53 protein-coding genes and 3 tRNA genes (1 of these 56 running past the window's edge) are annotated in these 55256 nt (G+C 63.4%); 29 read left to right on the top strand and 27 right to left on the bottom strand.

All coding sequences use genetic code 11. The features are described from left to right. Together ACFE8X_RS16510 and ACFE8X_RS16505 are read left to right on the top strand one after the other, a co-directional pair. Positions 1-789 carry the 3' portion of an alpha/beta hydrolase gene (locus tag ACFE8X_RS16510; protein WP_375452589.1) on the top strand. The gene continues 21 nt to the left of window position 1, outside the view, so 789 of the gene's 810 nt are visible here — the last part of the coding sequence; the start codon falls outside the window, past its left edge; its stop codon occupies positions 787-789. A gap of 88 nt (positions 790-877) precedes the next feature. Further along, complete coding sequence (locus ACFE8X_RS16505; RefSeq protein ID WP_375452588.1) at positions 878-2143, top strand: SEL1-like repeat protein; 1266 nt, start codon at positions 878-880, stop codon at positions 2141-2143. 16 nt (positions 2144-2159) lie between these two features. On the opposite strand, the gene ACFE8X_RS16500 is transcribed toward ACFE8X_RS16505, so the two are convergent. Next, positions 2160-2861 (bottom strand): DUF599 domain-containing protein, encoded by a 702-nt coding sequence (locus ACFE8X_RS16500; protein WP_375452587.1) that lies wholly within the window; start codon positions 2859-2861, stop codon positions 2160-2162. Between the two features lie 213 nt (positions 2862-3074). Here ACFE8X_RS16500 and ACFE8X_RS16495 point away from each other — a divergent pair. From ACFE8X_RS16495 to ACFE8X_RS16485, 3 genes are all read left to right on the top strand, one after another. Continuing rightward, positions 3075-3151 (top strand) — tRNA-Met (locus tag ACFE8X_RS16495). Positions 3152-3332: 181 nt separating this feature from the next. Beyond that, on the top strand, positions 3333-4085 hold the full coding sequence (locus ACFE8X_RS16490; RefSeq protein ID WP_375452586.1) for a 2-keto-4-pentenoate hydratase: 753 nt from the start codon (positions 3333-3335) through the stop codon (positions 4083-4085). Between the two features lie 57 nt (positions 4086-4142). Further along, positions 4143-5312 carry an O-antigen ligase family protein gene (locus ACFE8X_RS16485; RefSeq protein ID WP_375452585.1) on the top strand — a complete coding sequence of 390 codons (1170 nt, stop codon included), beginning with the start codon at positions 4143-4145 and terminating at the stop codon, positions 5310-5312. Positions 5313-5327: 15 nt separating this feature from the next. Here ACFE8X_RS16485 and ACFE8X_RS16480 read toward each other — a convergent pair whose 3' ends face one another. Then, on the bottom strand, positions 5328-6722 hold the full coding sequence (locus ACFE8X_RS16480) for an L-serine ammonia-lyase (protein ID WP_375452599.1): 1395 nt from the start codon (positions 6720-6722) through the stop codon (positions 5328-5330). Between the two features lie 150 nt (positions 6723-6872). On the opposite strand from ACFE8X_RS16480, the gene ACFE8X_RS16475 reads away from it, so the two are divergent. Beyond that, positions 6873-7490, top strand: coding sequence for an alpha/beta hydrolase (locus tag ACFE8X_RS16475; protein ID WP_375452584.1), 618 nt, complete (start codon positions 6873-6875; stop codon positions 7488-7490). A 68-nt stretch (positions 7491-7558) separates the two neighbouring features. After that, a complete protein-coding gene (locus tag ACFE8X_RS16470) occupies positions 7559-8608 on the top strand; it encodes a DUF3298 domain-containing protein (protein WP_375452583.1) in 1050 nt (349 codons plus the stop codon). Here ACFE8X_RS16470 and ACFE8X_RS16465 read toward each other — a convergent pair. From ACFE8X_RS16465 to ACFE8X_RS16455, 3 genes are all read right to left on the bottom strand, one after another. Beyond that, a complete protein-coding gene (locus ACFE8X_RS16465) occupies positions 8596-8904 on the bottom strand; it encodes a GNAT family N-acetyltransferase (RefSeq protein ID WP_375452582.1) in 309 nt (102 codons plus the stop codon). The two genes, ACFE8X_RS16470 and ACFE8X_RS16465, sit on opposite strands and share 13 nt — an antisense overlap. A gap of 20 nt (positions 8905-8924) precedes the next feature. Beyond that, entirely contained in the window at positions 8925-9494 is a 570-nt protein-coding gene (locus ACFE8X_RS16460) for a tetratricopeptide repeat protein (protein WP_375452581.1), read from the bottom strand. Positions 9495-9575: 81 nt separating this feature from the next. Further along, a complete protein-coding gene (locus ACFE8X_RS16455; RefSeq protein ID WP_375452580.1) occupies positions 9576-10277 on the bottom strand; it encodes a DedA family protein in 702 nt (233 codons plus the stop codon). Between the two features lie 120 nt (positions 10278-10397). On the opposite strand from ACFE8X_RS16455, the gene ACFE8X_RS16450 reads away from it, so the two are divergent. Continuing rightward, positions 10398-10772, top strand: coding sequence for a RidA family protein (locus ACFE8X_RS16450; protein ID WP_375452598.1), 375 nt, complete (start codon positions 10398-10400; stop codon positions 10770-10772). 201 nt (positions 10773-10973) lie between these two features. On the opposite strand, the gene ACFE8X_RS16445 is transcribed toward ACFE8X_RS16450, so the two are convergent. The 3 genes from ACFE8X_RS16445 to ACFE8X_RS16435 form a co-directional block, all read right to left on the bottom strand. Then, on the bottom strand, positions 10974-11825 hold the full coding sequence (locus tag ACFE8X_RS16445) for a fumarylacetoacetate hydrolase family protein (RefSeq protein ID WP_375452579.1): 852 nt from the start codon (positions 11823-11825) through the stop codon (positions 10974-10976). A gap of 95 nt (positions 11826-11920) precedes the next feature. Then, on the bottom strand, positions 11921-12352 hold the full coding sequence (locus ACFE8X_RS16440; RefSeq protein ID WP_375452578.1) for an RbsD/FucU family protein: 432 nt from the start codon (positions 12350-12352) through the stop codon (positions 11921-11923). 60 nt (positions 12353-12412) lie between these two features. Continuing rightward, positions 12413-13162 (bottom strand): GntR family transcriptional regulator, encoded by a 750-nt coding sequence (locus ACFE8X_RS16435; protein ID WP_375452577.1) that lies wholly within the window; start codon positions 13160-13162, stop codon positions 12413-12415. Positions 13163-13284: 122 nt separating this feature from the next. Between ACFE8X_RS16435 and ACFE8X_RS16430 the strand changes: the two genes are divergently transcribed. Beyond that, a complete protein-coding gene (locus tag ACFE8X_RS16430) occupies positions 13285-14835 on the top strand; it encodes a UxaA family hydrolase (RefSeq protein WP_375452576.1) in 1551 nt (516 codons plus the stop codon). Between the two features lie 2 nt (positions 14836-14837). On the opposite strand, the gene ACFE8X_RS16425 is transcribed toward ACFE8X_RS16430, so the two are convergent. Continuing rightward, positions 14838-15755, bottom strand: coding sequence for an SMP-30/gluconolactonase/LRE family protein (locus ACFE8X_RS16425; RefSeq protein WP_375452575.1), 918 nt, complete (start codon positions 15753-15755; stop codon positions 14838-14840). A gap of 403 nt (positions 15756-16158) precedes the next feature. Here ACFE8X_RS16425 and ACFE8X_RS16420 point away from each other — a divergent pair, with 403 nt between their 5' ends. Further along, positions 16159-17346: an L-lactate dehydrogenase gene (locus tag ACFE8X_RS16420; protein WP_375452574.1), complete on the top strand. Its 1188-nt coding sequence runs from the start codon at positions 16159-16161 to the stop codon at positions 17344-17346. A gap of 255 nt (positions 17347-17601) precedes the next feature. Here the strand turns inward: ACFE8X_RS16420 and ACFE8X_RS16415 are convergent, their stop codons facing one another. Genes ACFE8X_RS16415 through ACFE8X_RS16405 form a run of 3 tightly spaced genes read right to left on the bottom strand, consistent with a single transcriptional unit; the run spans position 17602 to position 19313 of the window. Then, positions 17602-18399, bottom strand: a complete 798-nt coding sequence (locus ACFE8X_RS16415) for an anti-sigma factor family protein (RefSeq protein WP_375452573.1) — start codon at positions 18397-18399, stop codon at positions 17602-17604. Beyond that, a complete protein-coding gene (locus tag ACFE8X_RS16410) occupies positions 18396-18902 on the bottom strand; it encodes a sigma-70 family RNA polymerase sigma factor (protein WP_375452572.1) in 507 nt (168 codons plus the stop codon). The genes ACFE8X_RS16415 and ACFE8X_RS16410 overlap by 4 nt, the downstream gene beginning before the upstream one ends. A gap of 18 nt (positions 18903-18920) precedes the next feature. Next, positions 18921-19313: a hypothetical protein gene (locus ACFE8X_RS16405; RefSeq protein ID WP_375452571.1), complete on the bottom strand. Its 393-nt coding sequence runs from the start codon at positions 19311-19313 to the stop codon at positions 18921-18923. A 207-nt stretch (positions 19314-19520) separates the two neighbouring features. Between ACFE8X_RS16405 and ACFE8X_RS16400 the strand changes: the two genes are divergently transcribed. Both ACFE8X_RS16400 and ACFE8X_RS16395 read left to right on the top strand, forming a co-directional pair. Beyond that, positions 19521-20468 (top strand): carbohydrate kinase, encoded by a 948-nt coding sequence (locus ACFE8X_RS16400; RefSeq protein ID WP_375452570.1) that lies wholly within the window; start codon positions 19521-19523, stop codon positions 20466-20468. 99 nt (positions 20469-20567) lie between these two features. Further along, the gene (locus ACFE8X_RS16395) at positions 20568-21422 is read left to right on the top strand and encodes a c-type cytochrome (RefSeq protein ID WP_375452569.1); all 855 of its coding nucleotides are present in this window, start codon (positions 20568-20570) and stop codon (positions 21420-21422) included. Between the two features lie 3 nt (positions 21423-21425). Here the strand turns inward: ACFE8X_RS16395 and ACFE8X_RS16390 are convergent, their stop codons facing one another. The 3 genes from ACFE8X_RS16390 to ACFE8X_RS16380 are packed head-to-tail and all read right to left on the bottom strand — an operon-like array spanning position 21426 to position 23614. Further along, positions 21426-21725, bottom strand: coding sequence for a type II toxin-antitoxin system RelE/ParE family toxin (locus ACFE8X_RS16390; protein WP_375452568.1), 300 nt, complete (start codon positions 21723-21725; stop codon positions 21426-21428). Beyond that, positions 21715-21978, bottom strand: coding sequence for a type II toxin-antitoxin system ParD family antitoxin (locus tag ACFE8X_RS16385; RefSeq protein ID WP_375452567.1), 264 nt, complete (start codon positions 21976-21978; stop codon positions 21715-21717). Before ACFE8X_RS16385 ends, ACFE8X_RS16390 begins: the two co-directional genes overlap by 11 nt. 49 nt (positions 21979-22027) lie before the next feature. Then, a complete protein-coding gene (locus ACFE8X_RS16380) occupies positions 22028-23614 on the bottom strand; it encodes an L-aspartate oxidase (RefSeq protein ID WP_375452566.1) in 1587 nt (528 codons plus the stop codon). Here ACFE8X_RS16380 and ACFE8X_RS16375 point away from each other — a divergent pair. Beyond that, positions 23598-24131, top strand: coding sequence for a hypothetical protein (locus tag ACFE8X_RS16375; RefSeq protein WP_375452565.1), 534 nt, complete (start codon positions 23598-23600; stop codon positions 24129-24131). The two genes, ACFE8X_RS16380 and ACFE8X_RS16375, sit on opposite strands and share 17 nt — an antisense overlap. Here ACFE8X_RS16375 and nadA read toward each other — a convergent pair. Beyond that, positions 24128-25195 (bottom strand): quinolinate synthase NadA, encoded by a 1068-nt coding sequence (gene nadA / locus ACFE8X_RS16370; RefSeq protein ID WP_375452564.1) that lies wholly within the window; start codon positions 25193-25195, stop codon positions 24128-24130. The two genes, ACFE8X_RS16375 and nadA, sit on opposite strands and share 4 nt — an antisense overlap. Positions 25196-25332: 137 nt before the next feature. Between nadA and eda the strand changes: the two genes are divergently transcribed. The 4 genes from eda to modB all read left to right on the top strand — a co-directional run bounded on the left by eda (position 25333) and on the right by modB (position 27816). Continuing rightward, positions 25333-25968, top strand: coding sequence for a bifunctional 4-hydroxy-2-oxoglutarate aldolase/2-dehydro-3-deoxy-phosphogluconate aldolase (gene eda / locus ACFE8X_RS16365; RefSeq protein WP_375452563.1), 636 nt, complete (start codon positions 25333-25335; stop codon positions 25966-25968). Between the two features lie 3 nt (positions 25969-25971). Continuing rightward, the gene (locus ACFE8X_RS16360; RefSeq protein WP_375452562.1) at positions 25972-26337 is read left to right on the top strand and encodes a winged helix-turn-helix domain-containing protein; all 366 of its coding nucleotides are present in this window, start codon (positions 25972-25974) and stop codon (positions 26335-26337) included. 65 nt (positions 26338-26402) lie between these two features. Then, positions 26403-27137: a molybdate ABC transporter substrate-binding protein gene (gene modA / locus ACFE8X_RS16355; protein ID WP_375452561.1), complete on the top strand. Its 735-nt coding sequence runs from the start codon at positions 26403-26405 to the stop codon at positions 27135-27137. Positions 27138-27150: 13 nt separating this feature from the next. Continuing rightward, a complete protein-coding gene (gene modB, locus ACFE8X_RS16350) occupies positions 27151-27816 on the top strand; it encodes a molybdate ABC transporter permease subunit (protein WP_375452560.1) in 666 nt (221 codons plus the stop codon). An 11-nt stretch (positions 27817-27827) separates the two neighbouring features. Here the strand turns inward: modB and ligD are convergent, their stop codons facing one another. Continuing rightward, positions 27828-30428 (bottom strand): DNA ligase D, encoded by a 2601-nt coding sequence (gene ligD / locus ACFE8X_RS16345; RefSeq protein WP_375452559.1) that lies wholly within the window; start codon positions 30426-30428, stop codon positions 27828-27830. A gap of 1 nt (position 30429) precedes the next feature. Beyond that, positions 30430-31293, bottom strand: a complete 864-nt coding sequence (locus ACFE8X_RS16340; RefSeq protein WP_375452558.1) for a Ku protein — start codon at positions 31291-31293, stop codon at positions 30430-30432. A gap of 132 nt (positions 31294-31425) precedes the next feature. On the opposite strand from ACFE8X_RS16340, the gene ACFE8X_RS16335 reads away from it, so the two are divergent. The 6 genes from ACFE8X_RS16335 (at position 31426) to ACFE8X_RS16310 (ending at position 37846) form a co-directional block, all read left to right on the top strand. Continuing rightward, positions 31426-32421: an SPFH domain-containing protein gene (locus tag ACFE8X_RS16335; RefSeq protein ID WP_375452557.1), complete on the top strand. Its 996-nt coding sequence runs from the start codon at positions 31426-31428 to the stop codon at positions 32419-32421. Positions 32422-32430: 9 nt separating this feature from the next. Beyond that, a complete protein-coding gene (locus ACFE8X_RS16330) occupies positions 32431-32880 on the top strand; it encodes an NfeD family protein (protein ID WP_375452556.1) in 450 nt (149 codons plus the stop codon). A gap of 118 nt (positions 32881-32998) precedes the next feature. Then, positions 32999-34297, top strand: coding sequence for an outer membrane beta-barrel protein (locus ACFE8X_RS16325; protein ID WP_375452555.1), 1299 nt, complete (start codon positions 32999-33001; stop codon positions 34295-34297). 87 nt (positions 34298-34384) lie between these two features. Beyond that, positions 34385-35371, top strand: coding sequence for a UDP-glucose 4-epimerase GalE (gene galE / locus ACFE8X_RS16320; RefSeq protein WP_375452554.1), 987 nt, complete (start codon positions 34385-34387; stop codon positions 35369-35371). 29 nt (positions 35372-35400) lie between these two features. Then, the gene (locus ACFE8X_RS16315; RefSeq protein ID WP_375452553.1) at positions 35401-36612 is read left to right on the top strand and encodes a lytic murein transglycosylase; all 1212 of its coding nucleotides are present in this window, start codon (positions 35401-35403) and stop codon (positions 36610-36612) included. A 70-nt stretch (positions 36613-36682) separates the two neighbouring features. After that, a complete protein-coding gene (locus ACFE8X_RS16310) occupies positions 36683-37846 on the top strand; it encodes a DUF459 domain-containing protein (RefSeq protein WP_375452552.1) in 1164 nt (387 codons plus the stop codon). A gap of 12 nt (positions 37847-37858) precedes the next feature. Here the strand turns inward: ACFE8X_RS16310 and ACFE8X_RS16305 are convergent, their stop codons facing one another. The 4 genes from ACFE8X_RS16305 to ACFE8X_RS16290 form a co-directional block, all read right to left on the bottom strand. Next, positions 37859-39286 (bottom strand): glutamate synthase subunit beta, encoded by a 1428-nt coding sequence (locus tag ACFE8X_RS16305; protein ID WP_375452551.1) that lies wholly within the window; start codon positions 39284-39286, stop codon positions 37859-37861. 312 nt (positions 39287-39598) lie between these two features. Then, positions 39599-44314 (bottom strand): glutamate synthase large subunit, encoded by a 4716-nt coding sequence (gene gltB / locus ACFE8X_RS16300; RefSeq protein ID WP_375452550.1) that lies wholly within the window; start codon positions 44312-44314, stop codon positions 39599-39601. Positions 44315-45010: 696 nt separating this feature from the next. Next, positions 45011-45559, bottom strand: a complete 549-nt coding sequence (dps, locus tag ACFE8X_RS16295; protein ID WP_375452597.1) for a DNA starvation/stationary phase protection protein Dps — start codon at positions 45557-45559, stop codon at positions 45011-45013. A gap of 64 nt (positions 45560-45623) precedes the next feature. Beyond that, a complete protein-coding gene (locus tag ACFE8X_RS16290) occupies positions 45624-46079 on the bottom strand; it encodes an Hsp20 family protein (RefSeq protein WP_375452549.1) in 456 nt (151 codons plus the stop codon). A gap of 422 nt (positions 46080-46501) precedes the next feature. On the opposite strand from ACFE8X_RS16290, the gene ACFE8X_RS16285 reads away from it, so the two are divergent. Beyond that, a complete protein-coding gene (locus ACFE8X_RS16285; RefSeq protein WP_375452548.1) occupies positions 46502-47476 on the top strand; it encodes an alpha/beta hydrolase in 975 nt (324 codons plus the stop codon). 87 nt (positions 47477-47563) lie between these two features. Here ACFE8X_RS16285 and ACFE8X_RS16280 read toward each other — a convergent pair whose 3' ends face one another. Both ACFE8X_RS16280 and ACFE8X_RS16275 read right to left on the bottom strand, forming a co-directional pair. After that, the gene (locus ACFE8X_RS16280) at positions 47564-48703 is read right to left on the bottom strand and encodes an HWE histidine kinase domain-containing protein (protein ID WP_375452547.1); all 1140 of its coding nucleotides are present in this window, start codon (positions 48701-48703) and stop codon (positions 47564-47566) included. Between the two features lie 310 nt (positions 48704-49013). Beyond that, a complete protein-coding gene (locus tag ACFE8X_RS16275; RefSeq protein ID WP_375452546.1) occupies positions 49014-49910 on the bottom strand; it encodes an SDR family NAD(P)-dependent oxidoreductase in 897 nt (298 codons plus the stop codon). A gap of 91 nt (positions 49911-50001) precedes the next feature. On the opposite strand from ACFE8X_RS16275, the gene ACFE8X_RS16270 reads away from it, so the two are divergent. After that, a complete protein-coding gene (locus tag ACFE8X_RS16270; RefSeq protein WP_375452545.1) occupies positions 50002-50598 on the top strand; it encodes a TetR/AcrR family transcriptional regulator in 597 nt (198 codons plus the stop codon). Here ACFE8X_RS16270 and hisN read toward each other — a convergent pair. Both hisN and ACFE8X_RS16260 read right to left on the bottom strand, forming a co-directional pair. After that, positions 50595-51392, bottom strand: coding sequence for a histidinol-phosphatase (gene hisN / locus ACFE8X_RS16265; protein WP_375452544.1), 798 nt, complete (start codon positions 51390-51392; stop codon positions 50595-50597). The two genes, ACFE8X_RS16270 and hisN, sit on opposite strands and share 4 nt — an antisense overlap. Positions 51393-51632: 240 nt before the next feature. Continuing rightward, the gene (locus ACFE8X_RS16260) at positions 51633-52529 is read right to left on the bottom strand and encodes an N-formylglutamate amidohydrolase (protein WP_375452543.1); all 897 of its coding nucleotides are present in this window, start codon (positions 52527-52529) and stop codon (positions 51633-51635) included. 192 nt (positions 52530-52721) lie between these two features. On the opposite strand from ACFE8X_RS16260, the gene cpdR reads away from it, so the two are divergent. From cpdR to ACFE8X_RS16245, 3 genes are all read left to right on the top strand, one after another. Further along, the gene (gene cpdR, locus ACFE8X_RS16255; RefSeq protein WP_284393747.1) at positions 52722-53081 is read left to right on the top strand and encodes a cell cycle two-component system response regulator CpdR; all 360 of its coding nucleotides are present in this window, start codon (positions 52722-52724) and stop codon (positions 53079-53081) included. A 310-nt stretch (positions 53082-53391) separates the two neighbouring features. Continuing rightward, positions 53392-53466: transfer RNA gene (locus tag ACFE8X_RS16250), tRNA-Val, on the top strand. A 25-nt stretch (positions 53467-53491) separates the two neighbouring features. Beyond that, a tRNA-Val gene (locus ACFE8X_RS16245) sits at positions 53492-53566 on the top strand. Between the two features lie 167 nt (positions 53567-53733). Here ACFE8X_RS16245 and ACFE8X_RS16240 read toward each other — a convergent pair. Then, positions 53734-54525: a metallophosphoesterase gene (locus ACFE8X_RS16240; RefSeq protein WP_375452542.1), complete on the bottom strand. Its 792-nt coding sequence runs from the start codon at positions 54523-54525 to the stop codon at positions 53734-53736. A 177-nt stretch (positions 54526-54702) separates the two neighbouring features. On the opposite strand from ACFE8X_RS16240, the gene msrB reads away from it, so the two are divergent. Then, positions 54703-55104, top strand: a complete 402-nt coding sequence (msrB, locus tag ACFE8X_RS16235) for a peptide-methionine (R)-S-oxide reductase MsrB (RefSeq protein WP_375452541.1) — start codon at positions 54703-54705, stop codon at positions 55102-55104. Positions 55105-55256 lie beyond the last annotated feature (152 nt).

Genomic DNA, 55256 nt, shown 5'->3' with positions numbered 1-55256 from the left:
ATCATCAATGCCCTGTTGCCCAAGGACCGCGAGTCCGCCAAAATCGCCGCCGACGTGGCCTATGGACCCGGGGCGCGTCATCGGCTCGATATTTACGCGCCGGCCGGAAGCGGGCCGTGGCCGGTGGTGTTTTTCATTTATGGCGGCTCCTGGAGCGACGGCAGCCGGCACAATTACACATTTGCCGGACGGGCCATCGCGGCTCAAGGCTTCGTAACGGTGATCGCCGATTACCGGCTGGTGCCGGAGGTGGAATATCCGGCCTTTCTGCAAGACTGCGCCGACGCGTTCGCCTGGACTGCGCACAATATCGCAGGTTATGGCGGAGATGGGGACCGGATGGCGCTGATGGGGCATTCGGCAGGGGCCTATAATGCGGTCATGCTGGCGCTGGACCCGGCCTATCTCAAGGCCCGTGGCGTGCTGGAGCGCGTCAAGGCGGTGGTTGGGTTGTCAGGGCCCTATGACTTCCTGCCGTTCGACGGGCCGATATCGCTGCGGGTGTTCGGCGCCGTTCGGATGCCCAGGACGACCCAGCCGATCAACCTGGTCAGCGCCGAGGTGCCGCCGATGTGGCTGGCCAACGGTACCGAGGACACTTTGGTCGGCCCGCTCAATGCCAAGGCGCTGGCGCGCCGATTGCGGCAGGCGGGGGTAGAGGTCGGCGAAACCTATTATCCCAAGATTGGGCATGCGCATCTGGTGATGGCGCTGGCACGGCCGCTGCGCGCCATGGCGCCGGTGCTGGCGCAAAGCACGGCCTTTCTCGCGGCCCGGCTGGGGCAATAGGCAGATCAATTGTCGACCGCACTGTCTTGCCGCCGTCGCGGCGAGGCGGTTATGACTATGGTGCGGCATCGACGAGGGAGGATCGCGGATGATTGGCTTGGGCAAGATGGTTTTGGGTAAGGCGCTGCTGGGCTCAGCGGTTCTGGCGCTATCGACCTCCCTGGCATTGGCCGGGCCGGCATTCGATGCTTGTGCGGCGGCGGCATCCAGCCAGTTCGAGCCCGGTTTTGAAAATATCGGCCGCGACCTGTCGGCCATCGATGCCGACGCAGCCATAGCAGCCTGTGAAAAGGCGCTGAAGGAGGAACCCAATTCGGTACAGCTCACCGGCTGGCTGGCGCGCGCCTACTTCGCGGGCGGCAATTCCGCCAAGGCCGTTCCCTTGTTCGAAACGGCAAGCGCGGGGGGCAATGTGGTGGCGCTGTCGATCTATGGCGACATGTTGACCACCGGCGATGGCGTCGAGCAGGATGCCGCGCGCGGGGCGCAGTTGCTGACCCAGGGGGCGGAGGCCGGCTTTGCCCTGGCGCAGAACAGCCTGGGGCTGAGCTATGACTTTGGCGAAGGCCTGGCGCAAGATCGGGCCGAGGCGGCCAAGTGGTATCGCGCCGCTGCCGAGCAGGGCATGGCCAAGGCCGAATCGAACCTGGGATTGATGTATCAGGACGGCATCGGCGTGCCGCGCGACTATGTGGCGGCGGCGGCCTGGTTCGAGCGCGCGGTGGCGCAAGGCGATGCCTCGGCGCAGGTCAATCTGGGCAAGCTGATCGCCGACGGTCTGGGCCAACCGGTCGATTACCAGCGGGCGGCCGAATTGTACCAGGCGGCTGCCGACCAGGGCGACATGTATGGGCAGAACAATCTGGGTTTTCTGATCGAGAACGGCCTGGGGCAGGAGTCCGATCCCAAGGCTGCCTTTGCGCTCTACCAGCAGGCGGCGGACCAGGGCATGGCACTGGCCAAGCACAATCTGGCCTTGCTGTACGAGGACGGGCGCGGCGTCGCCCAGGATTACGGCAAGGCGCTGGAGCTTTATCGGGAGGCGGCGGAAGCCGGCGAGATGCTGGCCGCGGTCAATCTGGGCCTGCTCTATATGGACGGCAAGGGCACCGCTGTGGACAATGCCGAGGCGTTGAAATGGACGCAGATCGCCGCGGATGCAGGGCAGGTGATCGGGCTCAACAATCTGGGCCATATCTATGAAGAGGGCCTTGGGGTCGAGCCGGACAAGGCGGCCGCGATCTCCTATTATCAGAAGTCGGCCGATCAGGGTTATCAGCTGGCGATCGACAATCTGGCGCGCCTGCGCGGGCCGGTCCAAGGCGGCGGCACGGGCAAGACCAAGCAGAAGTGAAGCTGTGCCCGGCCCTTCAGGCGCCGGGATCGTCGGGCAATCCGGATTTCCTGCGGGCGGCAACGAGGGCGGCCGAGGCGGCGGTGCGGTGGGCCGAGGAAAAGAATTCGCGCTGCGCCAGGACCAGGATGGTCAGCAGGCAAGTCACGATCGTGGCCCATTCGGAGACGAACCAAGCCACCGTCGAGACCGAGAAATAATAGGCGCGAATGCCGGTGTTGAAGTTGCGGGCGCCCAGCACGTTCATTTCGGTGATGGCGTCGATTTCGGCGTCGGAAGTTGGCGCCCCGTGATCAATGGCGCCGAGCATAATGCAGAAATGGTTGAACTGGCGCAGTGACAGCGTGAAGGCGAAAAACGCCAGCACGAACATGGTCAGCATCACCGCCAGGTGGAACTGAACCTGGCCGACGCTGTATTTGGCCCCGAGCTCCAGGGAGTCGAGCGACGCCATCAGGGCCGGAATTTGCCCGAAGACGGCAAAGACCGCCAGGATCAGCAGCACGGCGGTGGACGCCAAAAAGCTGACCGACTGCATGATATTGCCCGACAGGATGGCGTCGAACGGGGATTCGCGGATCGCGGCATTGGCTACCCAGCGGCGGCGCTGCAGGTTCATGATGACCGACAGCGAGGGGCGCAGCTTTTCGATCTGCGGTACAAAGACATTGTAGGCGAAGTAGCAGATCAGCGGAAACAGCGTGGTCAGCAGCGTCATGAGGCCCCGGCAGGACGAGTGTGCGATCCTTTGGTTATAGCGGGTCGGCGGCAAAAGGCGACGGCTGGCTGCTAGCGGCAGCAGCCGTTCAAAAAACTGTCACGTTGCACGCATTTTGGCCTTGAGGTATCGGGGCGGGGGCCCTATATAGCAGTCACGTCGCGGCCAAGCCGTTTCGACATCCTGTCCCGGATAATGTTTCCAAAGACTTATCGCGGGATGGAGCAGCCCGGTAGCTCGTCAGGCTCATAACCTGAAGGTCGCAGGTTCAAATCCTGCTCCCGCAACCAATGTTTCCCGGATGGGATGTCAGACGTCAGCAAGACCCGCATGCCCCAAGGTGTGCGGGTCTTTTGCTATCCCGTGGCTAGGCTGTACTGGGATGAGCCGGCGTTGCATGCAGGGTGGACTTTGGGCTGCAACGGGGTCACAACGGCGGCACGAACGCGGCTTTGCAACAAGGATTTGATCATGACCAATGCCAGCGCTGCCCAGGCCGCTCTCTTGCTGTCGCGGGTCCGGCGAACCGGTGAAAAGCTCGTGACTTTTCCCGAGGCACTGGTGCCGCAGGACCGCGCCGCCGCTTATGCGATCCAGGACGAAATCATTGCCCTGGAAGGCGAGGTGGGCGGCTGGAAAATCGCCTCGGGCACGGAAGCGGCGCCGATCAGCTCGCCCATCCTGGCGCGGGCGTTCTTTGCATCCGGCGCCACCTTGAACATCGTGGATCTGATGGCCACGCTGGTGGAGCTGGAAGTGGGCCTCAAGCTTGGGGCCGATTTACCGCCGCGCGAAGGCGGCTATTCGCGCGATGAGGTCACCGCGGCCATCGAGGGATTGCTGCCGGCCTTCGAGATTGTCGGCCGGCGCTTCGCTGCCGACTACGAACTGCCGGCGCTGTTGAGCATCGGCGATCTGCAGGCCGGGTCGGCCGTGGTGAGCGGTCCGGTGGTGACCGATTGGCAAGGACTGGATCTGGCGACGATCGCGTTGACGCTGGATATCGGCTCGCAAACCCTGAGCACCGATACCGGAGCCTCGCTGGACAGCGTCATCGAGTCCATCGTCTGGCTGGCCAATGAGGGGTCGCTGCGCCAAGGGGGGTTGCGCAAGGGGCAGATCATCATCACCGGCGCCCGTCTCAAGGAGGTGCTGGGGCAGCCCGGCGAGACGGTGCGCGCCAGCCTGGCCGGGCTTGGCACGATCAGCGTCACGCTGGCCTGACGAGGCGTCGCCACAGCCGGTTTGCGACACGGGACTTTGGAGCGCGCGGACAGAACTATGCTCAAACTCTTCGGCAGCGTGCTTGCGGTGTCGGCGCTGGTGTTCATCGCCGTGGCCTCCTCGATCGCCGACTATGTCGCTTTGGCAACAGCCTTGATCGGCCTGGCCACAGCGATCGGGCAGCGCTCCCCGATCGTGACGGCACGCGGCTGGTGGATGCCCGCTTTGGCTTTGGCCTTGCTCGCCCTCACCTTGCCGCTGGTTTATCGCGGGCCATTGGATTTGCTGCCGCTTGCGGCATTGTCGCCGCTTTTGCTGGTGCCGGGCGTGGCGTTTCTCGTAGCGCGCAATGACGAGCTGCTGAACGGGCTGGCGCTGCCATTGCTGTGCCTGATCGGGGTGATCGTTGCGTTTTTCGTCGGGCTTTCGGAGTCGGATGGCGGCACCGTCCGGGTTGGCGCCGGCAACAATCCCATCCATTTCGGCGGCCTTTCGGTGATGGTGGGCTTCATGGCGTTGAGCGGGGTCTGCGTGGGCCGTTCGCCTTGGCGCCTGCTGTTTTTGACGGGGCCGCTGTTTGGGCTGGCAGTGGTGATGCTGTCGGGCTCGCGCGGGCCCCTGCTGGGGGGCGTGGCAATGGCCGTGGCCAGCCTGCCGCTGCTGGTGGCCTGGTTCTGGCGCGACAAATGGTTCGTGGCCGTTTTCGGGGTGCTGGCTGCCGGTGCCACGATCGCGGGCGTCATGCTGGCCTCCTCGATGCGCGCGATCAGCCTGTTCGGCGATACGCTGCAGGCCCTCTCGGGCACTGCGGGCGGGGTGCTCGATCCCAACCGGACGGCTTTGTACACGGCCGCCCGGGAACAATTCATGGCGTCCCCGATCGTCGGGCAGGGCTTCGGGCAGGTCATGGCCCTGGTGCGCGCGCGCTTTCCGGATGTGGAGATCGTGCAGACGCTGGAACATCTGCACAGCGACATCGCCGATTTCGGAGCGGGGGGCGGCGTGCTTGGCCTTGCCGCCTATGGCCTCGTCATCGCCACGCCCCTGGTGGTGACGCTGCGCCGCGGCGCCGATCGCGCCGTGATCATGGGCGGAGTGCTGCTGAGCACGGGGTATTTCGGGCTCGGCCTGACCAATGCCATGTTCGGCATCCTGCCGCAGACGGTGCTGTACGTCGTGCTCCTGGGGTATCTGGCGGGACTGGCTCGCGCCGGCCGCGCAACTTAACGGCGGCTCGGCGCCTCAACAGGCTACGACGTTGACGGCGAGGCCCGCGAGGCTGGTTTCCTTGTAGCGGTGGGACATGTCCATGCCGGTCTGCCGCATGGTTTCGATACAGGCGTCGAGCGGCACGGCGTGGGTGCCGTCGCCCTTGAGGGCCAGCGAAGCGGCGGTGACGGCCTTGACGGCGCCGAAGGCGTTGCGCTCGATGCAGGGGATCTGCACCAGGCCCGCCATCGGATCGCAGGTCATGCCCAGATGATGTTCGAGGGCAATTTCGGCGGCATTTTCCACCTGGGCCGGGGTGCCGCCCATGACGGCGCAGAGCCCGGCTGCGGCCATGGCGGACGCCGAGCCCACTTCGCCCTGGCAGCCCACTTCGGCGCCCGAAATGGAGGCATTGTGCTTGATGATACCGCCAATGGCGGCGGCGGTCAGCAGGTAGTCGCGGATCGCTATGGGATTGGCGCGGGCGTCGAATTTAAGGAAATAGCGCAAGACGGCCGGGATCACGCCGGCGGCGCCGTTGGTGGGTGCGGTGACGACGCGCCCGCCCCCGGCATTCTCCTCGTTGACGGCCATGGCATAGACCGAGAGCCAGTCATTGGCCATCAAGGGGCTGATTTCGTTGCGCTGCCATTGCGCGTCGAGCTGGGCGAAAATAGCGGCGGCGCGGCGCTTGACGTTGAGCCCGCCGGGCATGGTGCCGGATTGGACGAGGCCCCGATCGATGCAGGCGGACATTGCCGACCAGATGGCATCGATGCCGGTGTCGAGCGCCTGGCGGGAGCAGTTCACTTGCTCGTTGGCGCGTTTCATGGCGGCGATGGACAGACCCGAGGCTGCGGCCATGGCCAGCATCTGGCGCGCATGGGCAAAGGGATAAGGCACGTCGGCCGAAGCTGGGGAGGCGGTTTTTTGCGCTTCGAGTTCGGCATCGGTGAGCACGAAGCCGCCGCCGACCGAATAATAGATGCGGCGCAGCAGCAATTGCCCATCGGCGTCCAGGGCAGTGAACTGCAGGCCATTGGGATGGCCGGGCAGGGGCGTGCGCTTGTCGAATATGAGGTCGCGGGCTGGCACGAAGCGGTAGGCGGGATGGCATTGTGGCTGCACCGTGCCGGTGGCCTCGACCGCGGCAAGAATGGCGTCCACGGCATCCGGATCGACCTGGCGCGGGTTTTGCCCGCAGAGGCCCAGGATGACGGCGGGCCCGGTGCCGTGGCCGATGCCGGTAAAGGCCAGCGAACCGTGCAGGCTCGCGCTCAAGGCCGCAGGACGGGCGCGGGCCGGGCGGGGCCAGTCGCCCGATTTCAGCGCGTCCAGAAACCGATTGGCGGCGGTCATCGGCCCCATGGTATGGGAGCTCGAGGGGCCGATGCCGATCTTGAAAACGTCGAAGATGGACAGGAACATGGTGTCATTGTGCATGGATGGGGCCGCATGACAACGCGGAGGCTGGAAGATCGTCAAGCGATCGGCAACAGTGCGTGACGCCGGTCGGCGCTTGGCTTGAAGCACGGCTGCGACAATATGATGGCCGCAATGCAGAGGCAGGAGGGCCGCATGGCCGAATACGTCTATCGCGAGGCCAAGGGAAAACCCGGCGCGCCGCTGCTGGTGGTGTTTCACGGTACAGGCGGCGATGAAAACCAGTTCTTCGATCTCGGCAGCGAGTTGCTGGCGGGCGGGCGAATCGTGGCGCCGCGGGGCAATGTGTCGGAAGGCGGTGCGCTACGCTACTTCCGGCGCACGGGGGAGGGCCGTTACGACATGGCCGATCTGGCGCTGCGCACGGCGCAGATGGCGCAGTTCGTGCGGGCGCGAGTTGCCGAGGACAGGCCCGCCCAGGTCATGGGTCTGGGCTATTCCAATGGCGCCAATATCCTGGCTTCGGTGCTGTTCGCGGCGCCCGAACTGTTCGACGCGGCGGTGCTGATGCATCCGTTGATCCCATTCGAGCCGCCTGCGGCAGGGGGGCTGACAGGGCGGCGTGTGCTGCTGACGGCCGGCCGCCGCGATCCGATCGCACCGGCGGCCGCGACGGACAAACTGGCGGACTATTTTATCCGTCAGGGCGCTGCGGCAGAGCTGTTCTGGCATGATGGCGGGCACGAATTGCGGGCTGAAGAAATGCGGGAAACGCAGCGGTTCATTGCTGCCGCCACAAATATGGGCGCTTGATGATCCAGGCTCGTTTCACGTGGCCTGTTCGCTGGACGGACCGGGTTGCAAGCAAAGGGAGATGGACAATGGTGCGAACGATGCTGGGCGCGGTGCTGATGCTGGTGGCGCTAGTTTTGGCGCCACAGGCGCAGGCCGCAAGTTTTGATTGCGCTGCGGCGACAACCGCGTTCGAACACGCCATATGCGACAATCCCGCCCTGTCGAGCGCCGACGAGACGCTGGCCCAGGCCTTTGCCACGGCGACTGGCGGCTTGAGCAAGCCGGCGGTATCGAACATGCGCGCCGACCAGCGCGCCTGGCTGGATTTCGCGGCCCGGTCCTGCACCGATGATGCGGAGCTGTTGCCGGACGACGTCCGCTATGACGCCGAGCAGGTCGAGTGTCTTGCCAGCGCGGCCGCAGCGCGAATCAGTGTCCTCGAAGACAGCCGCATGCTGGGCGGGCATCGCTTCGCTCTCAGCAGCCGTTTCGCAACGTTGCCCGATCCGGACGCGGCCAACCAGCCAGATTATTATTGGAAAGTGGCCAGCCATACGGTGTCGTTTCCCCAGCTCGAGGGCGATGATGGCTTGGCGACCAGCTTCAACGCGTTCGTCGATACCGCAGTGACGACGCTGTCGGGCACGCTGACCGATACGGATGGCGATGCACCGGCGGCCGATGCGCAAAGCGACAGCGATCTCACCATCAGCCCGCTCGAGGCGCTGCCCCGGCGCATCACCCTCAAGGCGCAGAGCGATTGGTTTGGCCATGGCGGGGCGCATGGCAATGGGACGGTGTCCTACCTGCATTTCTTGACCGATGAGGGCCGCGCGCTGGAGGCGAGCGACGTGTTCAGCGGCGAGGGCTGGGCGCAAAAGCTGCTGGAGCTCAGCGTTGCCGAACTCAAGAAGGAACACGGCGACTGGCTCATGCTGGACGCGGACCAGGATATTGCCGATGTGGTCACCCAGCCGGACCGGTGGAGTTTTAGCAGCCCCTATGGCCTGACCATCCAGTTCCAGCCCTATGAGGTCGCGGCCTATGCCTATGGCGCGCCGACGATCCTGATCCCGTGGGAAAGCCTTGACGGCATGACTGCGCCAAGTCTCGACACCGTGCGCTACGGCAGCTGAGGCTGGGCCCGCAGATCGGCCCAATCGGGATGGCGCTTGAACTGGGCCACCACATAGGAGCACAGCGGCTCGATCTTGAAGCCTTCGGCGCGGGCATCGGCAATGGCTGCGTCGACCAATCGGGCGGCGATGCCGCGGCCGCCAAATTCGGGCGGAACGCCGGTATGATCGATGCTCATCACGCCCGGGGATTTGCGATAGGTCATTTCGGCCTCAATGCCGGGGGCCAGATTGACCACATAGCGGCCCCGGGTGGGGCCATCCTGGCGTTCAACGGTGATGTCGGCGGTGCTCATGGTCTGTATCCGGGGTTGGGCTAGATGCGCGTGACGTCGTCCAGCAATTGGGGAAACAGGGCGCGTTCGGACAAGAACGGGTGCAGCGCCAGAGCCGCGGCAATGTCCTTGAGCGCCAGCGCCTGCCGGCCCTGGCTGCGATAGATTAAGGCGCGGCCGGCAAGCGCTCCGAAATGGCGCGGCTCGAACTGGAGGACCTTGTCGATTTCGGCCAGCGAGGTCTGGTAATCGCCCATCATGAAATGAATGGTGGCAAGCTGGTTCCAGGCCTCGGCATATTCGGGATGGTCCTTGACGATGGCCTCGAGGTCCGCGATGGCGGCGGGTGGATCAAGGCTCAGCCTAACCAGGGCACGGCGCATGCGACCGGCGAGATCTGGATCGGCGGGGGTCATCCACAGGGCCCAGATCTGACGGTCGATAAGCTTCGCGGCGTCGGCATCGGGGGCCAGGCGAAGCTGGGCGAACAGGGTATCGAGCGCCGGATTTGCCGGTTGCGCCGCGGCCGGGCCAAGCAGCAGCAACAGCGCCAGCAGCGGGCCGGCCCAGGCAGCGATGACGACCGGCAAACGGGCTGTCCAGATGCGCATGACAGAGAGCTTGCCGCCAATCGCGGGCGGCGGCAAGACATGACTTCGTGAAACGGGCCGGATGGCCTTTGCGAACCGTGCCTAATGGACGATATCGGTCTTGCCCCAGCGCGCCTGGATGGAGCGTCCCAGGCTGCCAAGCCAGGGTGCCAATGCCAGGAGGATGGCGCGGTGATAATGGATGAGCAGGAACAGCGCGACCAGGATCAGCGTGCCGACCACGATGACCAGTTCAAGCGACAGACCGATGGATTTGAGCCAGGCAGTCAAGAGCATGCCGGGCAGGATATGGGCTGCGGCCCAGACGAAGGCGGAGGTCACGTTGATGATGGTGAACTTGCGATAGCTCATGCCCATGATGCCGGCGACGCCGGGAATGACCGCCTTGACGCCGGGAATGAAGCGGCCGATGAAGACGCTCTTGCCGCCGTGGCGGGCAAAGAAGGCCTCGCCGCGGGCGATCAGTTCGGTGTGGTATTTGAACGGCCAGACCGTGCGAATGGAATCCTTGAGCAGGTGGCCGATGCCGTAGGATATCGCGTCCCCAATGATGGCGCCGATGACGGCGGCAAAATACACTTCCCAGAACGGCAGCCGGCCTTCGGCGATAATGCCGCCCACCAGCAGCAGAACCGGCGTCGAGGGCACGAACAGGCCCAAAACGAACACCGCCTCGCCGATGGCGACCAAGAAGATGAAAGTAAAGGTCAGCCAGAAATTGCCGGAAATCGCGCTGAGAAAACTCTCGAGATAGGCCGATATCGTGTGAAAGATATCAAACATGAACGAACGGTCTCCGTGGTCGCTGGCCACCAGGCCGGGCAATTGACTTTTAGCGGGTGAACCGGAACGCTCGCAACCCACGATCACCGGAGTGTAGCGATGTCCTTGCCTGTTCACCACATGATTGCGACAGGTCCACGACCGGTCGCGCCGTTTTCCCATGCGGTGGAGGCCGATGGCTGGGTATTTCTGACCGGGCAGATGCCGACCGACCCCGCCGCACCCGACGCGCCCTTGCCGGCAGGCATCGCGGCGCAGACCAGACGGGTGATGGACAATCTGCGCGTGGTGCTGGGTGGGATCGGGCTGGGCTTCGAGCACGTCACCATGGCGCGGATCTATCTCACCCAGTTCGAGCGCGATTATACTGGGCTAAACGAGGCTTGGCCGGAATTCTTCGTGCCCGGCAAGCTGCCCGCCCGCACCACGATTGGGGTCACGGCCCTAGCCGTCGGCGCCCTGGTGGAGATCGACCTGGTAGCGAGGCGGCCATAGGGGATCTTGCCAAAATGCCCCAGTCGACACCTCCCCCTCGAGGGGGAGGATCAAGGTGGGGGTTTCCCAGCCGCGATATTCGGGTTGCTGCACCCCCACCCAGCCTCCCCCTCGAGGGGGATGAGCCGTCCTGTGGTACTGGCGGATCGTGCGACAAACTTGATGCTATAACCCTTCCCCCGAGGGGAAAGGCGAGGCAATCTAGGCCCCGTATGCCTTCACATTCTGCGTCTGCTCGCCCAGGCCCTCGATGCCCAGGTGCATCACATTGCCGGGCTTGAGCCAGACCGGGTTCGGCTTGATGCCCATGCCGACGCCTGGAGGGGTGCCGGTGGAGATAATGTCGCCGGGCTGCAGGCTCATGAACTGGCTGACATAGGCAACGACCGTGGCGACGCCGAAGATCATCGTCTTGGTGGAGCCGTTCTGGTAGCGGTGGCCGTCGATTTCGAGCCACATCGACAGGTTCTGCGGATCGGCGACCTCGTCGCGCGTCACCAGCCAGGGGCCGATGGGGCCGAAGGTGTCACTGCCCTTGCCCTTGTCCCAGGTGCCGCCGCGTTCGGTCTGGAAGTGGCGCTCGGACACGTCGTTGACGAGGCAATAGCCGGCCACGTGGCTGAGCGCGTCGGCCTCCTCGAGGTAGCGCGCCTCGGTGCCGATGACGATGCCGAGTTCGACTTCCCAATCCGGCTTGATGGAATTTTTGGGAATGATCACGTCGTCGTTGGGCCCGATGATGGCGCTGGTGGCCTTCATGAAGATGATCGGTTCGGCGGGAATCGGCGCGCCGGTTTCGGCAGCGTGATCGGCATAGTTCAGCCCGATGCAGATAAACTTGCCGACATTGCCGACGCAGGGGCCGATGCGCGCGCCGGCATCGAGCTTGGGCAGCACGCCGATATCGGTGGCGCGGATGCGGGCCAGGCCCTCGGGCGTCAGCGCATCGCCGCCGATATCGCCGACAATGCCGGTGAGGTCGCGAATGACGCCATCCTGGTCCAGGACGGCGGGCTTTTCAGCGCCCTTGGCGCCTACGCGGAGAAGCTTCATGGGGATGGGTCCAGTTTTTGATGGGAACGCTGTAGCGGCTGGGATGTCGGCCTGTCGAGGGCGACCTTGGTCCAATCGGTTCGGTCGAGGCGATTTCAGGCGGGCCGGATTATGCCCTTCTTGAGCAGGATATTGCCGTAAAGGCGCCGCTCGCCGGTCTGCACGATGGCATAGCCGGTCTTGACGCGCGCGTAAAAGGCGAAGCGTTCAAGCGAGGACACGCTCATTTTCGGCTCGTGACGGGTCACGATGGCCTCGAACTCGGCCACCACCGGCGGCCGCTCGCCGGCATCGCCGACCACCTGCATGCAGATCGCCGCCTGCTCGACGAAATCGTCCAGCGGCATCAGGGTCAGCACCGCCTCCAGCACATCGGTGGCGCTGATGCCGTCGAGGCGGACGAGCGCAGGCCCCGCGGCATCGGCGGGATAGTTGGCGTCGACAATGGCGATTTCGTCGCCATGACCCATGGCACGCAGAATGCCGAGCAGGTCGGGGCCCAGCAGTGGCGGTATGTTTTTCAGCATTTTTCTTCTCCCCGGGCTGATGTGCAGCCCTGTCTCGTCTCGCCGCACTCAACACATATCCTAGCCAAACGGAAAACTGTCGCTGTCCGCGTCCAGACTATCGCCATCGGCGAACAAAGCGGGGTTGTCTCGCGCAAAGGCGAACAGTTCCACCATGACCGCGTCGATATGGGCGCGGATGGCCATGGTGGCCTGATCGCGGTTTTGCGCCAGGATGCCATCGAAAATCGCCTTGTGCTCGGCAATGGTCAGGGCCAGGCGCCGCGGCGTGATGATCAGGCGGCGGGCGCGATCCAGATTGGCGCGGGCGCTGTCGATGATGCCCTTGATACGGGTGAAGCGCATCGAGCGGAAGATGATGTCGTGAAACTCGACGTCGACCTCGTGGAAGGTTTCGGCGTCATCACGTGCGGCCGCTTCGCGTTGGGCGGCCATGTTGGCGTGGAGCGCCGCGATCACCTCGCCATTGTGCTTGCCGATCAGTACGCGCAGCGCCTCGCTTTCGAGCCCCTTGCGGATCAGCATGTATTCGCGCACGTCGGCGATGCGCACCAGCGATACCGCCGAGCCGCGCTGGGGAGCGATATCCACCAGTCCCTCGCCTTGCAGCCGCGCCAGCGCCTCGCTCACCGGAAAGCGCGACACGCCGAGCTGCTCGCAAATGGCGGTCTTGTCGATGCTTTGTCCCGGTCGCAACGCCAAGGTAACGATGGCCTGGCGCAGCACGTTGGTCACGTCCACGGTGACGCTGCCGCGCGACAGGGCGGCGGGCCGAACCAGAAAATGATAGGGACTTGCTTCCATTCTCATGCTAACATGTTAGTCAGACCTGTAACTCTTGACAACACGATTTAGTCCTCGGGCCCGCACACGGCGAAGGGATCATCGGCGTCAGGACCAGCGCCCACCGCAGCCAGCCGAAAGCCAGAGCCATGTCGCAGACCATGATCCGCCCCGAAGTCAAAACGCTGGTGCTCAACCCGGCCGACAATATCGCGGTGGCGCTGGCCAATCTGGATGCGGGCAGCGAAACGCCGCAGGGCGTGATCCGCGCCAAGCGGGTGCCAAAGGGGCACAAATTCACCGTGCGGCCGGTGCGGGCAGGCGAGGCGATCATCAAGTTCGGGCAGATCATCGGTTTTGCCACGACCGACATTGCCGCGGGCGAATGGGTGCATGAGCACAATTGCGGCATGGGTGGGCCCGATGGCACGCTGCAGCACGATTATGCCTTTGCCGAAGGGGCAATCGCGCCCCAGATGGTCCCGGTGGACGAGCGGGCGAGCTTTCAGGGCTATCGCCGCGCCAATGGCTCTGTCGGCACCCGCAATTATGTCGGCATCCTGACTTCGGTGAACTGCTCGGCCACGGTCGCCAAATTCATCGCCGAAGGCATCAACCGTTCCGGGCTGCTCGATGATTATCCCGAGATCGACGGGGTGATCCCCTTCGTGCATGGCACCGGCTGCGGCATGGAATCGCGCGGGGAGGGCTTCGACATCCTCAAGCGCACGCAATGGGGCTATGCCTCCAACCCCAATCTCGGCGCCGCCATGCTGGTGGGGCTGGGTTGCGAAGTGTTCCAGATCGGGCGCATGAAGGAGATGTATGGCATCACCGAAAGCGACACCTTCCAGACCATGACGATCCAGGAGTCGGGCGGCACGGCCAAGATCGTGGAATGGGGCATCGAGCGGATGCGCGAAATGCTGCCGGTGGCGGCCAAGGCGCGGCGCGAAACCATTGATGCGTCCGAACTGGTGCTGGCCCTGCAATGCGGTGGCTCGGACGGCTATTCGGGCATCACCGCCAACCCCGCTCTGGGCTATGCCGCCGATATCCTGGTGCGCAATGGCGGCACCGCGATCCTGAGCGAAACGCCCGAAATCTACGGCGCCGAGCACCTGCTGACCCGCCGCGCGGTCAATCGCGACGTGGGTGAAAAGCTGATCAGCCGCATTCATTGGTGGGAGGATTATACCAGGCGCAACCATGGCGAGATGAACAACAATCCCTCGCCGGGCAACAAGCTGGGCGGGCTGACCACGATTCTGGAAAAATCGCTGGGCGCGACGGCCAAGGGGGGCACGACGCCGCTGACGGCGGTTTACGAATATGCCGAAAAGGTGCGTGAAAAAGGCTTCGTGTTCATGGACACGCCCGGCTTTGATCCGGTCTCGGCGACCGGGCAGGTGGCGGGCGGCGCCAACATTCTGGCCTTCACCACCGGGCGCGGCTCGGCCTATGGCTGCAAGCCGGTGCCCTCAATCAAGCTGGCCACCAATTCGGACATGTACAACCGTATGACCGGGGACATGGACATCAATTGCGGCGACATCGTCGAGGGCGTCTCGATCGAGGACAAGGGGCAGCAGATTTTCGAGCTGCTGCTCAAGGTCGCCTCGGGCGAGCAGACCAAGTCCGAAGCCTTGGGCTATGGCGACAACGAGTTCGTGCCCTGGCAGGTCGGGGCGACGATGTAGGCTCAGGGCCGCTGCAGGCCCGTGGCGGCGACATAGAGCGAATAAACGTACTGGCTTGAGGTGATGAACAGCCGGTTGCGCCTGGGGCCGCCAAAGGTCAGGTTGGAGGTGGCCTGGCCGGTGCGGATACGGCCCAGCAAGGCGCCGGTGGGGTTGTAGACGTTCACGCATGGGCCGGCACTGGTCCACACATTGCCCTGCGTATCCAGCCGGAAACCGTCGGGCAGGCCGGTATCGATATCGGCGAAAGTCTTGCTATTGGTCAGGCTGGTGCCGTTGACATCGAACTGGCGGATATGGGCGGGCCAATCGGGAGCGTGGCTGCGGCCGGTATCGGCAACATAGAGAATACGTTCATCGGCGGAAAAGGCCAGCCCGTTGGGCTTGGCGAAATCGTCGACCACCACGACAAGCGAGCCATCGGCCGGATCGAAGCAGAAGACGTTGCAGCGTTCCTGTTCCTGATCGGATTTGTAGCCCTCGTAATCGCTGAGGATGCCGTAGGGGGGATCGGTGAACCAGATGGTGCCGTCGGACTTGACCACGACGTCATTGGGCGAATTGAGCCGCTTGCCCTGGTAGCTGTCGACCAGCGTGGTGATCGTGCCGTCCGGCTCAGTGCGCAATACGGCGCGGGCGCCATGCGAGCAGGACACCAGCCGCCCCTGCAGATCGCGGGTGTGGCCGTTGGTGTAGTTGGCCGGGCTGCGGAACACCGAGACGCCAAGGTCCGGCGTGTAGCGCAGGATGCGGTTATTGGGGATGTCGGACCACAGCAGGTAGCCGCCGTCGTTGAACCACACCGGCCCTTCGGCCCAGCGGCAGCCATCATAAAGGGTTTCCATCGGCGCGTTGCCGATCACCAGGCCGTAAAATGCCTTGTCGATATACTCGAGATTTTCGCCCGCCAGCAATGCCATCTTGGTTCTCCCTTGGCCGTATTTGGGGCAAGAGCCGGCGCGGGCGCAAGGTGGGATTTGTGAGGCGGGGCAGCAAAATCGTGGCTTCGCATACCCCCACCCAACCTTTCCCTGCCAGGGGGAGGGGTCTGCCGGTGGCTGGGACTGGATCGAGAGCTGACCGCGTAGTCGGAACTCGATTATACCCGAAGAGTGTCGTGACCCCTCCCAGGGGGAGGCCGGGTGGGGTACTTAGTAACCCCAGATCCCTCGGCTGTTGCCCGCCTTTGGCACAATGCCACACCACCTACGGTGTCTTACCGGCGCCGGCCGGTACCCATCCCGAGATGCCGCCCCAACCGCACGGTGGTCGCATTGACGACTAACATGTTAGTTGCTAGGCAAGGTGATCCGGAGTTTCGCCATGGCTGCACTCGATACCGTCCTGACCATCGACGAACTGATGGCGCGTGCCCGGCGGCGCGTGCCCAAGATGTTTTTCGACTACGCGGATTCGGGCAGCTATACCGAAACCACCTATCGGGACAACGAGAGCGACTTCCAGAAGATCAAGCTGCGCCAGAAGGTGGCGGTCAACCTCGAGGGCCGCAGCTTGGCCAGCACCATGCTGGGCAAGGCGATCACCATGCCCGTGGCCATCGCTCCGGCGGCTACCGGGGGCATGCAGGTGGCCGATGGCGAGATCAAGGCGGCCCGGGCCGCCGAAAAATACGGCATCCCGTTCACCCTTTCGACGATGAGCGTCTGCTCGATCGAGGACATTGCCGAAAATACCACGGCACCCTTCTGGTTTCAGCTCTACGTGATGCGCGATCGCGGCTTCATCGAGCGGCTGATCGAGCGGGCCAAAGCCGCCAAATGTTCGGCGCTGGTGCTGACCATGGATCTGCAGATCCTGGGGCAGCGGCACAAGGATATTCACAACGGGCTGTCCACCCCGCCCAAGTTCAATGCCAAGAGCGTCTGGCAGATGGTGCAGCATCCCCAATGGTGCATCGAGATGCTGGGCACCAAGCGGCATACCTTTCGCAATATCGTGGGCCATGTCGAAGGCGGACACGATCTCAGTTCGCTTTCGGTGTGGACCGCCTCGCAGTTCGATCCAACGCTGAGCTGGAAGGATGTGGCCTGGGTCAAGGAGCGGTTCGGGGGTCCGGTGATCGTCAAGGGCGTGCTCGATCCCGAGGACGCGCGAGCGGCGGTGGAGCATGGCGCCGATGCCATCGTGGTCTCCAACCATGGCGGGCGCCAGCTTGACGGAGCGCCATCCACCATTCGCGTTTTGCCCGAGATCATCGATGCGGTTGGCAGCCAAACCGAGGTTTACCTCGATAGCGGCATCCGCAGCGGACAGGATGTGCTCAAGGCGCTGGCCCTGGGCGCCAAGGGCACCTTTATCGGGCGGGCGATGCTCTACGGGCTGGGCGCAGGCGGGGAAGCAGGGGTAACCCGGGCGCTCGATATCATTGCCAAGGAACTCGACACCACGATGGCGCTGTGCGGCGAGCGCGACATCCTCAACGTTGGGCCGCACAATATTTATTCCAACGACATTCCCAAGCGCAACTCGCCCCTGGGGACGCAAGGGTAGGACGTGCTTCATCTCTCCTTTGGGCAGGGCTATTGGATATGACGTGGCACGATCCTGCCACAGTCACCGAGTCGCTCCTCCCGCTGCCAGGGGGAGGCTGGGTGGGGGTGTGAGAGCCCCGATATCGGGGACAATCCACGCCCCCACCTTGATCCTCCCCCTGCCAGGGGGAGGTATCGACTGAGGCCTGGCGTCAAGGGCCCAGCCATAGGCAACGGCCTGCCCTGCGGAAGAGTTGAGACGGGCTTATCCCCATCATGGCAAGCCGGCCGTACCATCGCCGTCGCTCATCTGGCGGTACACGGCTTGCGATACGGTTTTCATCTCTGCCTCAGGCAGCGTTCCCACCACTGTGCAGGTGATGCGGGCATTGGCCCAATAAAAGGCTTCGGCGCCGTCATAGGTGGCGAACTGGTAGCCGGTGGCGCGATCGGTCAGGGCTGCAGTGACATAGACCGTCACCCGGTCGTGGGCCGCGTTTTCATACATCAATTGGGCGGCGCGGCCGCCGGCGTCGGGCGCGCCCGGCAACAGGCGCCCGCCGACCAGCGTAAAGCCCTCCGCGCTAAGATCGGGCGTGCCGAGCGGGGTGGCCAGCCGGTTGGACAGCCAGGTCACCAGGTGACCCTCCTCGCTCGCGGCGACCTCGACGGCGTGCCGATTTTCGGCCACGAAGACGGTGTGAGCGTTGACGGCATCGGCGATCAGGATGTCGCTTGCTTGCGGCGCGCCCGCGAGCCACGGCCGGGCAAACCAGCCGGCGCCCAGGCCAAGCGCCACCAAGACGATTGCGGCCCCGGCCCGGCGCCAGGAGCGGGCACGGCGCGAGCCGAAGGACGCGGCGATGCGGTGGGGGCGCAGGCGCGCCGGTACCGGCTCGAGGCCTGCGGGGGCAAACAGCGCGCGCAGCGCACCGGACTGGCGCTGCCACAAGGCGACGTTCATTGCTGCCTCTGGATTGGCGGCCAGATGGGCTTCAACGGCGGCGCGATCGGACGGATTGAGCTGGCCATCGGCATAGGCCATCAGCATGTCTTGCGTCACGACGCTCATTTGACCGTCCTCAGATGCGGCTCGGCAACCGCCCCGGTTGCCAGGCGCAGGCTGGCGCGGGCGCGGCCCAGACGGGACATCAGCGTGCCCTGGGCAATTCCCAGGACGCTGGCGGCCTCGGCATAGGAAAAGCCCTCAAGAGCGATCAAGAGCAATGCCTCCTTCTGCTCGATGGGCAGGATTTCGATGGCGCGAGCCAGTTCCGCCAGCGCCAGATGCCCCGGTTGCGTCGGTGGGGTCGCCGGTTCGGGAATGCTGGCAATGTCCACCATGTCGCCCCGCCGATGAGAGGAGCGCAAATCATTGCGATACAGGTTCAGCAGGATGGTGAACAGCCAGGCGCGCACGGTGCCGGTGGGCCGGAACAGCGCGCGCCGGGAAATGGCGCGTTCCAGGCAATCCTGGACGAGGTCGTCGGCCAGATCGAGATTGCGCGTCAGCGCCCGGGCATAGCGCCGCAGGGCCGGCACGCAGGTTTCGATCTGGTCGAGGATGTCGCTCAAACTCAAGGCCCGGCTGGATCAGTCGACGGCAAGATGCCAGACGTCGCCGACGCCGTCACCACCGGTGTCGCCAGCCTTAGTGTCTTCATACCAATAATAGAGCGGCAGGCCTTCATGCGCCCACATCCTGGTGCCGTCATCGCGGGTGACGACGGTGAACTCGCCATTGTCGGCGGCATCGGCGGCGGCCATCAAAGGGGGCCATTTGACAGCGCATTCGCCATTGCAATTGGATTTGCCGGCTGCATCCTTGTCGAAGACGTAAAGGGTCATGCCGTTGGCATCGGTCAGCACTTGCTTGCCGCCGATTTCGGCGGTCTTGACGGCGCCGCCGACATAGTCTTCGGCCAAGGCGGGGGCGGCAAACAGGGCCAGCGCCGCGGCGCCGGCCAGAAGCATACGGATCGTCATGAGATTTCCTCCGGAAAGCAGGGGCCGTGATGACCGCCTGCATGCAGATCAACACCGGGCAGACAGTTTTAATCCCGAGCGGCGGCAACAAAGGTAAACTCGCGCGGACAGGACAAGCATCGGCTCGCGCGGCTGGTGACATGGCGGCCAAAAATGCTATGTGGCTGGCCAATCATGGGCGTAAGGGCGCCGGACACGGGAGCGAAGATGTTTGTCGTTGGTGGGGAAAGTCTGATCGATCTGGTGCCCGAAACGCGCGCGGCCGGCAGCCGCCGCATCGCCCATCCGGGCGGCTCGCCCTATAATTGCGCCATTGCGCTGAGCAAATTAGGCAATGATACCGGGTTTTTGTGCCCGATCAGCACCGATGCCTTTGGCGACACGCTGCTGGTGCCGCTGGCGGAGGCCGGCGTCGCTGTGTTGATCGAGCAGCGCGTGGTGGCGCCGACCACCACGGCCGAGGTGAGCTTCAACGACAAGATGCAGGCCAGCTATAAATTCACCCGCGGCGCCGAGCGGGCCTTTAGCCGCGCGGCACTGCTGGCGGCGTTGCCGCAGGATCTAGGCCTGTACCAGACTGGTGGGTTTTGCCCGATCGAGCCCGAGGACGCGGCGATCTGGCTGGAGGTCGTGGATGCCGCCATCGGGCGCGGGGCGGTGATCTCGGTGGATGTCAACTGGCGTGACCTGCTGGTGACGGATCGCGACGGCTATATCGGCCGGCTCAACGGGTTTTTGAACAAAGCGCATCTCATTAAGGTGTCGGACGAGGATCTAGCCCATTTTGATCCGGCACTCAGTATCGAGCAGCATATCGAAGGCCTGCTGGCGAGGCCCAATTGCAAATTGGTGGTGGTGACCCTGGGCGAAGGGGGCTCGCTGGCGTTCACGGCCCAGGGACGCGGCAAGGCCGAGATCTGGTCGCCGCCGGTGTTTGGCGACACGGTGGGCGCCGGCGACAGCCTGATGGCGGGTATCCTGACCTGGCTGGACGAAACCGGGGTACTCAAGCCCGGCGCCCTGGGGCGGCTCGACGATGCGGCGCTGGCAAAAACATTGCGGTTCGGTGCGGTCGTTGCCGGGCTCAATTGCGGGCAGATCGGCTGCAAGCCGCCGACCCGGCAGGAGGTCGATGCCGTGCTCGGCATGCCGTAATTGGCGCGCTAACGGTCTCGTTTATTGTCTCCGGGCCCCGGCTCTGCTCTGGTCAGGTTCGGCAAGTCGGGGGCGGTGATGCGGCGGTGGATGTGGGTCTTGGGCCTGGTGGTCGTTTTGGGGATCGGCGCGGGGGCCTATCTGCTCAAGCCGGTGATTGGCCCGGCGCGCGACTTGAGCCTTGTCGGCGATGTGGAGCGCGGCAATTACCTCATCCGGCTGGGTGGGTGCGTCGCCTGTCACACCGATGGGCAGAGCGGCCGGGCATTTCTGTCGGGCGGCATGGGGCTGGTTACCCAGTTCGGCACGTTTGTGCCGCCCAATATCACCTCCGATCCCACGGCAGGCATTGGCCGGTGGACGCTGGCGCAATTCTCCGACGCCATGAGCAATGGCGTGGGACCACAGGGGCATCTTTATCCAGCCTTTCCCTATGAAAACTACACCTTGATGAGCGATCAGGAGATCGCGGATCTCTACGCGGCGTTGATGGCGACCGAGCCGGTGAGCGCGCCGGCGGCGGCCAGCCAGATCCCGTTTCCGTTCAGTTTCCGGCCGATCATGGCAGGATGGAAGAACTTGTTTTTCAAGCCGGCCCGCTTCGTGCCAGAGGCGGGGAAATCCGAGCCGTACAATCGCGGCAAGTATCTCGCGTTCGGGCCGGCCCATTGCGTTGCCTGCCACTCGCCACGCAATGTGCTGGGCGCGGTGGAATGGGACAAGGCATTTACCGGCTCGCCCGGCGGCACCGGTGGTAAAGCGCCGGCAATCACGCGCGATGCCTTGCTTGAGGATGGCTACGATGCCGCCACCCTGGCACAAACGCTGATGGACGGCTTCACGCCCGGCTTCGACGTTCTGGGCGGGTCCATGGGCGAGGTCATCGCCGATGGCACCTCGCAATGGACGGACGCCGATCGCGCGGCGATTGCGGAATATCTGCTGGATGAATGAGTGTCAGTCGGTGAAGAGGTCTGGCGTCATGTCGCGGGCTGCATGAAGGATGCGGATGACGGTCAATATGGTGTCCGAGTGGCGGTAGAAGACCATGTAGTTATCGACCGGAAAAATGCGGACTCCTGTGCCGAATTCTTCGTAAGAACGCCCGTTTCCCGGTCGTTCGGCAAGCATCTGAATGGCCTTGTCAATTCGCCGTAGCATCTTCTCTGCCGCTGTCGGATTGTGGGGAGCGATATAGTCCCAAATGCTGAAAGCGTCCCGCTCCGCTTTTGGACTGCGATTTATCTCAAGCGGCATTGTCTATTGCCTTGCGAGCTTTCGCCTTGGCAATAATGTCCTCGACATCCCATGGCTCGGGCTCCCCGCTGTCCAGCCCATCCTGGATTGCCTTCTTGAGCTCGGTGAGCTTCCAAGCGCGCAGGGCCTCGCGTTCTTCCATCAGGCGCAGACCGTCGCGCAGCACTTCGCTGATGCTGGCATAGCGGCCGGACGCGACCAGGTCGCGGGCAAAGGCTTCGTAATGGTCGCCGATCGAATAGCTGGATGGCATAGTAGTCCTCGTCATTATCGTTTTATGATAGTATCGCAGGGTAAGTCGTTCAAGCCCCAGCGCGGATGACCAAGGCTTCGTCCAGCGTCATCGTGGTGTGGTGTTCCCAGCTTTCGTCCGTGTCGGGAAAGTCCTTGCGGAAATGGCCACCCCGGCTTTCCGTGCGTTTGAGGGCGGCCGCAGCAACCAGGGTCGCCGAGGTGGTCATGTTGAGATAGGCGCTGGTGACGTGTTCGGCGCGGGTTTCAAGCCAAGCGATGTCCTGCAATGCCTGCTTGAGGCCCTCGGCATCGCGCTCGACGCCGACCAGGTCCGTCATGATGCGGCGCAGCTTTTGAACGGCAGGCAGGTCGCGCAGCACCTGTTCAGCCTTTTCACCCTCGGCTTCGTTCCAGGCAATGCCCTTGAACGGCGCCAGATTGCCCACCGGTTCGAGCCCGCCGATGTCCTGGGCGATCCGGGCACCATAGACCGTGGCCTCGAGCAGGGAATTGGAAGCAAGCCGATTGGCGCCGTGAAGGCCGGTGCAACTGGCTTCGCCGCAGACCCAAAGGCCGGGTAGGGAAGAGCGTCCGCGCTCATCGACCTTGACGCCCCCCATGTGGAAATGGGCGGCAGGGGCAACCGGGATCATTCCCGTGACCGGATCGATGCCGGCTTCGAGGCAATATTTGGCGACAGTGGGAAAACGGGTGAGAATAGCTTCGCCCAGCACTTGACGGGTATCGAGGAAGACTTTCCGGCCCGCCTGGATTTGCCGGAAATTGGCCCGGGCGACAACGTCGCGGGGCGCCAGTTCGGCATCGGGGTGCAAAGCGGGCATGAAGCGCTCGCCCATATCGTTGACCAGGATGGCCCCTTCGCCGCGCAGGGCTTCGGTGGCGAGGGGCGCCGGATCAGCGCCCGTAGCGATAGCGGTGGGGTGGAATTGCACGAACTCGGCATCCCCGATCAAGGCACCGGCACGGGCCGCCATGCCCATGGCGTGCCCGCGCACGCCAGGTGGATTGGTGGTAACGGCATAAAGCCCGCCCAGCCCGCCGGCGGCCAGAACCGTCGCGCGGGCGCGAATGAACACCGGTTCGGAATAGCGGTCGCCCAGGCGGCGTCCGAACACCCCGACGATGCGGCCATTGTCGCGGGCCAGGCTGAGTGCGGTGATGCCCTCCACCACGCGGATGGATGGCGTGCGGCGCACCTCGGCGATGATGGCCTGCATGATGGCCCAGCCGGCCCGGTCGCCCTCGACCTTGACGATACGATTGGCCGAATGGGCGGCTTCGCGACCCAGCGCGTAATGGCCGAAATCGTCGCGATCGAACGGGGTGCCCCAGCGCGCGAGATCCTCGATGCGGGCGGCGGCTTCGGCGGTGACCGCCTCGGCAATGCCGTGATCGACAATGCCCGCGCCGGCCATCTCGGTATCGATCGCATGGGCGTGGCTGGTGTCGCCCTCGCCCACCGCCGCGGCGACCCCGCCCTGCGCCCAGGCCGAGGAAGCACCAAAGCCGAGTGGCTTGGGCGACAGGACGGTTACCGGACAGGGCGCCAGCTTGAGGGCGCAGAACAAGCCCGCGAGCCCCGCCCCGACGATCAGGGCGCCATCGGCATCAAGGGTGTTGTCGAAGGTGGTCATGATAGGAATTGTCCCGCTTGCAAGCCCGGTTCTTCTACGTAAGGTCATCGCCGTGGAAAAAATGGGGCGCGTGGTGATTGATACCGATGATGATGGCATGGGCGAAGAGGCCCAACGCGGGTTTGCCGCGGACCATGGTCTGGATGCCTATAGCAGTCTCTATCAGCTGGTGCTGGTCAGCTACGGGTATCGTTGCGCCCTGACCGGCGCGCATTTCGGGGCGCCCGCGTTGGAACTGCATGCCGAGCTCGAGGTGGAGGCCATTCAGCCGCGCGAGCAGGGCGGCCCACTCGCGATTGAAAATTATCTGCCGGTGGTGCATTCGCTGGCGCGGCCGTTCCGCGAAGGGCTGATCGCCGTGGAAGACGACTATCGCATCGTCGTGCCGCATCCCCATTTGCTGGATCAACGGGTGCTGGCGGGGTTGCGAGTTGGGCTGCTGGTGCCGGACGAAGCGATGTTTCGTCCCGGTACTGCGTTTCTGGCCTACCATCGCCGCTATGCCCTTGGCCGCTAATCGCCCTTGCGGCTCATGTCGATCATGCGCTCGACGGCAAGCCGGGCCGGTGCGATGATGGCGGGATCGACCGTGACCTCCTCGGTCATGGTGTGGAGCGACCACAGCACATTTTCAAGATTGATGCGCTTCATGTGCGGGCAGATATTGCAGCCGCGCAGGAAGTCGACGCCAGTGGTTTCGGATGCGACATTGTCGGACATCGAGCACTCGGTGACCATGACGACGCGGGCGGGTCTCTCGGTCTTGACCCAGTCGATCATCGCCGCCGTCGAACCGGAAAAATCCACGGCATCGATGACTTCAGGCGGGCATTCGGGATGTGCAATGATCTTGGCCGTGGGATAGGCGTGGCGCAGTTCGGAAATGTCCTCGGCGGTGAAGGTTTCGTGCACCTCGCAGGCGCCGGCCCAGGTGATGATCTTCTTGTGGGTCTTTTTGGCGGTGTTTTGCGCCAGGAACTGGTCGGGGATCATGATCACGGTATCGCCCTCGATCCGGTTGACGATGTCCGCGGCATTGGAGGACGTGCAGCAGACATCGGTCACCGCTTTGACCGCCGCCGAAGTGTTGACATAGGTCACGACCGGTACGCCCGGATACATGGCTTTCATCGCCAGCACGTCCTCGACGGTGATCGAAGAGGCCAGCGAGCAGCCGGCGCGGCTGTCGGGGATCAGTACTGTCTTGTCGGGATTGAGGAGTTTGGAGGTTTCGGCCATGAAGTGGACGCCGCACTGCACGATGACCGATTGCTTGACCTTGGTGGCCTCAATGGCCAGTTGCAGGCTATCGCCGACGATGTCGGCGACGCCGTGATAGATTTGCGGGGTCTGGTAATTGTGGGCCAGGATGACCGCGTCCTTCTCCCGTTTCAGCCGGTTGATGGCAAAGATCAGCGGCGCATAAAAGCTCCATTCGATCTGAGGAATCTTGTCCTTGACGCGCTCGAACACCTTATCGGTGGCGCGCTCGATGGCCTTGGAAAATTTCAGGTCATAGCACTGGCCAAGAATGGCCCTGGCGTCGGCAAGAGGCGTGAGGGCATTTATCGTCTGAACCATTCAATCAGCCTCGCGAGCCAGGGGCGCGAGAGGGAACCTAGGGATTTTCACCTTCGGTTTCAATCAAGAGGGTTGCGGGATTTTTGCCTAACCCCTAACCGTTCCTGCATAAGCCTTGACCCAAGCGGGAGTGCATCATGCCCCAAGACGCCGAAGCGATCCGCGCCATCCTGTCGTTGGCCCCCGTGGTGCCGGTCATCATCCTCGACGACGTGTTGCAGGCTCGACCGTTGGCTGAAGCGCTGGTGGCGGGGGGCCTGCCGATCCTGGAGGTGACGCTGCGCACGCCCAATGCGCTCAAGGTGATAGCGGAAATGGCCAAGGTCAAGGGGGCGATCGTGGGTTCGGGTACGGTGCGCAACGCCATCCACATGCAGCAATCGGTGGATGCGGGATGCCGGTTCATGGTGTCGCCGGGCATTTCGCCACGCATCCTGGATGCCGCCGACGATATCGGCATTCCCCTGTTGCCGGGTATCGGAACACCCAGCGAGGCGATGACAGCCAGCGATCGCGGCTACAGTTTCCTGAAATTCTTTCCAGCAGAGGCGCTGGGCGGCGCTCCGGTACTCAAGGCATTTGCATCCCCGCTTGCCGATATCAGGTTCTGCCCCACCGGCGGGCTCGATCCGGTCAAGGCCAGGAGCTACCTCGCACTGCCCAACGTCATCTGTGTGGGCGGCTCCTGGATGATGCCAGCCGATGCGCTGGCATCGGGCGATTGGGCGCGGATCGAGACACTGGCACACGAAGCTTCGGGCCTTCGAGGCTAGGCGATGGCCCCGGTGCCGGTGGATGGCCTGACGCATCTGCGGGTCACGCTGAGCGAAACGGCATATCTGGGGCCGGGACGGGCCGACCTTTTGGAACAGATCGGCAAGACCGGCTCCATCGCTGCCGCCGGCAAGGCGATGGGCATGAGCTACAAGCGGGCCTGGGGGCTGGTGCAGGCGCTCAATACCGGGTTTGGCCTGGTTTTGGTGGAGGCGAGCCGCGGCGGTAGCGGGCAAGGCGCGCAGTTGACTGCGGCGGGAGCACAAGTTTTAGCCCATTACCGGGCCATGCAAGACAAAACGCGAAGTGCCATTGCCCAGGATGTGAGTGCCTTGCGGCAGCTCATCGATATGTCCGCGCAGAAATAACGCTTGCGGGCTGGTCCGGCGTTTGCCAGAACCGATATTGTTCTTCAAACATATCGGGATCGAAGATGCACAAGATTTTGGCCGGAGGCGTATTGCTGGGCGTGTTGTTCGTGCCGCAGGCCTATGCCGAGACGGCAAGCGTTGCGGTGGCAGCCAACTTTACCGCGGTCGCCGAAAAGCTGGCCGAGGCATTCAAGACCGAGACCGGCGATGAAGTGACGCTGAGCTTTGGTGCAACTGGAGCGCTTTATACCCAGATCAGCCAAGGCGCACCGTTCGACATCCTGCTTGCGGCCGACGATACGCGCCCGGCCAAGGCCGTGGCCGATGGGCTGGGCGTGGAGGGCTCGGTGTTCACCTATGCGATCGGCTCGCTGGCACTTTACAGCACCGCCATTGATGTGAGCGATGGCGAAGCAGTGCTCAAGGCCGATGCGTTTGCCAAGATCGCCATCGCCGATCCAAAGACGGCGCCCTATGGCCTGGCCGCGATCGAATCGCTGACCAAGCTGGGCTTATTGGAGGCGATGACGCCCAAGTTCGTCACCGGCGAGAACATCACGCAGACGCTGCAGTTCGTGGACAGCGGCAATGCCGAGATTGGCTTCGTCGCGGCTAGCCAGGTGATCGGCAAGGACCATGTCTGGATCGTGCCGGCGCAACTGCACGAACCGATCAATCAGGACGCGGTGCTGCTCAAGACTGGCGCCGAGAACAAGGCCGCGACAGATTTCCTCGATTTCCTCAAGAGCGACGCCGCCATGGCTGTGATAGAAGCGTCGGGTTACAGCGTAAAATAGCGGGCCTGGTCGAATGAGCGTTGCCGAACTCTGGCCACCGATCAGCCTGACGCTGACTTTGGCCGGGATCAATACGCTCATCCTATCGCTGGTCGGTACGCCGATCGCCTGGTGGCTGGCTCGTAGTCAATGGGCCGGTCGCGAACTGGTGGGCGCAGTGGTGGCGCTGCCGCTGGTTCTGCCCCCCACCGTCCTCGGGTTCTACCTGCTGCTGGCGCTTGGTCCTTACGGGCCCGGCGGTTGGATCGCCGGCTTTTGGGGCGGACGGACACTGGCTTTCTCGTTTGGCGGCCTGGTCACCGGCTCGGTGTTTTATTCCATGCCCTTTATGGTCCAGCCTTTGCGCAACGCTTTTGCCGCCATCGGGGACGAGCCGCTGGAGGCGGCATCGTGCTTGGGTGCCAGCAATTGGCAGCGGTTCGTGCGGGTGGCGCTGCCGCTGGCGCGACCGGGATATATGACCGGCGCGGTAATGACCTTCGCCCATACGGTGGGCGAGTTTGGCGTGGTGCTGATGATCGGGGGCAATATTCCGGGTCAGACCAAGGTGCTGTCGATCTCGATCTATGATTATGTCGAGCGGCTCGAATGGAACACCGCCCATGTGCTGGCGCTGGGCATGGTGGTCTTCGCCTTCGTGGTCATCGCGGTGACCATGACGGTGGATCGACGCTCGTAATTACCACTGCCCTAGCTACCTGTCACCTCGTCCAGCATCGCCTTGGTAACGGTTTGCGTCGTGGAAAAGTAATCAGTCCAGGGATCGGGCTTCTGGGCGCGTTTGGCGGCCGCCGCGAGGGTAAACTGGTTGGCGGCCTTGATGGAGGGCAGTTCCTTCCAGCTCACCGGTACCGCGGCTGGTGCGCCCTGGCGGGAGCGGCTGGACCAGGGGGCGATGGCAGTGGAGCCGCGCTCATTGCGCAGATAGTCGATGAACAGCTTTCCCTTGCGCTTGGCCTTGCTCATATTGGCGACGAAGCGGTCGGGCTCCCGGTCGGCGAGCCGCTGGGCGATGCCTTTGCAGAAAGCCTTGATGTCGGGCCATTCCAGCTTGGGCACCAGGGGCGCGATGACGTGAACGCCCTTGCCACCGCTAATAAGGGGATAGCTGTGCAGGCCCAGATCCTCGAGCATTTTGGCGATATCACGGGCGGCGTCGCGGACATGCTCGAAACCCAGGCCCTCGTCGGGGTCGATGTCGAATATGATACGCTCGGGCTTCTCGATGTCTTTGGCGCGCGCGCCCCACAGATGCCATTCGAGCACATTCATCTGCGTGCCGCCGAGCAGGCCCGCGAGGTTATCGAGGTAAAAATAATCTTCCTTCTGGCCGTCCTTTTCGGTGATCAGGATGGACTTCATGACATCGGGGAAACCGCCGGTGTCATGCTTCTGGAAGAAGCAATATTTGGCCCGGCCCTGCGGGCAGCGCAGCAGGCTCAGGGGGCGGTTTTCGATATAGGGCAGCATGCGGTCGGCGACGGCTGCATAGTAGGCGGCAAGGTCGCCCTTGGTCACGCCCTGGCCTGGATAGATGATGCGATCTGGACTGGTGAAGTGGATGCCGGCGGCTTGGGCCGCCAGGATGCCGGCCTTGCTGTGCAGCGCCTCGGTCGGCGCGTCGTCAGGCACAGCAGGGGTTTCAAGGGCGATTTGGGCGGCCGGCTTGTCTTCGCGCAAGCCGAGGAATGAGGGGTGGCGCAAGACGCCATCGGGGGTGAACTCGGCGTAGCCGATTTCGGCGACCAGTTCGGGCGCCACCCAGCGGGCGTTGCGGGCGATGGGGCGGGGGACCTGGGCAAAGGGGTTGGTGTTGCGGGCACGGGCATCAAGCTGTTGCTGCAGCGCATCGGCCATCTCGACGGTAAAGCCGGTGCCGACGCGGCCGCGATAGATCAGCTTGCCGTCTTCCCAGGTGCCGATCAGCAAGGAAGCAAAGCTCTTCTTTTTTGTCGACGGCGACCAGCCGGCGATGACGAATTCCTGCCGCTTGGCGCATTTGACCTTGAGCCAGCCCCTGGTGCGCTCGCCGCGATAGGGGGCATTGGCCTGCTTGGCGATGATGCCTTCATGGCCCTCGGCGCAGATGGCGTCGAACACTTTCTGGCCATTGCCGGTCACGTGCGCGGAAAACTGCACCAGCGACGATTTCTCGATGGGACCGAGCAGCTTTTGAAGGCGAGCCTTGCGCTCCAGCAAAGGCAGCGCACGCAAATCCTCGCCGTCCTGTTCGAGCAGGTCGAAGACGAAATAGGTCAGCGCTCCGCCTGTCGACAGATGGTCCTTGAGCGTGGAAAAATCGGTGCGTCCCTTGCCGTCGAACGCGCAAAGTTCGCCATCGATCAGCGCGGTGCCGGGGGTCAACTTGCGAAGGGGCGCGGCAATGGCGTCGAATTGGTTGGACCAGTCCTTGCCGGTGCGGGTGTAGAGCTTGAGCTGATCGCCAGCCACGGCGGCGAGGCAGCGATAGCCGTCATACTTCATCTCGAATATCCAGTCGCTTCCCGCCGGGACTTCGGCGACCAGGGTGGCGAGCTGGGGCGCCTGGAACGCGGGCACCGTAGCGGCCTTGCCGCGTTTGTTCGCCTTTGCCCTGGGAGGCGGGACCGGGTTGTCCACGGCCTTGTCGTGGTCGGAATGCCAGACGGCATCGGCCGGGGTGGCAGTCTTTCTTTTCGGCTTGAGACCCTTGGCAATGTCGGCCAGATCGCGGCCGGTGGAGACCGAGGTGGTGAAGCGGGGCACCAGCGTCTCGGCGTCCTTGCTGTAGTCGTCCTGATGTTTGATCAAAAGCCAGTTCTCGCGGGCCGGGCCGGATTTGCGGCTGGTGTCGCGGCCTTTCATGTGCACCAGCACCCATTCGCCCTGCATGCGATGGCCGTGCAGGCGCATCTTGAGATCGCCCGAGGCAAGCCCGTCATGCGGATCGCCTTGCAGCGGCTCCCAGGTACCCTCGTCCCAGAGCATGACCGTGCCGCCGCCATATTCGCCCTCGGGAATGGTACCCTCGAACGTGCCGTAATCGAGCGGGTGGTCCTCGACGCGGACGGCCAGGCGCTTGTCGGCGGGATTGTCGGAGGGGCCCTTGGTGACGGCCCAGCTTTTCAGCACGCCGTCGAGCTCGATGCGAAAATCGAAGTGCAGGCGGGTGGCATCGTGTTTCTGGACGACGAATTTCAGGCTGGGTTGTTCGCCCACGTCGGCGGCAGCGTCGCCCGAGGGCTCTTGCGTCCTGGCGAAATCACGCTTGGCCTGGTATTCCTTGAGCAGGGTTTCAGCTTTGCCCGCCATGTCAGCTGGCCTTCTTGCGCGGTGCGGCCTTAGGGGCGGGCTTTTTGACCGGCGCGGGCTTGGGGCTCGATCCGCCTTCCAGGCTCGATTTCAGCGCTGCCATCAAATCGACCACGTTGGAGCCGGTCGGTTTGGTCTGGGCGGGTTCGTCCCGGGTGGAGATTTTCTTGCCCTTGGATTTGAGCTTGCGGGCGATCAGTTCGCGCAATGCGGCCTGGTAGTGGTCCTTGAAGATCTTGGCGTCGAACTTGGCGGTTTTCTTGTCGATCAGGGCGGTGGCGACCTCCAGCAGGTCCGGGTCGGCCTTCTTAGCGGAAATTTCTGAGAAGAAGGGATCGGATTTGCGGATTTCCTCCTCGTAATGGAGGGTTTCGAGCAGCAGCCCGGTGCCGGTGGGCTTGATGGCAACGAGATATTCCTTGCCGCGCAGGGCCAATTGGCCCAGCCCGACCTTCTGGCTCTGGCGCAGGGCATCGCGGATGACGCGAAAGGCGTCCTCGGCCAGCTCGTCGGCAGGCACGACGAAATAGGGCTTGTCGTAATAGATGGGGTCGATCTCGCAGGCGCCGACGAACTGGGTGAGCTCCAGCGTCTTGCGGGTTTCGAGCTTGACCGCGTCGATCTCGTCGTCGGTCAGCAGCACATAGTCGCCCTTTTCGTATTCGAAGCCTTTCATGATCTCGTCCTTATCCACGGGACCGACGCCAGCCACCACTTTTTCATAGTTGATGGGCTTGCCGGTGGGTTCGTGGATCTGGCGGAAGGACGGCTTGGCATTGGTCTTGGTGGCCGTGTAGAGCTCGACGGCGATGGAAACGAGGGAAAGCCGCAATTGGCCTTTCCAGATGGGACGTGACGCTGGCATGGCGGGCTCTTGGCGTGGTTTGCTCCTGCCAGCAACGGTTGCGAACAGGGCTTCGTTCCCGCCCGCGCGCCGTTGCGCGCAACCAAACGCAACCATAAGCTCCCGCCCATGAAGACCAAGGGAGAATCAGCGATGGACATATTGGGGGGCTTCGCGCTCGATGGGCTGAGCATTACGCTGATCGGGCTCGGCATCCTGGCGCTGCTGGTGCTGTTCGCCGGCGCCAAGACGGTGCCGCAGGGCTATAATTTCACGGTCGAGCGGTTCGGCAAATATACCCGCACGCTCAAGCCGGGCCTCAATGTTATCGTGCCGTTCATCGATGGCATCGGCAAAAAGATCAACGTCATGGAACAGGTGCTCGACGTGCCCCACCAGGAGGTGATCACGCGCGACAATGCCTCGATCACGGCCAATGGCGTGACGTTCTATCAGATTCTGGATGCCGCGGCGGCGGCCTATGAGGTGTCCAATCTAGAAAACGCCATCCTTAACCTGACCATGACCAATATCCGCACGGTGATGGGCTCGATGGACCTGGACGAACTGCTGTCCAACCGCGACGAGATCAATCATCGCCTGCTCAAGGTGGTGGATACCGCCGTATCGCCCTGGGGCGTCAAGATTACCCGCATCGAGATCAAGGATATCGATCCGCCCAAGGATCTCGTGGATTCGATGGGCCGGCAGATGAAGGCGGAACGCGAAAAGCGCGCCGCGATCCTGGAAGCCGAGGGGCGCCGGCAGTCCGCAATCCTGCAGGCCGAGGGCGCCAAGCAGGCGCAGGTGCTGGAAGCCGAGGGCCGCAAGGAAGCAGCGTTCCGCGATGCCGAAGCACGGGAACGCTCGGCGGAGGCGGAAGCCAAGGCGACCAGCATGGTCAGCGAGGCCATTGCCAGCGGCAGCGTGCAGGCGATCAACTATTTCGTGGCCAATAATTACATCAAGGCGCTGGAGGGGATCGCGACCTCGCCCAACCAGAAGGTCCTGATGCTGCCGCTGGAAGCGGCCAGCGTCATCGGCTCGATCGGCGGCATTGCCGAAATTGCCCGCGAGACCTTTGGCGGCTCCTCCCCGAGCACGCCGCGCAGGGGCCGCCCGCCTTCCGTTACGCCCGGGCAAAGCTGAGGGCGCGCGATGCAGCTCATCGACTTCATCGGCGGCTATGGCGCCTGGTCGTGGATGGTGGCCGGCATTATCCTTTTGGCGCTCGAATTGGTGGCGCCGGGCGGCTTCCTGTTATGGATGGGCGTGGCAGGGGTCGTCACCGGCCTGATGGTGCTGTTCCAGCCCATTGCCTGGCCGCTGCAGTGGCTGATCTTCGGCTTGCTGTCCCTGCTGTCGATCTTTGCCTGGCTGCGCTGGCAACGCGGCCGGGTCGTGCAGAGCGATCGCCCCTATCTCAACCGCCGCGCCGATCGCTTCATAGGGCAGGAGGGCGTGCTGACCGAACCGCTGGTGGGCGGGTTCGGCCGGCTCGTGCTCGACGATACGGTATGGCGGATCGCCGGTCCCGACCTGCCCGCCGGACAGCGCATCAGGATCATCGGCAATGAGGGCGCCGTGCTCAGGATCGAGGCGATCTAGCGGGCGGGCCGTCAGACATTCCGAAAGAGTTCGTTAACCATAAGCTGCAAGGATCGCGACGCGGTTATTACGCGCCCGGCGGGGTGCGTCCGCGTTATTCATGATGGGAGCCAGGTCCTTGCCCTTGCGGTCATTCCTGCAGATCGGGCAATGCGGCGCTGCCAGCGTGCTGTGCGTGTTGGGATTGGCCGGTCCGGTGCTGGGACAATCGCGCCTGGGTGGTGGTGACGGTTCGGGTACAGACAATCTGCGGCTGTTGCCAGGAGTTTATCCGGCGACCCCGACCGAGGCGTTGCCGATCGATTTTGGCGGGCTGCGCGAGCCCTATGACCCCTACTTCAACATCGACTGGTCCGTGGCATTGCGCGGCGCCTATACCACGACGGATGATGGCGAACAGTATGACGTGCTGCTGGTGCCCGAGGTCAATCTCGAGCATGTCGGGTCGCGCTCACAGATTGCGCTGGACGCCAGCGCGGAGATCGACCAGCCGGTCGACGGCGAAATCAATGTCAGTGGCTTGCGGCTGGGGCTGACGACCGGTTATGCGGTCGACAGCGTGACGGCGCTGGAGGCCAATGCCGATCTGTCGGTGACACGGGAGCGGTCGGGTACGCCCGGGCTGGACAGCGATATCGTGGAGGCGCCGCAAACTATCGTCGGCAGTGTCGATGGTGGGATCACGCGGCAGTTCGGGCGCTTCAATGTGGGAGTAACCGGGGGTATCGAGCGCTCGATATATGGCGACACGACGCTCAGTGGTGGCGTGGTGCGGGACAATAGCGAACAGGATTTGTGGACGCTGGACAGCGGCTTGCGCATCGGCTTTCAGGCGACACCGATCTTTGAGGTGTTCGCGGAAGCTGGCCTCGGGCGCGAGGCGTTCGATCATCCCTCGTCGGTACTGCTGCTCAGGCCCGATGCTACCAATTGGTCGATCAAGACCGGCGTAGCTGGACAATGGAGCAGCGTCCTGGCCGCCGAAGCCTCGGTCGGGTTGGGCCTGCGCCGGTTCGATGCGGCCAGCCTGGGCGATGTGCGATCGCAACTCTATGATGCGCGGTTGGTGTTCACCCCCGATCCCACCTGGCGGTTTACGGCGGGTCTTGCAACCGACATCGCCCCACCGGGACCAGACGCCGAAGGGACGACGCGGGTGCAATATGCGGTCAATGCCGACGTCAACTACACGGTCAATTCCTGGCTGGTGTTGCGCGCATTGGCCGATTGGAAAACGGCCCGGTTCGATGGTGGCGGTGATACCGAAACCGGCCATGGCTATGGGCTTGGCGCCGACTATAACCTGAACGCCCATACGGCGCTCACCGCCGATTACGGCTATGATTATTCGAACTCCGCAACGGACGGTCCTGAAGATAGCCACCGGGTTACCCTCGGGGTCACGGTGGCGCGTTAGGGTTGGATTTGGAATTTCGCCGTAAAGCTATTTCAACTTCTTCGCCATAGTAGTGCGCAGTCAGCGTCCCAGCGGTTGGAGTTACCCATGGCAGTCCTCGTTACCGGCGGCGCCGGCTATATCGGCAGCCATATGGTGCTCAACCTGACCGATGCCGGAGAGCGCGTGGTCGTGCTCGACAATCTGGTCACGGGCTTTGACTGGGCGATCGACGGACGGGCGCAGTTCGTGCAAGGCTCGGCTGGAGATGTCGAACTGGTGCAACGCCTAGTGGGGGAGCACGGCATCACCGAGATCATCCATTTTGCCGGCTCCATCGTGGTGCCGGAATCGGTGGTCGATCCGCTCAAGTATTACGCCAACAATACTGCGATTTCGCGCAATCTGCTGGAGGCGGCGGTCAAAGCCGGGGTGAAACATTTCATTTTCTCGTCCACGGCGGCGGTCTATGGCATGACGGGCCTGGCGCCGGTGGTAGAGGAGACGCCGCTGTCGCCCATGTCACCCTATGGCCGCTCCAAGCTGATGACCGAGTGGATGCTGGCCGATGTGGCGGCGGCGCATCCGATCACCTATGGCGTGCTGCGCTATTTCAACGTCGCGGGTGCCGATCCAGGCAAGCGCAGCGGACAATCGACGCCATTCGCGACCCATCTGATCAAGGTGGCGGCGCAGACGGCGCTGGGTCAACGTGCGAAAATGGACATCTTTGGCACCGATTACGAAACGCCGGACGGCACCTGCGTGCGCGACTACATCCATGTGACCGACCTGATTGCGGCCCATGCGCTGTTGCTCAAGCATCTGCGCGGGGGCGGCGACAGCACGACGCTCAATTGCGCCTATGGGCAGGGTTATTCGGTGCGCCAGGTGGTCGACACGGTCAAGTCGGTTTCGGGTGTCGACTTTCAGGTAGATGAAAGCCCGCGCCGGCCGGGCGATCCGGCTTCGGTCACGGCGACAGGCGCAAAAGTCCGCTCCATGCTTGGTTGGATGCCACAGCATGACGATCTGCGCGAAATCGTGGAGTCGGCCTATGCATGGGAGCGGCATCTGATGGTGCGCAACCGCTAGACATTGCCCGTCGGGTGGGGATCGTGTTCATGACCAAGACTATCGTCGCGGTGTTGCTGTCGCTGCTTTTGGCATCGGCGGCGAGGGCGCAACCGGTCGAGAGTTTCCAGAGCTTCATTGCCGGTTTCGAGAGTAAAGCCGTCGCGGCGGGGGTGAGCCAGAATATTTATCGGGCGGCGATGGGCGGGTTGACGCCCGATCCCAAAATGCCGGCGCTGGTCAGCGGACAGCCTGAATTCACCACGCCGATCTGGGACTATATCGAAGGGCGGGTCAGCGCTGGACGGGTGGCGCGCGGCAAGGCAGCGATCGAGCGCAATGGGCAGTTGTTCGCGGCGGTTGGAGCGCATTACGGCGTCGATCCGTATATCCTGGGGGCGATCTGGGGGATTGAAACCGATTTCGGCGCGGTGCTGGACGATCCCGGGCTGATCCGGCCGATCGTGCGCTCGCTGGCAACGCTGGTGCATCAGCGGCGTACAAGGCTGGCTGAGGATGAGGGTGATTTGATCGCAGCGCTGTTGCTGGTGCAGCAGGGGCCGCTGGATGGGCAGAGCCTCGTCGGATCATGGGCCGGGGCGATCGGGCATTTGCAGGTCAATCCATCCAATGTGCTCAAATACGGCACGGACGGCGATGGGGACGGTCAGGTGGATCTGCAGCATTCGTTGGCCGATGCGCTGGCGACGAGCGCCGTCTATCTGCGGGGTCTAGGATATTTGCCCGGGGCGGACTGGGGGTTCGAGGTCACGGTGCCGGCGGGGTTCGACTATCTGCTGGCGAGCCGGGACAGCTTGCGGCCGGTGTCGTTTTTCGCCGAGCGGGGGATCACCAGGGTCAACGGGCGGGCCTTTGCGGACGCCGGCATGCCGGTTTTCCTCTACGTGCCGGCAGGCAAGGACGGGCCGAAATTCCTGATGACGCAGAACTACCTGGTGCTGAAGGGATATAATTTCTCGGACAGCTATGCCATGGCGGTGGCGCATCTGGCCGATCGGCTGAAGGGCGGCGGCGGGTTCGTCGATGACTGGCCACGCCAGACGGTGTTTCCCGATCTGGGGCAGCGCAAGGGCATTCAGCAGGCGCTGATCGATCTGGGGCTGTACCGGGGCGCGGTGGACGGGCGGATCGGGCCGATCAGCCAGCAGGCCTATGCGCGGTTCCAGGCGGCGCGGGGGGAGGTCGCCGATGGGTTCATTACCCGGGCCGCCTATGAGGACCTCGTGGCGGCGACACGATAAGTTCGGCGTGAGCGAACTGGCTCGGATGGCGCCGATGCGTTAGAAATCGGGGGATTTTTCAAGGACCGATATGATCCGCGTCATTGCCGCCATCGTTCTGTTCAGCCTGGTCGTGGTCGACATCGCGCCGGTGTTCGCACAGGATTCTGGCACGATGGTCGTGGCGCAGGACCAAAAGCGGCGCACCCTGTTCGACCTGCTGTTTGGGGAGGAGCCGGCGGCGGCGCCACCGGTGGAGCAGCCGCAGCAGCCACGGCGGACCACGCCGCGGCCCACAGCCAGCTTGCCGCCGCCCCTGCCCGAAGTGAGCAAGGCGCAGAACGCCACCAGGCTAGCGGTGTTCGGGGACTCCATGGCGGTGGACCTGAGCAAGGGGTTGGAGCGGTTTTACGCGGACGATCCCAATCTGGTGGTGATCGACCAGGGGGTGGGATCGTCCGGCTTCGTGCGTGCCGACTATTTCGACTGGGACAAGGCGGTGGCCGAGCAGATCGCGGCCAATAGCTTCGATCTGGCGGTGGTGATGATCGGCGTCAACGACCGTCAGGAGATCAGCGCGGACGGGCAGAGCTATCCGGCACTGAGCGAAGGCTGGAAAGCGGCCTATCAAAGGCGGCTGGTGAGCTTTCTCGATAAGCTGCGGGCGGCGGGCAAGCCAGTGATCTGGATCGGCCTGCCGCCCATGAGCAAGACCGAATATTCGGCGGCCCTGGCGCAGATCAGCGCGATACAGCGGCTGGCCAGTTTTTCGAGCGGCGCGGAATATCTTGATATCTATGAGCGTTTTCTGGGCGAGGACGGAAAGTTTTCGTCCTATGGCCCAGATGTCAACGGGCAGAGCGCCCGGATGCGCAAGGATGACGGTATCCATTTTTCCTCGGCCGGCGCCGACAAGCTGGCCTTTTACCTGAGCCAGTCGATCCGCACGTTTTATCGCGGGGGCGGGATGACGGTGGAGGTGGGCGATCCGCTGGCGGGTACCGATGCCGCGGCAATGGTGCGATTGCCTTATCAAGGATTGGGGCAGATCCGGTTGCTGGAGGTGGCCGGTGCGGTCATTCCGCTGACGCGTTCGCCCAACCGCGCCGGGGACCTGCTGAGCGCGGGCAGCGTGGCGCCGCCGGCGGCGCCGTTCACGCTGGAGCAATTGATGCGCGCGCCGATGGGCCGCGTGGATGCGTTCGGCGTGGGGGTCGATCCTGCCGAGACCGTGGAGAATGCTGCCGGACGCTAGGCCCGGCAAGGCTCAGCGCGGCAAATCTGTCTTGCCCATCAAGTCTTTATCGATCGCGCGGGCGGCCTGGCGGCCTTCGCGAATGGCCCAGACCACGAGGGATTGCCCGCGGCGCATGTCGCCGGCGGCATAGACCTTGTCGACGCTGGTCTTGTAGCTGAAGGTATCGGCGAAGAGATTGCCGCGGGGGTCGAGCCGGGCGCCGAGTTCGGCCAGCATGCCTTCGTGGATGGGATGAGCGAAGCCGATGGCGAGCAGAACCAGGTCGGCCTTGATAATAAACTCAGTTCCAGCAATGGGTTGGCGCCGGCGATCGACGCGGGCGCATTCGACGCCGGTGACGTGGCCCTTGGCGTTGCCGATGATCTTCATGGTGCCGGCGGCGAATTCGCGGATGGCGCCTTCGGCCTGTGAAGAGGAGGTGCGCATCTTGACCGCCCAATTGGGCCAATTGGTCAGCTTGTTCTCGAGTTCGGGGGGCTGGGCGCGCACGTCGAGCTGGGTGACAGCGATGGCGCCCTGGCGAAAAGATGTGCCGACACAGTCACTTGCGGTGTCACCACCGCCGACGACGACGACGTGCTTGCCGGCGGCCGACAGCAGCTGTTCTCCCGAAATATCCTCGCCGCCCAGGCGCCGATTCTGCTGGACGAGAAAGGGCATGGCGAATTTGACGCCCGCCAGATGGACGCCTTGCGCATCGACATCGCGAGGGTGTTCGGAGCCGCCCGCGAGGAGCACCGCATCATGCTGTTGCTGCAGTTGTGCTAACGGACGGGTAACGCCGACGTTCTCATTGTAGTGGAAAATGACGCCTTCGGCGGTCATCTGCTCGACGCGGAAATCGATGTGATCCTTTTCCATCTTGAAATCGGGAATGCCGTAGCGCATCAACCCGCCGGCCTTGGGTTCGCGTTCATAAAGGTGAACGTCGTGACCGGCGCGGGCGAGCTGCTGGGCGGCGGCCATGCCGGCGGGGCCGGAGCCGACAACCGCAACCGACTTGCCGGTCTTGTGCGCCGCCGGCTGCGGCTTGACCCAGCCGTTGCGGATGGCGCGGTCGGCGATGGCCTGCTCGACGGTCTTGATGGCGACGGGCACGTCCTCGAGATTGAGCGTGCAGGCTTCCTCGCAGGGGGCGGGGCAGATGCGGCCGGTGAATTCGGGGAAGTTGTTGGTCGAGTGCAGGTTGCGCGCGGCTTCTTCCCAATCGCCGTTGAAAACCAGATCGTTCCAATCGGGTATCTGGTTGTTGACCGGGCAGCCGGTATCGCCGTGGCAGAAGGGAATGCCGCAATCCATGCAGCGGGCCGCCTGGTCGACGATGCGGCCTTCGGACATGGGAATGGTGAATTCGCCGAAATGGCGGATGCGGTCGGAGGCCGGCTCATAGCGTGGCTCTTCGCGCTCGATTTCGAGAAAGCCGGTGACTTTACCCATGGCTTTGCTCCCTAGAATTGATGTCGATGGTGCGGTGCATGCGGCCCCACCCCCTCCCGGCCTCCCCCATCGAGGGGGAGGTGGAACGTGGTGGATTGGACTGGATCGTGCCAGCTGCGTGGAGAGGCTCCTCCCCCTTCCAGGGGGAGGCTGGGTGGGGGCTGGAGAGTCCCGATTTGGTCGGAAAGACCCCCACCTTGATCCTCCCCCTGGAAGGGGGAGGTGTCGACTGACGCATTGTGTCCAGTAGACTTGTCATATGCCGCAGCCCTTCCAGCAAGGAGGAGGGTGTCGACTGAACCGACGCGGCCATCACTCCGCTGCCGCCATGACGCTGCGCTTTTTTTCCATGTCGCGGATGGCGCGGCGGTATTCGACGGGCATGACCTTGACGAATTTGGGTCGCATGGCGGTCCAGTTGTCGAGGATAAACTTGGCGCGGGTGGAGCCGGTATAGTGCAGGTGGTTGGCGATGAGCTGTTGCAGGCGCTCGTCGTCGTGCTTGGTCATGTCGCCCGAAATATCGACGCGGCCGTGCCATTCGAGATCGCCGCCGTGATGGTGCAGGGTCTGCATGAGGGTTTCCTCCTCGGGCACGGGTTCCAGATCGACCATGGCCAGGTTGCAGCGGCTGCGGAAGGTCTGGTCCTCGTCGAGCACATAGGCGACGCCGCCACTCATGCCGGCGGCGAAGTTGCGGCCGGTGGGGCCGATGACGACGACGACGCCGCCGGTCATGTATTCGCAGCCGTGATCGCCGGTGCCTTCGACCACGGCAATGGCGCCGGAGTTGCGCACGGCAAAGCGCTCGCCGGCAATGCCGCGGAAATAGGCTTCGCCCTCGATGGCGCCGTAGAGCACGGTATTGCCGACGATGATGGATTTGTCGGGATCAAACGCCGCCCTCGTGGAGGGGCGCACGACCAAGCGCCCGCCCGACAGGCCCTTGCCGACATAATCGTTGGCGTCACCCACCAGATCGATGGAAATGCCCTTGGCGAGGAACGCCCCGAAGCTCTGGCCGGCGGTGCCGGTCAGCTTGATGGCGATGGTATCTTCCAAAAGCCCTTCATGGCCATGGCGCTTGGCCAGGGCGCCCGAGAGCATGGCGCCGGCGGAGCGATCGCGCGAGCGGATGGGCAGCTCGATATGGACGGCCGTGCCATGTTCCAGCGCCGGCTGGGCCAGCGCGATCAACTGGCGATCGAGCACCGTTTCAAGATGATGATCCTGGACCTGGGAGTGATAGAGGGTATCGCCCTCGATCGGCTCGGGCTTGTGGAACAGCTTGGTGAAATCGATGCCGTCGGACTTGGGATGCTCGCGCAGCCGGTTCTGGTCGAGCAGGTCGGAGCGGCCGATCAGCTCGTTGAGGGTGCGGGCGCCCATGCCGGCCAGGAGGCCGCGCAGTTCTTCGGCGATGAAGAAGAAGTAGTTGATGACGTGCTCGGGCGTGCCCTTGAAGCGCTTGCGCAGCACCGGGTCCTGGGTGGCAACGCCGACCGGGCAGGTGTTGAGGTGGCACTTGCGCATCATGATGCAGCCGGCCGCGATCAGCGGGGCGGTGGAGAAGCCGAACTCGTCGGCGCCGAGCAGGGCGCCGATCAGGACGTCGCGGCCGGTCTTGAGGCCGCCATCGACCTGCAGGACGACGCGGCTGCGCAGCCGGTTCAGCACCAGCGTCTGGTGGGTTTCGGCAAGGCCGATTTCCCAGGGGCCGCCGGCATGCTTGAGCGAGGTCAGGGGAGAGGCGCCGGTTCCGCCATCATAGCCGGAAACGGTGATATGGTCCGCGCGTGCCTTGGCAACGCCGGCGGCAACCGTGCCGACGCCGACTTCGCTGACCAGCTTGACCGAGATATCGGCCGCCTCGTTGACGTTCTTGAGATCGTAGATCAGCTGGGCCAGATCTTCGATGGAATAGATATCGTGGTGCGGCGGCGGGCTGATGAGGCCGACGCCGGGGGTGGAATGGCGCGTCTTGGCGACGATCCAATCGACCTTGTGTCCCGGCAATTGGCCCCCCTCGCCGGGCTTGGCACCCTGCGCAACCTTGATCTGGAGGGTATCGGCATTGACCAGGTAGTCCGTGGTCACGCCGAAGCGGCCCGAGGCAATCTGCTTGATGGCGGAGCGGAGCGGGTTCTGCGAGCCATCGGGCAGGGGCTGGTAGCGATCGATTTCCTCGCCGCCTTCGCCGGTATTGGACTTGCCGCCGATCCGGTTCATGGCGATGGCCAGCGTGGTATGCGCTTCGCGGCTGATCGAGCCAAAGCTCATGGCGCCGGTGACGAAGCGCTTGACGATATCGACGGCAGGCTCGACCGCATCGATGGCGACGGGCTCGCCCAGGGGGCGGACATCGAACAGATTGCGGATGGCGAGATAGCCGTTGTCGCCGCTGTTCACCCGTTCGGCGAAGCTGTCATAGCGAGCCTGGGCGCTTTCGGGACTGTCGTCGCGGGTGCGCACCGCGTGCTGCAGATCCGAGACCACGTCGGGGGACCAGGCATGCTTTTCGCCGCGAATGCGGTACATGTATTCGCCGCCGACATCGAGCGCCTTGCGCAGCACCACGTCGTCGCCGAAGGCGTCGCGATGGCGGCGCGCGGTTTCCTCGGCGATTTCGGCCAGGCCCACGCCTTCGATAGTGGTGGCGGTGCCGAAAAAGAAGCGTTGCACGAACTCGGTCGTCAGGCCCACGGCATCGAAAATCTGGGCGCCGCAATAGCTCTGATAGGTGGAAATGCCCATCTTGGACATGACCTTGAGCAGGCCCTTACCGACGCTCTTGATATAGCGATAGACCACTTCATCGGCGGAGACTTCGGCAGGGTATTCACCCTCGGCATGGAGGGCCGAGAGGGTTTCGAAGGCCAGATAGGGATTGATGGCTTCGGCGCCATAGCCGGCCAGCATGGCGAAATGGTGCATTTCGCGGGCTTCGCCGGTTTCGACCACAAGGCCCGAGGAGGTTCGCAGGCCCTTGCGGATCAGGTGATGGTGTACGGCAGCCGTCGCCAGCAAAGCCGGAATGGCGATGCGGTCGGAGGCGAGCAGCCGATCGGACAGAACGATGATGTTGTATTCGCCGGCAATGGCGATTTCGGCCTGGGCGCAGATGGAATCGATGGCCGCTTCCATGCCCGAAGCCCCGGTATCGGCGGGGTAGGTGAAATCGATAGTCTGGGTCTTGAACTGGTTGTCGGCCATGTCACCGATGGCGCGGATCTTTTCGAGATCCTCGTTGGTGAGAATGGGCTGACGCACTTCGAGGCGCTTGTGGCGGGAAGCGCCCTCGAGATCGAACAGGTTGGGGCGCGGGCCGATGAAGGAAACCAGGCTCATCACCGATTCCTCGCGGATCGGATCGATCGGCGGGTTGGTGACCTGGGCGAAGTTCTGCTTGAAGTAGGTATAAAGCAGCTTGGACTTTTCGCTGAGGGCGGAAATGGGCGTGTCGGTGCCCATGGAGCCAACGGCTTCCTGGCCCGTGGTGGCCATGGGCGCCATCAACAGCTTGATGTCTTCCTGGGTATAGCCGAAGGCCTGCTGGCGATCGAGCAGGGATTCCGAGGTCATCGGCGCCTGGAGCGCGGTCTCGGGCAGGTCTTCGAGCACGATCTGGGTGCGGGCCAGCCATTCGGCATAGGGATTGCGGGTGGCGAGCGTGCGCTTGACCTCGTCATCGGAGATGATGCGGCCTTCTTCCAGATCGATCAGCAGCATGCGGCCCGGCTGCAGGCGCCAGCGCTCGACGATGTCCTCGTCGGGAATGTCGAGGACGCCCGATTCGGACGCCAGCACCACATGGCCTTCGCGGGTCACGAGATAGCGGGCGGGACGCAGGCCATTGCGGTCGAGCGTGGCGACGACGTAGCGGCCATCGCTCAATGACATGGCGGCGGGGCCGTCCCAGGGCTCCATCAGGGCGGCGTGATATTCGTAAAAGGCGCGCCGGGTCTCGTCCATCAGCGGATTGCCGGCCCAGGCTTCGGGGATCAGCATCATGGCGGCGTGGGGCAGGCTGTAGCCACCGCGCACGAGGAATTCGAGCGCGTTGTCAAAGCAGGCGGTATCGGACTGGCCCTCGTAGGAAATCGGCCAGATCTTGGTGATGTCCTCGCCGAACAAAGGCGAGGAGACCGAGGCCTGGCGGGCGGCCATCCAGTTGACGTTGCCGCGAATGGTGTTGATCTCACCATTGTGGGTAGTCATGCGATAGGGATGGGCCAGCTTCCAGGAGGGGAAGGTGTTGGTGGAAAAGCGCTGGTGTACCAGAGCGATGGCCGACTCGAAGCGCTCGTCCGACAGGTCGGGATAGAAGGCCTTAAGCTGGTAGGCGAGGAACATGCCCTTGTAGACGATGGTGCGGGCCGACATGGAGACGACGTAAAAGCCGTTGTCGCCACCCGATTCGGGCACGCGCCCATAGACGGTGTTGGAGATGACCTTGCGCACGATCAGCAGCTTGCGCTCGAATTCATCCAGGGTCAGGCCTTCGGGGCGCGCAATGAAGAGTTGCTCGATGATGGGCTGGGTGGCGATGACGCCGGCGGATAGCGCGGCATTGTCGGTGGGGACCACGCGCTCGCCCAGCAGCGTCAGCTTTTCGGCAAGAAGGCATTCGCGCATGGCAATGGCGCAACGGTCGCGCAGGGCGGTGTCGTTGGGGTAAAAGATCATCGCTGCCGCATAAGCGTGCTGTTCGGGCAGGGGAAAATCCACCATCTGGCTCAAAAAGCCGTGCGGGGTCTGGACCAGGATGCCGGCGCCGTCGCCCATCAGCGGATCGGCGCCCACAGCGCCGCGGTGCTCCAGGTTCTCGAGGATTTCGAGGCCCTTTTGCACCACTTCATGGCTGGGCCGGTTCTTGATGTTGGCGATCATGCCGATGCCGCAGGCATCATGCTCGTTGGCTGGATCGTAGAGACCCTGGGCGACGGGACGGCCGGAGGCCAACGGGGTTTTACCAGTGGCAGTGCCGGTGGTGACGGGGGAAAGGGGTCCGTTGCGTTCGTGTGCCATGCCGGTGCTCCTCGTTGTGATCGTGCCCTTGCGGGCTTGCTCTGTCGTGTGCGTCCTGGGTTTGCCGTTCGACCGGCGGGACAGGATGCGGTTTCGTCCTCGGTCACGCGTCTGCTCAACGGGTCGTACACAGTACGGCTCGAAAGCGCAAATACGTCGATTCCTGGAAGCGGCGCTGCATCCAAATGGCCGCTGTAATTCGAGCAGGTGTCTCGATCTTCAGGCAATGCGGGCCTGCAAAACTCGGCCTGACCTGAACCTCGACACACCATGTGTGCTCCGCCTATCCGTTTCCGCTCATGCAAGAGCGGGCCAGCCGGACCAGCGTGCGCGCTGGCCGCGGAGAGCGGGGCGACGCGTCAGATAAGGACAACAGTGTTGTCCTATCTCGTGCACATTGTCACAATTCCAAACGGGGGGCAAGTGGGGGCGCGATGGATTGGCGGGCGAATATAGGAGATTGCCAATGGGGTGTAGGAGTTGGGGGTTGGAACGTTGGTGAGGGTTCGGGTGTAATGGGTGTTTCACCCTGATATTGGGGCTCCGTGCACCCCCTCCCAACCTCCCCCATAAAGGGAGAGGTGTCTGCCAGTGGGTGAGGCACAATCGAGTTCAACGAGTGGAGCGGCACCTCCCCCTTGATAGGGGGAGGTTGGGAGGGGGTGTAGGTTTAGCTGCTCATCCGAGACGACACACTTATTCCAGATGGGATTTGATGAACCAGAGGTCCTTGTCGAGTTCGCGCGAGAAGGCGGTGAGGATGTCGGCGGCGTCGGCGTCGCCGGCTTCGTCGGTGGCGTCAATGTCGTCGCGGACCTGGTTGGCCAGGGCGGCGTAGCGATCGGCAAGGGCGGCGAGGTGGTCGGGGACCTGGCGGATATCGGTGGGATAGGGGGCAAGCCTGGTGGCCTTGGCCACGATCTGGCTGGTGCCCAAAGCGATGCCGTCGAGTTGGGCGACGCGCTCGGCAATGATGTCGGTGTGCTCGTCGATCGCGGTGCGGAACAGATCGAGCATTTCATGGACGGCGATGAACTGGATGCCCTTGAGGTTCCAGTGGGCCTGCTTGGTGAGCAGCGCCAGATCGATGGCATCGGCCAGGCGGGCATTGAGGATGTCGATGACGGCGGACTTGGAATTGGATTCAAGGGTGATCGAGGGGGTTTTCATCGGGCTGTCCTTTGACGCTGCGTGGCCGCCGGAACAACCGAGACCGGGCGGCGAAGTTCCCGGTCCGCCATAAATCAAAAAGGCGCAGCCCTTGCGGGCTGCGCCTTGTGGTCAAACCCGGCGACTGGAGGGAAATCGCCTAGTTGACCGACTTGTCCTCGATCACGGCGGTGCCGCCCTTGATCTCGATCTGGCGCGGCTTCTTGCTTTCGGGCAATTCGCGCTTCAGTTCGAGATGGAGCAGGCCATTCTCGAGGGTGGCACCGCTGACTTCGACATAGTCGGCAAGCTGGAAGCGCAGCTCGAAAGCGCGCTCGGCAATGCCGCGATGGAGGAACTCACGGGCCTTTTCGGCAGTCTCTGCGGGCTTGGCGCCCTTGACGACGAGGTTGTTCTCCTTGGTCTCGATGGCAATGTCGCCATTGGAGAAGCCGGCAACGGCGATGGAGATGCGGTAGGCATTCTCGCCGGTGCGCTCGATATTGTAGGGGGGATAGGTCTTGGCTTCCTGCCCGCCCAGGGTATCGAGGCGATTGAACAGCCGGTCGAAGCCGACGGTGGAGCGGTAGAAGGGGGTAAAATCAACGGTCTGCATAGTCACATTCTCCTTGAGCAACGTGGTCCCGCTCCCTTAAAAAGCGCTCCCTTGAAACAGGCGAGCGTCGGTCCGGCGAGGGCGGGGTTCCCGAATAGACGGCGAACGAGACAGATGTAGGTGGGGGAAAGGCGGGTTCAAGAGGGCGCAAGGGCGAGCGCAAAATGAACCGAAAATGAACGGTCCAGTCCGGTTCAATTCAGCCAGAGCGGCTTAAAAGGGGTCAGGTGGACAAGAACGGAGGGATTTCGCTCTTGTTTGCAACAGAACTGCGGCTCCGTCACCCGCCCCCCGCACGGGCCGCACGAAAGGAAACCAGTATGTCGCAAGACATGCTGGTTTTCCTTTTGTCACGTGGGTATTCAGGTGAGGCCGGCCTGACCTAAGTATCGATCCACCAACCGAACGTGGCAAAGAATTTCATGATCGCTGCCGTAGCTGCTTCCGGGCCGGACCTCCTCGATATTGCCGGCAATCGGGTGCCGGAGGGTGCGCGGGTGGGGTATTTCCTGACCAGAGACAAGGTGCGCATCCGCTATGGGCTCTGGTCCCGAACGGGAGCGGTGCATCGGGGTACGGTGTGCCTGGTGCAGGGGCGCACGGAATTCATCGAGAAATATTTCGAGACGATCGCCGATTTTCGCGCCCGCGGCTTTGCCGTGGCGACGTTCGACTGGCGGGGGCAGGGCGGGTCGGACCGGCTGATCGGGGACAAGAGCCTGGGCTATATCGACCGCTTCGAGGATTACTGGTGTGACCTGGCCAGTTTTCACGCCGAAATCCTGCTGCCCGACTGTCCGCCGCCATTTTATCTGGTGGGCCATTCGATGGGCGGGCTGGTCAGTCTGTTGGCGGGCATTGCCGACCGGATGATGTTCGATCGCATATTCCTGTCCGCGCCGATGCTGGGGCTGGACCGGCAGCCGCTGAGCTTTGGCGGTATGGCCAAACTGTGCGGGGCGCTCAATTTTCTGGGGCTGGGGCAGATGCCGGTCGCGGGCAACGGGAGCCAGGCGGCATCGGAAAAAACCTTTGCGGGCAATCCGCTGACCTCGGACCAGCGGCGGTATCTGCGCATGGCCGAAGTCATCCGCACGCGACCCGAATTGAGCATCGGCTCGCCAACCATAGCCTGGGCGGCTGCGGCGATGCGGGCCATGGCCGCGGCAGGGCGGGACAGTTTTCCCGGGCAGATCCGGGTGCCGGTGCTGATGCTGGCAGCGGCGCGCGACGTAGTGGTGTCCACGTCCGTGACCGAGCAGCTCGGGTTGCGGATGCGAACGGGCCGGCACATGGTGATCGCAGGCGCACAACACGAACTGTTCATGGAGAACGATGCTATTCGCGGGCAGGTGTTTGCCGCGTTCGATGCGTTCATCACCGAGCAGAGTGCGTAGGCGTCCGACGACGCAGCCGGGGGCTCACCCGCCAAGTGCATTTTGCAGGGGTGCTGATAAAGCTGACGTGGCGGCGCCAGGTTCGGCTTAGCTGGCCTGGCTCTGTTCCACCGTTCCGGTCAACACGTAGCGGAAGCCGGAAGGCTCGTAAAAGGTTTCGCCGGTGCCCGAGAAGTAACTTGGGACAATCTTGCTCATCAGGCTCGAGCCGAAGCCCTTGCGTGACGGTGTCTGCACTTCGGGTCCGCCGCTTTCGCGCCATTCCATGCGAAACGCACCGTCATTGGTCATGGTCCAATCCAGGCTGACATTTCCGGTCTCGTTCGACAGTGCTCCGTACTTGACCGCGTTGGTGGCCAGTTCATGCAGAGCCAATGCCATGCCGAATGCATGTTGGGCCGGCACAGTGACTTCAGGCCCGCTGATGCTGGCCCTTGCGTTATCTGTAACGTGCGGTTTTAGAACCTGACCTGCCAATATTCCGATCTCGGCTTCGGAAAACCGTGCATTGGTCAGGACGTCCTGTGCTTCGGCGAGCGCGGCAATACGGCGGGAAATCGTGTCCCGCGCGGTTTCCATCGACGAGGGATGACGCAGCGTCTGGGACACCACCGCCATGGTCATGGACAGGATGTTCTTGATGCGGTGCGCCATTTCACGTTGAATGACCTGCTGCCGCGCCTCGATCTCGTGCCGCTCGACCAGTTGCTGCCGGGCATTGTCATAGCTCGCGTCGAGCTTGACGCGATTGTTGACGGCCGCCGTGGTTTCGGTCGCAATGTTGATCAAGCCGGCTATCTTGCCGGTATCGTCATATAACGGGCTATAGGAAAACGACCAATAGGTGGGCTCCTCAAAGCCATTGCGGGTCATGGTGAGGGGAAGATCCTCGAACCAGGTTCCGTTTCCGGACATGGCTTCATCCACGATCGGGGCAATGCTGCCCCAGATGTCGGACCAGATGATCCGAAACGGCTGGCCCAGGGCATCGGCTTCGCGCAGCCCGAGAAATGGGGCATAAGCATCATTGTAGAGGATGTTGAGGTCAGTTCCCCAAAACAGGCAGATGGGTTGTCGTGACAAGGCGGCCATCTGCACGACCGAGCGCAACGATATCGGCCAGGTGCCCAATGGCCCGATCGACGTGCTCGACCAATCGAATGCCAGAATGGCCTCGGCCATGCGCCCACGGCCCTGTAAAACGTCAGGCTGGTCTGCGATGGTCATCTCATCCCAATGTCAAGCGCTGCTTTTCGGCCAAAGCTATTGGTGGTGGATCGGCACGGGCGAAGCGCATCCCAGCCGGTAAAGACTGTGTGCAGTTATATTCATGTTTTGCTGGTCCGGCTCGACAATTGCAAGGGCCTGCGCTGTGCAATGTAGGGGTGGTCAAGCAAGAGTGCTGCCCGAAGCGGCCCAAGCGTTGAGCAAAGCCAGCGCCCCTTCCAGCAATCGGGGGGTTGCGGCGGCGGCGACGCAGTTGCCGCCAGCGACGGACTGGTTCATGGGCCCGGCACGGCTGGTCGCAGCATCCCGACTATGGCAGCGTGATGCCAGCCTGCCTTGCGAGCAAAGCGTCGGACTCCGCCAGAAACCGGGCGCGGTAGGGCGCATCGACCAGCTTTTGGCTGGGCAAGATGGCCTCTGCCTTGTTGTTGAACATGGCGCCGCTGTGGTTTTCCAGATCGGGCGACACCAAGAGGGGCGTGATGCGCTCGGCCAGCATTTCAGGCTTGATTGCCATGAGCCTGGCGGCAAGGCTCAACAGGACCGTCATGGGCGAGAGCTTTTGGAGGGCTTTGGCGCGAATGTTGGTTTCGACAAGGCCGGGGTTGAGGCCGTAGAAATTTGCATTGGGGTATTTGTCGACCGCATCGAGGACGAGAATTTCGTTGCCGGCAACGGTGTTGGCGTGGACCGACCAGCCGTCATAGGACCGATCGGCATTAAGGTCGCCCAACTTGCCCGCCCCGCCGGCGCCGGGAAAACCCATGATGAAGACGCGTGGCTTGGCAGCATTGGCCGGGCGGGCCTTGCCAAGGCGCGGGCCGAACTGTCGCAGCATCACAAGGCGGTTGAGATAGCTGATCGCCATATCGTTCTCGATGCCTTCGCTTGTGGTTTCGCGCTCGGGGCCCGCCATCACGCCGGTCGTCATCAGGAGCAGATCAAGCGTTTCGACCGGCAGTTCCGCCGCAACCCGCCTGGCATCCTGCATCGAGCTCAGGTCTGCCTTGATAAAGGCAATGCCCGGCATACCTTGATCGCGAAATGTCTGGCCTATGACCGTGACAGTTGCGCCGCGCGCTGCAAGAAGATGACTGATGGCGCGGCCGATACCGCCCGTGCCGCCGATGACGATGGCCTGATAGCCCTTGAGCTTGAGCGTTTTTGCTTCGACATGCTGCCAATCGAGGTTCGGGTCGCGTTTCATGGAAATATCCTCTCATCGCCGACGGGCGGATTAGTTTCTTTCCAGAAAGAAATATATACGGCATTGGACGCCGTCAAGACGGATGGAGCAAATGGGTAGACCGCCGGGCATAGCGAATGGGGACATCCTTGCGGTGGCGCGGCGGGTCTTGCTGGCGCGCGGTGCCGGCGTTTCGGTTGCCGAGATCGCCCGGGAACTGGGGGTGAGCCACACCACGCTGTTCAACCGCTTTGGCTCCAAAGAGGCCCTGATGATCGCGGCCCTGGGCGCGTTGGACGGCGTTACCTGGGCCGAAGACCTGGAGAATGGCCCCGACCAGCGTCCGATCGTCGAGCAGCTGCTGGGGCACGGCCGGATCGTTTCGGCGCATCTGCAACAGCTTCATGAGGGGCTTGCCGTGTTGCAGGCGGCGGGCATTTCCCCGCAGCTGGTCTGTGCCGACCAAAGCGTTGACTCCGGGCCGGTCAAAGCGTTCAAGGCATTGGTTCGCTGGCTGGACCGCGCCCAGCAGCAAGGTCGATTGGCCAAATGCGACACCGAAGCACTGGCCTCGACCATTTTGGGCGCATTGTACAATTCGACGGTGACATCGGCGGTTTGCGGCCAACCGACGGGCAAGCATGACCGGGAGCGCTATGTGGACAACTTCATCCACATCCTGTGGCGGGGAATAGACCCGCAGCTTTAGGACGCGTTGACCAGAGCCAGCGCCTTGTCGAGCAATCGGGGCGTGGCGGCGGCCACGACATTGCCGCCGCCGGTGGGATCGCCGCCGTCCCAGCAGGCGATGGCGCCGCCAGCCTGCCGAATGATGGGGACCAGGGCGGCGATGTCATAGGTGTTGAGGGCGGGCTCGATTACCAGATCGGCGTGGCCGGCGGCGAGCAGGGCATAGCCATAACAATCCATGCCGAAGCGCTGCAGGCGGGTGGCGCCTTCGATGGCGCGCCATTTGCCCAGCAGCTCGGGCGTGCGGAACAAAGCGGGGGTGGTGGTGAAGACGCGGGCGGCGCCCAGTTCGGTTTGGCCGCTGGCGCGAATGGTCTGATCGATGGCGCCGCGACGGTAGCTGGCGCGGCCGGGCAGGCCGAGGAAGATCTCCCCGATAAAGGGCTGGCTCATCAGGCCCGCGACGGCGACGCCCTGATAGGCCAGGGCGATCAGCGTGCCCCAGACCGGCGCGCCGGAGATGAAGGAGCGGGTGCCATCGACGGGATCGATGATCCAGGTGAAGTCGCCGCCGCCCGAATTGCCCCATTCCTCCCCGATTACGGCATGGTCGGGAAAGCGGGCGGCAATGACGGCGCGGATGGCGGTTTCGGCGGCGCGGTCGGCCTCGGTCACCGGATCAAAGCCGATGTCCAGCTTGTTGTCCACGGCCAGGGTGGTGCGAAAGAGGGGCAGGGTTTGATCGGCCGCGGCTTCGGCCGCCTCCAGCAGCGTTTCGGCGACAAGGTCGAGATCGACGGGAATGGATGGCATATGAGTGGCCCACTGGCATGATGTGAAGAGGTCTATAGGGTTGGAGGGGAAAGCTCCAGCACCCGCGGTGTCACCCCGGCGAAGGCCGGGAGTCATCCTGAGATAAGGCAAATCACCTCGATCCTGGCCGCAGCCGGATCTCGGGATGGCGTCCGGCCCGCGCCGGAATGACATCGCGTTTGGGGACGTTTAGCAGTCCCAAGCATTCGGTGGAGACGCTGCCCGAGATGACCGAGGGGCCTACTCGGCCGCGGCTTTTTCGGCGGCGATGGGCGGGCTGGCCAGCGCCATCAGGTCGAGCCCGAGCAGCGCGAACATCAGGCGCTCGATTATCGACTGGATGTGGGAAAACCCGTCGTTCCTGGTCAGGGTGGCTTCGTTCATATAAAGGTGGCGGCTGATTTCGATCTGCAACGCATGCACGCCATGCTGGGGGCGGCCATAGGCGCGGGTGGCAAAACCGCCGGCATAGGGGCGATTGCGCGCGACCTTGAGGCCGGCGCCGGTAAAGATGGTATCGACGAGATCGACCAGAGCTGGCGCGCAGGTGGTGCCGTAGCGATCGCCGAGGACGATATCGGGGGCGGCGCGATCGCCGGTGCGCGAAATGCGCGGCATGGAATGACAATCGATCAGGAGGGCAACCCCGAAGCCGGCGATGGCGTCGCTCAGCAAAGCCTGCAACGCGGCATGATAGGGGTGATAGATGCCTTCGATGCGGGTGCGGGCATCGTCCAGGGTGAGGCGGTCACGATAGATGGGTTTGTTTTCGGCCACGACGCGGGCCAGCGTGCCCAGGCCGGCGGCGACGCGCGGCGAGGTGGTGTTGAACCGGTCCGACAGCGGCTCGACGAACATGGCGGGATCGAGTTCCCAGGGCTCGCGATTGACGTCGAGATAGGCGCGGGGAAAATGGGCGCGCAGCATGGGGGCGCCCAGATGGGGCGCGCGGCCGAACAGTTCATCGACAAAGGCATCTTCGGACTGGCGGATCGACAGATGGTCCAGGCGCGTCATGGCCAGGAACCGTTCGGGATACACCCGGCCGGAATGGCCCGAATTGAATACCAGCGGGGCAACGAGCCGGCGCGGCCTTATGGTTTCGAATGCCGGCTGATCCCAATAGTCGGACCGCACGCTGCCTCCAGGACACGAGCTTGCGCGACGGCGCGAAGCATTATTGACAAACGAGTGTGGGGCCTCGTGTCGCCAATGTCCAGATTGTCGCAAAAAATCATCGTGACAGCGCGGAAACTTGCCCTTGGGTAAAACTGGCTTAAACATCGCGTTCTAGAGTGCGACTCAGCGCCAGAATGGCTGGAGACGATTATGAAGCGAATTCTGCTCGCCGAAGACGACAACGACATGCGCCAGTTCCTGACGCGTGCGCTCAAGAACGCGGGCTATGAGGTGGTTTCGTTCGACAATGGGCTGAGCGCCTATGAGCGGCTGCGCGAGGAGCCGTTCGCGCTGTTGCTGTCCGACATCGTGATGCCGGAAATGGACGGGATCGAACTGGCGCGGCGCGCCACCGAACTCGATCCGGACCTCAAGGTGATGTTCATCACCGGGTTTGCCGCCGTGGCGCTCAACCCCGACAGCGACGCGCCCAAGGATGCCTCGGTACTGAGCAAGCCGTTTCATTTGAAGGATCTGGTGAACGAGGTCGAGCGGCTGCTGGCGGCTTGATCGGTGCCGGCCGGGGACCAATGGATCGCCTCGGCATCGCACCCCTCACCCTGGCCCTCTCCCCGGAGGGGCGAGGGGATGTGTCCGGTGGTCGGGGCAAGCTGTGGCGACACACTCGATCTGGTCCCCTCGCCCCTCCGGGGAGAAGGCCAGGGTGAGGGGTAAAGCGCCGGAATTGGCACGATGTCGGCCCCGCCCCGGAGCCGAATCCATAATTCGCAATCGCAATGCTGCCCTCTTGACCCCCATCGGGGTTTTATGGTCTATCCGCGCCACTGGAACGGCCTTGGCCGGACCATCCCGGAGAGATGGGCGTATAGCTCAGCGGGAGAGCACCTCGTTGACATCGAGGGGGTCACAAGTTCGATCCTTGTTACGCCCACCATCTCTCTGACTTTCGCTTCGGCGATGGGAGTATAGCTCAGCGGGAGAGCATTCGCTTCACACGCGAAGGGTCACAAGTTCAATCCTTGTTACTCCCACCATTCGCCTTCGCTCTCGGTGAAGGCGGGCTGCAAATCACACAGTGCTGCGCTTCCGGTGCTCACGTGCTCATGCACGCTGCGCGCCGGCTCTCGCACTGCGCGATTTTCGCCTCGCCTTGACCGGAGCGAAGGCAAATGGTGCCGACTGGGGCATCGGGGGCGGAGGCTTAAGTCTCGACGAAGATTTCGGCGTTGGCGTCGATGAAGTCGTCGAAGAGCACGGTCGTGCTGTCCTTGGTGCCGAGGACGAAGGCCATCTGGCCGGGGCCGGCGAGGCGACGCATGGGGACATTGGGCTGATCGACGGTGCACGAATAGTGCCCGCCCGCCAGGGTGGTGAAGGCCAGGCCGCGCCAGGTGGCGGTGGAGGTCAGGTGAACGTGGCCGGCGATCACCTGGCGAATGTCGGGGTGGGTCCTGAGCGCATCGATGAAGCCGTCGGGTTGCAGAATGCGGATATCGTCGGATTCGATATGCAGCGCATTGGCATTGTGGTGCAGGATGACGATGACCGGGCGGTCATGGGCTTCGGCCAGGCGCGCGCGCAGCCAGTCGAGCTGGCTGGCCTCCAGCACGCCATCGACGCGGCCCGGTTCGGACGAGTCGAGCAGGACGATGCGATAGCCCCCGGCGTTGATGACCTTGTCGACCTTGCCGGTTTCCGGCGCAGCGAAATCGGCGCCGAAAACAGCGAGAAATGCGGCGCGATCGTCGTGATTGCCCAGCGTGATATGGACCGGGATGGGCAAGCGGGCGATGATAGCCTTGAGATGTTCATAGGCGGCCGGCTGGCCCAGATCGGCCAGGTCGCCGGCCAGCACGCAGAAATCGGCATCGCCGTAGCGCGCAATGACGGCATCGACCGCCTGTTCGAGCCGGGCTCCGGTATCGAGCGTCATCGACAGCTCGCCCGGCGGCATCACATGCAGATCGCTCATCACCACGAATTTCAGTGTCATCTGGAGCCCTCGACTGTTGGCGGCGGTTCTAAAGAGCCTGCATGACCGAGCCGTGACACGGCAAGGCCGCCGCATGGAACCCGATGGGTCACAGACGCTTGATTTCGGCTCGAAATCGAGGGCATGAGGGCTTATATCTGCGTCATGTTCAAATTCTGGAAAAAGCGGGAGAGCCCAATGGATGCCCATAATTATCCGGTGACGCATACGGATGCGGAGTGGAAGGCGAAATTGACGCCGGAACAGTATGCGGTGATGCGCAAGCATGGCACCGAGCGGCCGGGATCGTGCGCGCTGCTGCACGAGCATCGCGCGGGCTCGTTCACCTGCGCCGGGTGCGAGCAGGAATTGTTCAAGGCGGATCTGAAGTTCGAGAGCGGCACGGGCTGGCCGAGCTTCAACGATCCGGTGCCCGGATCGGTCGACACCACCAGTGATCGCAGTTTCGGAATGGTGCGCACGGAATGCCATTGCTCGCGGTGCGGATCGCATCTGGGGCATGTGTTCCCGGACGGACCGCCGCCGACCGGGCTGCGCTATTGCATCAATGGCGTGGCGCTGAATTTTATCCCGGCGTAAATCTATTCGTATTCAGCCATTCTTGAACATCCTCGGGCCCGGCTCGAGGGTGTTTCGTTTGCGCGCCATGTTGGTTTGGCCGCTAACCCAGGTGCGGGATCGTGCCACGCCCTCGTGGTTCGAGGCTCGTGAAGAACTCGCACCTCACCATG

The organism is uncultured Devosia sp., assembly GCF_964244875.1.
Lineage (GTDB): Bacteria > Pseudomonadota > Alphaproteobacteria > Rhizobiales > Devosiaceae > Devosia.
The sequence above is the reverse complement of the archived record's forward strand: the minus strand, read 5'-3'. Positions and strand labels throughout refer to the sequence as shown.

Coding starts and splice junctions, on each gene's coding strand:
- ACFE8X_RS16480 (WP_375452599.1), bottom strand. CDS start 6,722: ATGTTCCTGTCCATCTTCGACGTTTTCAAGATCGGCATCGGCCCCTCG.
- ACFE8X_RS16450 (WP_375452598.1), top strand. CDS start 10,398: ATGATTGCGACAGGTCCACGACCGGTCGCGCCGTTTTCCCATGCGGTG.
- nadA (WP_375452564.1), bottom strand. CDS start 25,195: ATGGTTCAGACGATAAATGCCCTCACGCCTCTTGCCGACGCCAGGGCC.
- ACFE8X_RS16310 (WP_375452552.1), top strand. CDS start 36,683: ATGATCCGCGTCATTGCCGCCATCGTTCTGTTCAGCCTGGTCGTGGTC.
- ACFE8X_RS16280 (WP_375452547.1), bottom strand. CDS start 48,703: ATGACCATCGCAGACCAGCCTGACGTTTTACAGGGCCGTGGGCGCATG.
- ACFE8X_RS16430 (WP_375452576.1), top strand. CDS start 13,285: ATGTCGCAGACCATGATCCGCCCCGAAGTCAAAACGCTGGTGCTCAAC.
- ACFE8X_RS16505 (WP_375452588.1), top strand. CDS start 878: ATGATTGGCTTGGGCAAGATGGTTTTGGGTAAGGCGCTGCTGGGCTCA.
- ACFE8X_RS16335 (WP_375452557.1), top strand. CDS start 31,426: ATGGACATATTGGGGGGCTTCGCGCTCGATGGGCTGAGCATTACGCTG.
- ACFE8X_RS16425 (WP_375452575.1), bottom strand. CDS start 15,755: ATGGCATTGCTGGCGGGCGAAAATCTCGAGTATATCGACAAGGCATTT.
- ACFE8X_RS16470 (WP_375452583.1), top strand. CDS start 7,559: ATGGTGCGAACGATGCTGGGCGCGGTGCTGATGCTGGTGGCGCTAGTT.
- ACFE8X_RS16435 (WP_375452577.1), bottom strand. CDS start 13,162: ATGAGAATGGAAGCAAGTCCCTATCATTTTCTGGTTCGGCCCGCCGCC.
- ACFE8X_RS16455 (WP_375452580.1), bottom strand. CDS start 10,277: ATGTTTGATATCTTTCACACGATATCGGCCTATCTCGAGAGTTTTCTC.
- ACFE8X_RS16390 (WP_375452568.1), bottom strand. CDS start 21,725: ATGCCGCTTGAGATAAATCGCAGTCCAAAAGCGGAGCGGGACGCTTTC.
- ACFE8X_RS16500 (WP_375452587.1), bottom strand. CDS start 2,861: ATGACGCTGCTGACCACGCTGTTTCCGCTGATCTGCTACTTCGCCTAC.
- ACFE8X_RS16415 (WP_375452573.1), bottom strand. CDS start 18,399: ATGAGCGTCGTGACGCAAGACATGCTGATGGCCTATGCCGATGGCCAG.
- ACFE8X_RS16290 (WP_375452549.1), bottom strand. CDS start 46,079: ATGCAGACCGTTGATTTTACCCCCTTCTACCGCTCCACCGTCGGCTTC.
- eda (WP_375452563.1), top strand. CDS start 25,333: ATGCCCCAAGACGCCGAAGCGATCCGCGCCATCCTGTCGTTGGCCCCC.
- msrB (WP_375452541.1), top strand. CDS start 54,703: ATGGATGCCCATAATTATCCGGTGACGCATACGGATGCGGAGTGGAAG.
- ACFE8X_RS16340 (WP_375452558.1), bottom strand. CDS start 31,293: ATGCCAGCGTCACGTCCCATCTGGAAAGGCCAATTGCGGCTTTCCCTC.
- ACFE8X_RS16285 (WP_375452548.1), top strand. CDS start 46,502: ATGATCGCTGCCGTAGCTGCTTCCGGGCCGGACCTCCTCGATATTGCC.
- galE (WP_375452554.1), top strand. CDS start 34,385: ATGGCAGTCCTCGTTACCGGCGGCGCCGGCTATATCGGCAGCCATATG.
- ACFE8X_RS16275 (WP_375452546.1), bottom strand. CDS start 49,910: ATGAAACGCGACCCGAACCTCGATTGGCAGCATGTCGAAGCAAAAACG.
- ACFE8X_RS16405 (WP_375452571.1), bottom strand. CDS start 19,313: ATGACGATCCGTATGCTTCTGGCCGGCGCCGCGGCGCTGGCCCTGTTT.
- ACFE8X_RS16485 (WP_375452585.1), top strand. CDS start 4,143: ATGCTCAAACTCTTCGGCAGCGTGCTTGCGGTGTCGGCGCTGGTGTTC.
- ACFE8X_RS16445 (WP_375452579.1), bottom strand. CDS start 11,825: ATGAAGCTTCTCCGCGTAGGCGCCAAGGGCGCTGAAAAGCCCGCCGTC.
- ACFE8X_RS16385 (WP_375452567.1), bottom strand. CDS start 21,978: ATGCCATCCAGCTATTCGATCGGCGACCATTACGAAGCCTTTGCCCGC.
- ACFE8X_RS16465 (WP_375452582.1), bottom strand. CDS start 8,904: ATGAGCACCGCCGACATCACCGTTGAACGCCAGGATGGCCCCACCCGG.
- ACFE8X_RS16270 (WP_375452545.1), top strand. CDS start 50,002: ATGGGTAGACCGCCGGGCATAGCGAATGGGGACATCCTTGCGGTGGCG.
- modA (WP_375452561.1), top strand. CDS start 26,403: ATGCACAAGATTTTGGCCGGAGGCGTATTGCTGGGCGTGTTGTTCGTG.
- ACFE8X_RS16440 (WP_375452578.1), bottom strand. CDS start 12,352: ATGCTGAAAAACATACCGCCACTGCTGGGCCCCGACCTGCTCGGCATT.
- ACFE8X_RS16400 (WP_375452570.1), top strand. CDS start 19,521: ATGTTTGTCGTTGGTGGGGAAAGTCTGATCGATCTGGTGCCCGAAACG.
- ACFE8X_RS16475 (WP_375452584.1), top strand. CDS start 6,873: ATGGCCGAATACGTCTATCGCGAGGCCAAGGGAAAACCCGGCGCGCCG.
- ACFE8X_RS16240 (WP_375452542.1), bottom strand. CDS start 54,525: ATGACACTGAAATTCGTGGTGATGAGCGATCTGCATGTGATGCCGCCG.
- ligD (WP_375452559.1), bottom strand. CDS start 30,428: ATGGCGGGCAAAGCTGAAACCCTGCTCAAGGAATACCAGGCCAAGCGT.
- hisN (WP_375452544.1), bottom strand. CDS start 51,392: ATGCCATCCATTCCCGTCGATCTCGACCTTGTCGCCGAAACGCTGCTG.
- cpdR (WP_284393747.1), top strand. CDS start 52,722: ATGAAGCGAATTCTGCTCGCCGAAGACGACAACGACATGCGCCAGTTC.
- ACFE8X_RS16490 (WP_375452586.1), top strand. CDS start 3,333: ATGACCAATGCCAGCGCTGCCCAGGCCGCTCTCTTGCTGTCGCGGGTC.
- ACFE8X_RS16460 (WP_375452581.1), bottom strand. CDS start 9,494: ATGCGCATCTGGACAGCCCGTTTGCCGGTCGTCATCGCTGCCTGGGCC.
- ACFE8X_RS16315 (WP_375452553.1), top strand. CDS start 35,401: ATGACCAAGACTATCGTCGCGGTGTTGCTGTCGCTGCTTTTGGCATCG.
- modB (WP_375452560.1), top strand. CDS start 27,151: ATGAGCGTTGCCGAACTCTGGCCACCGATCAGCCTGACGCTGACTTTG.
- gltB (WP_375452550.1), bottom strand. CDS start 44,314: ATGGCACACGAACGCAACGGACCCCTTTCCCCCGTCACCACCGGCACT.
- ACFE8X_RS16330 (WP_375452556.1), top strand. CDS start 32,431: ATGCAGCTCATCGACTTCATCGGCGGCTATGGCGCCTGGTCGTGGATG.
- ACFE8X_RS16420 (WP_375452574.1), top strand. CDS start 16,159: ATGGCTGCACTCGATACCGTCCTGACCATCGACGAACTGATGGCGCGT.
- ACFE8X_RS16360 (WP_375452562.1), top strand. CDS start 25,972: ATGGCCCCGGTGCCGGTGGATGGCCTGACGCATCTGCGGGTCACGCTG.
- ACFE8X_RS16380 (WP_375452566.1), bottom strand. CDS start 23,614: ATGACCACCTTCGACAACACCCTTGATGCCGATGGCGCCCTGATCGTC.
- ACFE8X_RS16305 (WP_375452551.1), bottom strand. CDS start 39,286: ATGGGTAAAGTCACCGGCTTTCTCGAAATCGAGCGCGAAGAGCCACGC.